The organism is Agrobacterium sp. NPDC090283 (assembly GCF_044769685.1).
Taxonomy (GTDB): domain Bacteria; phylum Pseudomonadota; class Alphaproteobacteria; order Rhizobiales; family Rhizobiaceae; genus Agrobacterium.
This window is the reverse complement of record NZ_JBIVYG010000022.1, coordinates 1-54297: the sequence shown is the minus strand read 5'-3', so window position 1 is coordinate 54297 and position 54297 is coordinate 1. Positions and strand designations below refer to the sequence as shown.

Annotated in this window: 59 protein-coding genes (1 of these 59 only partly in view); 25 read left to right on the top strand and 34 right to left on the bottom strand. The window is 60.7% G+C overall.

The window, feature by feature from the left end:
- Together ACIQUH_RS24400 and ACIQUH_RS24395 are read right to left on the bottom strand one after the other, a co-directional pair.
- A protein-coding gene (locus ACIQUH_RS24400; RefSeq protein ID WP_400819967.1) for a class I SAM-dependent RNA methyltransferase crosses the window boundary here: on the bottom strand, positions 1–425 show its beginning. The gene continues 826 nt to the left of window position 1, outside the view; the window shows 425 of its 1251 coding nt (coding positions 1–425); the start codon lies at positions 423–425; its stop codon lies off the left edge, out of view.
- Positions 422–1174, bottom strand: a complete 753-nt coding sequence (locus ACIQUH_RS24395; RefSeq protein WP_400819965.1) for a TlyA family RNA methyltransferase — start codon at positions 1172–1174, stop codon at positions 422–424. The genes ACIQUH_RS24400 and ACIQUH_RS24395 overlap by 4 nt, the downstream gene beginning before the upstream one ends.
- Before the next feature lie 268 nt (positions 1175–1442).
- Between ACIQUH_RS24395 and ACIQUH_RS24390 the strand changes: the two genes are divergently transcribed.
- Positions 1443–3464 (top strand): methyl-accepting chemotaxis protein, encoded by a 2022-nt coding sequence (locus tag ACIQUH_RS24390; RefSeq protein WP_400819962.1) that lies wholly within the window; start codon positions 1443–1445, stop codon positions 3462–3464.
- Positions 3465–3645: 181 nt separating this feature from the next.
- A complete protein-coding gene (locus ACIQUH_RS24385) occupies positions 3646–4029 on the top strand; it encodes an ACT domain-containing protein (protein WP_400819959.1) in 384 nt (127 codons plus the stop codon).
- Here ACIQUH_RS24385 and ACIQUH_RS24380 read toward each other — a convergent pair.
- Together ACIQUH_RS24380 and ACIQUH_RS24375 are read right to left on the bottom strand one after the other, a co-directional pair.
- The gene (locus tag ACIQUH_RS24380; RefSeq protein WP_400819957.1) at positions 4026–4340 is read right to left on the bottom strand and encodes a putative quinol monooxygenase; all 315 of its coding nucleotides are present in this window, start codon (positions 4338–4340) and stop codon (positions 4026–4028) included. The two genes, ACIQUH_RS24385 and ACIQUH_RS24380, sit on opposite strands and share 4 nt — an antisense overlap.
- Positions 4341–4345: 5 nt before the next feature.
- Complete coding sequence (locus ACIQUH_RS24375) at positions 4346–5140, bottom strand: helix-turn-helix domain-containing protein (RefSeq protein WP_400819955.1); 795 nt, start codon at positions 5138–5140, stop codon at positions 4346–4348.
- Between the two features lie 107 nt (positions 5141–5247).
- Here ACIQUH_RS24375 and ACIQUH_RS24370 point away from each other — a divergent pair, with 107 nt between their 5' ends.
- A complete protein-coding gene (locus ACIQUH_RS24370; RefSeq protein WP_400819953.1) occupies positions 5248–5610 on the top strand; it encodes a nuclear transport factor 2 family protein in 363 nt (120 codons plus the stop codon).
- Between the two features lie 53 nt (positions 5611–5663).
- Here ACIQUH_RS24370 and dxs read toward each other — a convergent pair whose 3' ends face one another.
- The 7 genes from dxs to ACIQUH_RS24335 all read right to left on the bottom strand — a co-directional run bounded on the left by dxs (position 5664) and on the right by ACIQUH_RS24335 (position 11981).
- Positions 5664–7583, bottom strand: a complete 1920-nt coding sequence (gene dxs / locus ACIQUH_RS24365; RefSeq protein WP_400819950.1) for a 1-deoxy-D-xylulose-5-phosphate synthase — start codon at positions 7581–7583, stop codon at positions 5664–5666.
- 89 nt (positions 7584–7672) lie between these two features.
- On the bottom strand, positions 7673–8596 hold the full coding sequence (locus tag ACIQUH_RS24360) for a pirin family protein (protein WP_142778808.1): 924 nt from the start codon (positions 8594–8596) through the stop codon (positions 7673–7675).
- Between the two features lie 288 nt (positions 8597–8884).
- On the bottom strand, positions 8885–9139 hold the full coding sequence (locus tag ACIQUH_RS24355) for an exodeoxyribonuclease VII small subunit (RefSeq protein ID WP_003503059.1): 255 nt from the start codon (positions 9137–9139) through the stop codon (positions 8885–8887).
- Between the two features lie 2 nt (positions 9140–9141).
- Positions 9142–10077, bottom strand: a complete 936-nt coding sequence (locus tag ACIQUH_RS24350) for a histone deacetylase family protein (RefSeq protein ID WP_400819946.1) — start codon at positions 10075–10077, stop codon at positions 9142–9144.
- Positions 10078–10102: 25 nt separating this feature from the next.
- Entirely contained in the window at positions 10103–10666 is a 564-nt protein-coding gene (locus ACIQUH_RS24345; protein ID WP_400819944.1) for a biotin transporter BioY, read from the bottom strand.
- A 32-nt stretch (positions 10667–10698) separates the two neighbouring features.
- The gene (locus tag ACIQUH_RS24340; RefSeq protein WP_400819942.1) at positions 10699–11304 is read right to left on the bottom strand and encodes a CbiQ family ECF transporter T component; all 606 of its coding nucleotides are present in this window, start codon (positions 11302–11304) and stop codon (positions 10699–10701) included.
- A complete protein-coding gene (locus tag ACIQUH_RS24335; RefSeq protein ID WP_400820038.1) occupies positions 11301–11981 on the bottom strand; it encodes an energy-coupling factor ABC transporter ATP-binding protein in 681 nt (226 codons plus the stop codon). The genes ACIQUH_RS24340 and ACIQUH_RS24335 overlap by 4 nt, the downstream gene beginning before the upstream one ends.
- A gap of 272 nt (positions 11982–12253) precedes the next feature.
- Between ACIQUH_RS24335 and ACIQUH_RS24330 the strand changes: the two genes are divergently transcribed.
- Complete coding sequence (locus tag ACIQUH_RS24330) at positions 12254–13450, top strand: winged helix-turn-helix domain-containing protein (RefSeq protein ID WP_400819941.1); 1197 nt, start codon at positions 12254–12256, stop codon at positions 13448–13450.
- Positions 13451–13733: 283 nt separating this feature from the next.
- On the opposite strand, the gene ribB is transcribed toward ACIQUH_RS24330, so the two are convergent.
- On the bottom strand, positions 13734–14834 hold the full coding sequence (gene ribB, locus ACIQUH_RS24325; protein WP_400819939.1) for a 3,4-dihydroxy-2-butanone-4-phosphate synthase: 1101 nt from the start codon (positions 14832–14834) through the stop codon (positions 13734–13736).
- Positions 14835–14846: 12 nt separating this feature from the next.
- On the bottom strand, positions 14847–15944 hold the full coding sequence (aroC, locus tag ACIQUH_RS24320; protein WP_400819937.1) for a chorismate synthase: 1098 nt from the start codon (positions 15942–15944) through the stop codon (positions 14847–14849).
- A gap of 427 nt (positions 15945–16371) precedes the next feature.
- Between aroC and ACIQUH_RS24315 the strand changes: the two genes are divergently transcribed.
- Positions 16372–16632 (top strand): DUF1344 domain-containing protein, encoded by a 261-nt coding sequence (locus ACIQUH_RS24315; RefSeq protein ID WP_188128886.1) that lies wholly within the window; start codon positions 16372–16374, stop codon positions 16630–16632.
- A gap of 248 nt (positions 16633–16880) precedes the next feature.
- Here ACIQUH_RS24315 and ACIQUH_RS24310 read toward each other — a convergent pair whose 3' ends face one another.
- The 4 genes from ACIQUH_RS24310 to ACIQUH_RS24295 all read right to left on the bottom strand — a co-directional run bounded on the left by ACIQUH_RS24310 (position 16881) and on the right by ACIQUH_RS24295 (position 20230).
- Complete coding sequence (locus tag ACIQUH_RS24310) at positions 16881–17474, bottom strand: histidine phosphatase family protein (protein WP_400819934.1); 594 nt, start codon at positions 17472–17474, stop codon at positions 16881–16883.
- Between the two features lie 35 nt (positions 17475–17509).
- Positions 17510–18328 (bottom strand): enoyl-ACP reductase FabI, encoded by an 819-nt coding sequence (fabI, locus tag ACIQUH_RS24305; protein WP_003521090.1) that lies wholly within the window; start codon positions 18326–18328, stop codon positions 17510–17512.
- Positions 18329–18459: 131 nt separating this feature from the next.
- Complete coding sequence (locus tag ACIQUH_RS24300; protein WP_400819931.1) at positions 18460–19569, bottom strand: DnaJ C-terminal domain-containing protein; 1110 nt, start codon at positions 19567–19569, stop codon at positions 18460–18462.
- A 211-nt stretch (positions 19570–19780) separates the two neighbouring features.
- Positions 19781–20230: an RT0821/Lpp0805 family surface protein gene (locus ACIQUH_RS24295; RefSeq protein ID WP_400819929.1), complete on the bottom strand. Its 450-nt coding sequence runs from the start codon at positions 20228–20230 to the stop codon at positions 19781–19783.
- Between the two features lie 56 nt (positions 20231–20286).
- Here ACIQUH_RS24295 and pdxH point away from each other — a divergent pair, with 56 nt between their 5' ends.
- Positions 20287–20907 carry a pyridoxamine 5'-phosphate oxidase gene (pdxH, locus tag ACIQUH_RS24290; protein ID WP_400819926.1) on the top strand — a complete coding sequence of 207 codons (621 nt, stop codon included), beginning with the start codon at positions 20287–20289 and terminating at the stop codon, positions 20905–20907.
- 174 nt (positions 20908–21081) lie between these two features.
- Here pdxH and ACIQUH_RS24285 read toward each other — a convergent pair whose 3' ends face one another.
- Entirely contained in the window at positions 21082–21861 is a 780-nt protein-coding gene (locus tag ACIQUH_RS24285; RefSeq protein WP_400820035.1) for a sulfite exporter TauE/SafE family protein, read from the bottom strand.
- A gap of 153 nt (positions 21862–22014) precedes the next feature.
- Between ACIQUH_RS24285 and ACIQUH_RS24280 the strand changes: the two genes are divergently transcribed.
- Complete coding sequence (locus ACIQUH_RS24280) at positions 22015–22320, top strand: MazG nucleotide pyrophosphohydrolase domain-containing protein (protein WP_400819924.1); 306 nt, start codon at positions 22015–22017, stop codon at positions 22318–22320.
- 50 nt (positions 22321–22370) lie between these two features.
- Here the strand turns inward: ACIQUH_RS24280 and ACIQUH_RS24275 are convergent, their stop codons facing one another.
- The 6 genes from ACIQUH_RS24275 to ACIQUH_RS24250 all read right to left on the bottom strand — a co-directional run bounded on the left by ACIQUH_RS24275 (position 22371) and on the right by ACIQUH_RS24250 (position 26745).
- A complete protein-coding gene (locus ACIQUH_RS24275; protein ID WP_400819921.1) occupies positions 22371–22733 on the bottom strand; it encodes a hypothetical protein in 363 nt (120 codons plus the stop codon).
- Between the two features lie 143 nt (positions 22734–22876).
- Entirely contained in the window at positions 22877–23551 is a 675-nt protein-coding gene (locus tag ACIQUH_RS24270) for an HAD family hydrolase (protein WP_400819919.1), read from the bottom strand.
- A 4-nt stretch (positions 23552–23555) separates the two neighbouring features.
- Positions 23556–23993, bottom strand: coding sequence for a bleomycin resistance protein (locus tag ACIQUH_RS24265; protein ID WP_400819917.1), 438 nt, complete (start codon positions 23991–23993; stop codon positions 23556–23558).
- A gap of 355 nt (positions 23994–24348) precedes the next feature.
- Positions 24349–25764: a metalloprotease TldD gene (gene tldD / locus ACIQUH_RS24260; RefSeq protein ID WP_400819914.1), complete on the bottom strand. Its 1416-nt coding sequence runs from the start codon at positions 25762–25764 to the stop codon at positions 24349–24351.
- Between the two features lie 78 nt (positions 25765–25842).
- Complete coding sequence (locus tag ACIQUH_RS24255) at positions 25843–26151, bottom strand: hypothetical protein (protein ID WP_400819912.1); 309 nt, start codon at positions 26149–26151, stop codon at positions 25843–25845.
- A 69-nt stretch (positions 26152–26220) separates the two neighbouring features.
- The gene (locus ACIQUH_RS24250) at positions 26221–26745 is read right to left on the bottom strand and encodes an invasion associated locus B family protein (protein ID WP_003521101.1); all 525 of its coding nucleotides are present in this window, start codon (positions 26743–26745) and stop codon (positions 26221–26223) included.
- A gap of 443 nt (positions 26746–27188) precedes the next feature.
- Between ACIQUH_RS24250 and coxB the strand changes: the two genes are divergently transcribed.
- The 12 genes from coxB (at position 27189) to ACIQUH_RS24190 (ending at position 37337) form a co-directional block, all read left to right on the top strand.
- Positions 27189–28052: a cytochrome c oxidase subunit II gene (coxB, locus tag ACIQUH_RS24245; protein ID WP_400820032.1), complete on the top strand. Its 864-nt coding sequence runs from the start codon at positions 27189–27191 to the stop codon at positions 28050–28052.
- A gap of 16 nt (positions 28053–28068) precedes the next feature.
- Complete coding sequence (gene ctaD, locus ACIQUH_RS24240; RefSeq protein ID WP_400819908.1) at positions 28069–29784, top strand: cytochrome c oxidase subunit I; 1716 nt, start codon at positions 28069–28071, stop codon at positions 29782–29784.
- 393 nt (positions 29785–30177) lie between these two features.
- Positions 30178–31131: a heme o synthase gene (cyoE, locus tag ACIQUH_RS24235; protein ID WP_003521104.1), complete on the top strand. Its 954-nt coding sequence runs from the start codon at positions 30178–30180 to the stop codon at positions 31129–31131.
- Positions 31131–31262 (top strand): hypothetical protein, encoded by a 132-nt coding sequence (locus tag ACIQUH_RS24230; protein WP_003521105.1) that lies wholly within the window; start codon positions 31131–31133, stop codon positions 31260–31262. Before cyoE ends, ACIQUH_RS24230 begins: the two co-directional genes overlap by 1 nt.
- 28 nt (positions 31263–31290) lie before the next feature.
- Positions 31291–31908 carry a cytochrome c oxidase assembly protein gene (locus ACIQUH_RS24225; protein WP_400819904.1) on the top strand — a complete coding sequence of 206 codons (618 nt, stop codon included), beginning with the start codon at positions 31291–31293 and terminating at the stop codon, positions 31906–31908.
- Between the two features lie 61 nt (positions 31909–31969).
- Positions 31970–32845 (top strand): cytochrome c oxidase subunit 3, encoded by an 876-nt coding sequence (locus ACIQUH_RS24220; RefSeq protein WP_400819902.1) that lies wholly within the window; start codon positions 31970–31972, stop codon positions 32843–32845.
- A gap of 274 nt (positions 32846–33119) precedes the next feature.
- On the top strand, positions 33120–33506 hold the full coding sequence (locus ACIQUH_RS24215) for a DUF983 domain-containing protein (RefSeq protein WP_400819900.1): 387 nt from the start codon (positions 33120–33122) through the stop codon (positions 33504–33506).
- 10 nt (positions 33507–33516) lie between these two features.
- Entirely contained in the window at positions 33517–34251 is a 735-nt protein-coding gene (locus ACIQUH_RS24210; protein WP_400820030.1) for an SURF1 family protein, read from the top strand.
- A 60-nt stretch (positions 34252–34311) separates the two neighbouring features.
- Positions 34312–35358 (top strand): 4-hydroxy-3-methylbut-2-enyl diphosphate reductase, encoded by a 1047-nt coding sequence (gene ispH, locus ACIQUH_RS24205; protein WP_400819897.1) that lies wholly within the window; start codon positions 34312–34314, stop codon positions 35356–35358.
- Between the two features lie 91 nt (positions 35359–35449).
- The gene (locus tag ACIQUH_RS24200) at positions 35450–36418 is read left to right on the top strand and encodes a homoserine kinase (protein ID WP_400819895.1); all 969 of its coding nucleotides are present in this window, start codon (positions 35450–35452) and stop codon (positions 36416–36418) included.
- Positions 36415–36855, top strand: coding sequence for a ribonuclease HI (gene rnhA / locus ACIQUH_RS24195; protein WP_400819893.1), 441 nt, complete (start codon positions 36415–36417; stop codon positions 36853–36855). Before ACIQUH_RS24200 ends, rnhA begins: the two co-directional genes overlap by 4 nt.
- Positions 36856–37028: 173 nt before the next feature.
- Entirely contained in the window at positions 37029–37337 is a 309-nt protein-coding gene (locus ACIQUH_RS24190; protein ID WP_400819890.1) for a Dabb family protein, read from the top strand.
- A gap of 14 nt (positions 37338–37351) precedes the next feature.
- Here ACIQUH_RS24190 and ACIQUH_RS24185 read toward each other — a convergent pair whose 3' ends face one another.
- From ACIQUH_RS24185 to ACIQUH_RS24175, 3 genes are all read right to left on the bottom strand, one after another.
- Positions 37352–39559 carry an autotransporter domain-containing protein gene (locus ACIQUH_RS24185; protein WP_400819887.1) on the bottom strand — a complete coding sequence of 736 codons (2208 nt, stop codon included), beginning with the start codon at positions 39557–39559 and terminating at the stop codon, positions 37352–37354.
- A 489-nt stretch (positions 39560–40048) separates the two neighbouring features.
- On the bottom strand, positions 40049–40534 hold the full coding sequence (locus ACIQUH_RS24180; protein ID WP_400819884.1) for a peroxiredoxin: 486 nt from the start codon (positions 40532–40534) through the stop codon (positions 40049–40051).
- Between the two features lie 223 nt (positions 40535–40757).
- Positions 40758–41606, bottom strand: coding sequence for a protein-disulfide reductase DsbD domain-containing protein (locus ACIQUH_RS24175; protein ID WP_400819881.1), 849 nt, complete (start codon positions 41604–41606; stop codon positions 40758–40760).
- A 161-nt stretch (positions 41607–41767) separates the two neighbouring features.
- Between ACIQUH_RS24175 and ACIQUH_RS24170 the strand changes: the two genes are divergently transcribed.
- The 3 genes from ACIQUH_RS24170 (at position 41768) to ACIQUH_RS24160 (ending at position 43940) form a co-directional block, all read left to right on the top strand.
- Positions 41768–42373, top strand: a complete 606-nt coding sequence (locus tag ACIQUH_RS24170) for a YqgE/AlgH family protein (RefSeq protein WP_003521117.1) — start codon at positions 41768–41770, stop codon at positions 42371–42373.
- Positions 42374–42474: 101 nt separating this feature from the next.
- Positions 42475–42666: a CsbD family protein gene (locus tag ACIQUH_RS24165; RefSeq protein WP_080825714.1), complete on the top strand. Its 192-nt coding sequence runs from the start codon at positions 42475–42477 to the stop codon at positions 42664–42666.
- 167 nt (positions 42667–42833) lie between these two features.
- A complete protein-coding gene (locus ACIQUH_RS24160) occupies positions 42834–43940 on the top strand; it encodes a putative zinc-binding metallopeptidase (RefSeq protein ID WP_400819878.1) in 1107 nt (368 codons plus the stop codon).
- A gap of 181 nt (positions 43941–44121) precedes the next feature.
- Here ACIQUH_RS24160 and ACIQUH_RS24155 read toward each other — a convergent pair whose 3' ends face one another.
- The 4 genes from ACIQUH_RS24155 to thrC all read right to left on the bottom strand — a co-directional run bounded on the left by ACIQUH_RS24155 (position 44122) and on the right by thrC (position 50444).
- Entirely contained in the window at positions 44122–47037 is a 2916-nt protein-coding gene (locus ACIQUH_RS24155; RefSeq protein ID WP_400819876.1) for an EAL domain-containing protein, read from the bottom strand.
- Positions 47034–47633, bottom strand: a complete 600-nt coding sequence (locus ACIQUH_RS24150; protein WP_400819873.1) for a GNAT family N-acetyltransferase — start codon at positions 47631–47633, stop codon at positions 47034–47036. The genes ACIQUH_RS24155 and ACIQUH_RS24150 overlap by 4 nt, the downstream gene beginning before the upstream one ends.
- Positions 47634–47726: 93 nt before the next feature.
- Complete coding sequence (locus ACIQUH_RS24145; RefSeq protein ID WP_400819871.1) at positions 47727–49025, bottom strand: M16 family metallopeptidase; 1299 nt, start codon at positions 49023–49025, stop codon at positions 47727–47729.
- 21 nt (positions 49026–49046) lie between these two features.
- A complete protein-coding gene (thrC, locus tag ACIQUH_RS24140; RefSeq protein WP_400819868.1) occupies positions 49047–50444 on the bottom strand; it encodes a threonine synthase in 1398 nt (465 codons plus the stop codon).
- A 294-nt stretch (positions 50445–50738) separates the two neighbouring features.
- Here thrC and ACIQUH_RS24135 point away from each other — a divergent pair, with 294 nt between their 5' ends.
- Positions 50739–51278 carry a PilZ domain-containing protein gene (locus ACIQUH_RS24135; protein WP_400820028.1) on the top strand — a complete coding sequence of 180 codons (540 nt, stop codon included), beginning with the start codon at positions 50739–50741 and terminating at the stop codon, positions 51276–51278.
- A 66-nt stretch (positions 51279–51344) separates the two neighbouring features.
- On the opposite strand, the gene ACIQUH_RS24130 is transcribed toward ACIQUH_RS24135, so the two are convergent.
- The 3 genes from ACIQUH_RS24130 to ACIQUH_RS24120 form a co-directional block, all read right to left on the bottom strand.
- A complete protein-coding gene (locus ACIQUH_RS24130; RefSeq protein ID WP_400819865.1) occupies positions 51345–51659 on the bottom strand; it encodes a BrnA antitoxin family protein in 315 nt (104 codons plus the stop codon).
- Entirely contained in the window at positions 51638–51916 is a 279-nt protein-coding gene (locus ACIQUH_RS24125) for a BrnT family toxin (protein ID WP_400819862.1), read from the bottom strand. Before ACIQUH_RS24125 ends, ACIQUH_RS24130 begins: the two co-directional genes overlap by 22 nt.
- 71 nt (positions 51917–51987) lie before the next feature.
- Complete coding sequence (locus ACIQUH_RS24120) at positions 51988–52677, bottom strand: HAD family hydrolase (RefSeq protein ID WP_003520496.1); 690 nt, start codon at positions 52675–52677, stop codon at positions 51988–51990.
- 228 nt (positions 52678–52905) lie between these two features.
- Here ACIQUH_RS24120 and ACIQUH_RS24115 point away from each other — a divergent pair, with 228 nt between their 5' ends.
- Both ACIQUH_RS24115 and ACIQUH_RS24110 read left to right on the top strand, forming a co-directional pair.
- Positions 52906–53586, top strand: coding sequence for a GntR family transcriptional regulator (locus tag ACIQUH_RS24115; RefSeq protein WP_400819859.1), 681 nt, complete (start codon positions 52906–52908; stop codon positions 53584–53586).
- Between the two features lie 45 nt (positions 53587–53631).
- Positions 53632–54105 carry a DUF1284 domain-containing protein gene (locus tag ACIQUH_RS24110; RefSeq protein ID WP_400820026.1) on the top strand — a complete coding sequence of 158 codons (474 nt, stop codon included), beginning with the start codon at positions 53632–53634 and terminating at the stop codon, positions 54103–54105.
- Positions 54106–54297: the final 192 nt, after the last annotated feature.

Below are 54297 nucleotides of genomic sequence, written 5' to 3'. Positions count from 1 at the left end.
TTCGCCTGGCTGAAACCAAGCAGCAGACCCTTTTCCGTCCTGCGGGCGGCGAACACCGCGCGGCGGCGCTCGCCGGGGCGACAGATGACGAGATCGTCGACATCAGGCGTCAGGCCCTTCGATTTCAGCGCCGAAACCACCAGTTCCCGCTTGTAGGCGTGGTAAGGCTGGTCGGCGAAATGCTGCAGCGAACAGCCGCCGCAGGTGCCGTTCTTGCCCTCCGGGCCGAAGTGGCGGCAGGCCGGTTCACGTCGGTCCGCCGAGGCTTCCGTTATCGACATGACGGTGCCGTGATCCTTGACTTTGGCAATGGCCACCGTTTCGCCGGGCAGCGTGAAGGGCACATAGACCGGGCCGTCGGGACAGTGCGCGATGCCATCGCCCTGCGCGCCGAGGCTCTTGATGGTGACGGTCTGTGTGCTCATGGCTTTTCGCCTCCGAGAAGAAATTCGATATTGCCGTCACCGCCGGAAATCGGCGAGGGAATGAGGCCGAGGCTTTTCCAGCCCATGTCCTGCGTCAGCCAGCGTTCCAGTTCGGCGGCCACGGCAGGCGCCGTTTCCGGCTCTTTCAACAGCCCGGCCTTGCTGATGGCGTCGCGCCCCGCCTCGAATTGCGGCTTCACCAGCAGAACCGCCAGCGCGCCTGCTTCCGCAAGCTCGAGTGCCGGCGCAAGCGCAAGCTTCAGCGAAATGAAGGACACGTCGGAGACGATGAAGCCGATGGGCCGGTCATCGATATCCTCTGCCGTCAGGAAGCGCGCATTCAGCCCCTCCAGATTGGTCACCCGCGGATCGTTCTCGATCCTTGCATGCATCTGCCCATGGCCGACATCGATGGCGGTGACGTGTTTGGCGCCACGCTCCAGCAGCACCTCGGTGAAACCGCCCGTGGAAGCACCGACATCGAGACAGTCATGGCCCGAAGGATCGAGCCGGAAATGATCGAGCGCGGCCACGAGCTTCAGCGCCGCGCGGGAAACATAGGCCTGCGCCGGATCGCTGATGGCGATTTCGGCATCGCCGGCGACGGTCTGGCTCGGTTTGGTGACGATCTTACCGTTAACGCTCACGGTGCCGCGCGCAACCGCGTCGCGCGCGCGGGAGCGGCTGGCGAAGTGGCCGAGCGACACGAGAAGCTGGTCAAGCCGTTCATTTTCAGATGTTTTGGACATGGTCCCGTGTCAATGACCGCCAAACCCCGCCGATGCAAGCGATTTATCGCTGAAAGGGACCGGCGATGTCCGCTGTCGCCCATCGATGTTGCACCGCAAAGTCAGAATGTTCGATTAATCCAATATAAAGGCTTGTATTGCACTTTGTGCACAAGGCCCGTGCGGCCACCGGAACCTGCCATGACGGCATCTCCTCCCATCCACAAAATTGCGGCCGTTGCAGCGCAGACGCTGGCTTCGAGGCATCGGGTCGCCGAGAGAGTTTGCGATGTCGCTGAAAAACCTCCCCATTAATCTGAAGCTCATAGCCACCTTCTGTGCCTTGATGAGCGTGTGCCTGCTCGCTTCCGCGGTCGTATTCTGGCAGACGCTGGGGAGCGAGCGTGTCACGATCGAAAACAACCGCACGAAGGATATCATCCAGGCCGTGGATGGCGCGACGGCCGCCATGCTGGAACAGGCCGTCAATCAGCGCGGCTTCCTGCTGTTCCGCAGCGACAGCACCTATAATGATGTGTTCGCCCAGCGCGACCTGATGCTGAAGAAGCTCGACGAGGCCCGCGCGCTGGCCGTTGGCCGGCCGGATATTCTGGCATCCATCGACGACATGCAGAAATCCGCCACCGTGTTCTTCAAGGAGCTGGCGGAACCGCAGATCGCCGCGCGCAAGACGACCGAAGCGCCGATTTCCGAAATCATCGAGATTGGCCGTAATCAGGCGAAGGGCCAGCTCGATGGCTTCCGCGCCTCCGCCGCCAAGATCAAGGAACAGCTGAACGGCCTGTCCACCGCTTACGCGGCAGAACAGCAGGCAGCCGCACTGAACCTCAAATATGCGCTTCTGGGTGGCGGCGCCGTTGCCGGTCTTCTGGCCGTTGCCCTCATCTGGGCGCTGTCGCGCTCCATCGTCACGCCCATCGTCGGCATGACGGCGGCGATGAGCCGGCTCGCCGATGGCGATCTGGAGACGGAAGTACCCGCCACGGATCGCGGCGACGAAGTCGGCAAGATGGCGAAAGCCGTTTTGGTCTTCAAGGAAGCCGGGCTGGAAAAATCCCGCCTTGCCGGCGAGACCGATCGCATGCGCTCCGCGACAGAAGCTGAACGCCGCCGCAACGAGGAAGAAAAGGCCAAGGACGAAGCCGCCAGCGCTTTTGCCAGTGCCGAGCTTGGCAAGGGCCTGGCCGCCCTCGCGGATGGCGATCTTTCCTATCGTATCGAGACGCCCTTTGCGCCTGCCATCGATCCGGTTCGCGTGAATTTCAACAGCGCCGTCGAAAAACTCCAGCAGGCGCTGCGCACGGTTGGTGAGAACGCAGCCGCGATCAATGCCGGCGCTTCGGAAATGCTTTCCGCCGCCGACGACCTGTCGCGCCGCACCGAACAGCAGGCGGCCTCCATCGAGGAAACCGCCGCGGCCCTGGAAGAAGTCACCACCACGGTGCGCGACAGCGCCCGCGGCGCGGAAGATGCCGGTAATCTGGTCCAGCGCGCCCGCGCCGGTGCGGAAAAGTCCGGTGTCGTGGTTCGCAAGGCGGTCGCCGCCATGCGCGAAATCGAGAAGTCCTCGGGCGAAATCGGCAATATCATCGGTGTCATCGACGATATTGCCTTCCAGACCAACCTGCTGGCCTTGAATGCCGGCGTCGAAGCCGCTCGCGCCGGTGATGCCGGCAAGGGTTTTGCGGTGGTTGCGCAGGAAGTCCGTGAGCTTGCCCAGCGCTCCGCCAATGCCGCCAAGGAAATCAAGACTTTGATCGGTGCCTCCAGCCAGCAGGTGGAAAACGGCGTCAACCTCGTCGATGAGACCGGCAAGGCGCTGGAACTCATCGTCGCGGAAGTCGAAGAGATCAATGCCCATGTCAGCGCCATCGTCGTCGCCGCCCGTGAACAGGCTACCGGCCTGCAGGAAATCAACACGGCCGTGAACACCATGGATCAGGGCACGCAGCAGAATGCCGCCATGGTGGAACAGCAGACCGCCGCCAGCCATTCGCTCGCCCGCGAAGCGGAAGCGCTGAACAGCCTGCTCGGCCAGTTCAGAATGGGTGGCACGCGTGCTGCCGTTGCAAGTGCCGGCGGCTATTCCGCGCCGCGCCAGTCTTCCGCCAGGCCTGCCTTCCAGTCTGAGCCGGCAGCCCCGGTCCGCAAGGCTCCGGTAAAATCGGCCTCCGCCACCGCCCGGCCGGTTGCATCTCCCGCTCGCGCCCTCGGCCAGAGCCTTGCCCGCGCCTTCGGCGGCGCCGCCGAAGCACCGGCCGCGAAGGATCAGGACTGGACGGAGTTCTGAGGCAGAGATTGAGGAACGAGCATAGAAATCGGGGGCCGGAAGGCCCCCTTTTGCGTCCGGGTTACCGCTTTTTCCTTTAAAGGAAACACGGCACTCCGGTTTTTTGTCTTGAATGCGACAAACCGGGAATGCGAGTCTTCTCGCGGATCGAAGATAACCAGAACATTCGAGGCAAGACGATATGGCGGCGCGTGTTAAGCTAAAACTTCTGGACGGCGCTTATGGGGTGGCCCGGCTTGATGCCGATGCAGCAATGCCGACCTGGGCGGATGGCTGCGGTTTTGTCAGTATCAGCCGGACGGATGACGAACTTTCCGTCGTTTGTCGGCAGGATCGTATCCCTCGGGATGTTCGGGTTGATGCCGGCTGGAACTGTTTCAAGCTTCAGGGCCCCTTTGCCTTCAATGAGACGGGCATCGTCCTGTCCGTGATCGAACCATTATCGACCAACGACATCGGAATATTCGTCGTTTCGACTTTCGATGGAGACCACCTGCTGGTGAAATCGAACGATCTGGAGAAAGCATCCCAGCTGCTGGCAAATGCGGGGCATTCGCTCGTTTAAAGGGCTCGGGCGTGATCCGCCCGCATGGGGTGCCAGACGGAAATATCGCGCGGGGCTTCCAGAATATCCGGCAGGGCATCGTGCCATGCCTGGCGATAGGGGCGGTGAATCTGGACATCGATGACGTCCTGATGGTCGCTCCAGGTCTCATGCAGCAGGAAGCGGTTTTCGTCTGCACCATCCCGATGCAGGGTTGCGTTCACGAAGGTCTTTTCGTGCCGCATGGCGTCAAGCAGCGCATTCAGCAATGCGAGAAAGCGCTCGCGCTGGCCGGGGTGGACTTTAAAACCGATGAGATAGGTGGTGTGCACGGGCGTCACTCCTTTGTGCCTTGTATCAGCGCCGCGCGGGTTGCCGCATCGGCGGGGTAAAAACACTCCAGCACGAGTTCGGACAACGTTACATCCGTCGCCGTGCCGAAAACCGTGGTGGTTGAAATGAAGCTCAGGATAGCGCCCGAGGACGGATCACGAAGCTGGAGCGGTATCGCCAGCGGATCGGCTCCGGCGGCACGCGCCGTGAGCTTTGGCGCGGGATAGGCCGAAAGCTCCGCATGCAGCCTGGAAAGCACCTCGTCTCCCGTTTCCTCGACCTGCCGATGCAGGCGTTCCAGCAGGTGATGACGCCATTCGGCAAGGTTGACGATGCGGGAACTCAGTCCCTGTGGATGCAGGCTCAGCCGCAACGCGTTGAGCGGCGGTTGAAGCAGCTCCGCGGAAACACCGGCGAGCAGCGATGTGATCGCATCATTGGCGAGAACGACATTCCAGTGCCGGTCAACGGCAAGGGCGGGGAAGGGCATGTGCCCAAGCACCACCGTTTCGATGGCCTGCCGGGCTGCCGCCATGTCAGGCGCATCCAGCGGCCGTTCGGAATGGACAGGCGCATAACCGGCTGCCAGCATCAGCCGGTTGGCGGCGCGGGCGGGCATCGAAAGCTGCTCCGCCAGCCTCACCAGCATTTCGCGACTGGGGGATGAGCGCCCGCTTTCCACAAAACTCAGATGGCGCGCGGATATTTCTGCCTCCATCGCCAGATCGAGCTGGCTCAATCTGCGACGGGCTCGCCATTCTTTCAGCACCTGGCCGACATGTTCTCGATGATGTGTCATGCCCGGCAACCTAACAGAAGATATCGCCAATGCGATTACCTCTGAGGTAATTGTTCCGCTTCCCCACGCCCGGCATGCTCAGGCCGTCAACCCAAAGGAGCGCAATCATGACACAGCATCTCGCAATTGCCGAAACCTATCTCGCGGTCTGGAACGAGGAGGACGGCGAGCGCCGCAGGCAGCTGATCGGCAAGGCATGGACGGAAACGGCCCGTTATATCGACCCCCTGATGCAGGGCGAGGGCCGGCAGGGAATAGCCGCAATGATCGAGGCGGCGCGGCAGAAATTTCCCGGATATCGCTTCGTGCTGACGGGCACCCCTGACGGACACGGCGATTTCACCCGTTTCTCATGGCGCCTGATTTCGCCTGATGGAGATGATGTCGCCGGCGGTACCGATGTCGTCAGCCGCGATGCCGAAGGCCGAATCGACAATGTCGTCGGTTTTCTCGATGGCGTGGCGACATAAAGTGGAGAGGAGGGGCGGGATCATATGCCCGCCTCCACCTTGGTAAGCGTGCTTCAGCCCGCAAATCCCACACCGGCCTGCCGCTGGCCGAGTGCATCGAACACGGTGGAAACGATGCCGGCCCGGTCGAGGCCGGCATTGGCATACATGGTCTCGGGCTTCGCCTGCTCCACCCACTGGTCGGGCAGGGTCAGCGTGCGGACCTTCGGGCCATGGTCGAGAAGGCCGGCGCTGGCCATGAAATGCAGCACATGCGCGCCGAAACCGCCGACAGAACCTTCCTCGATGGTTACCAGCACCTCGTGGTGGCTGGCCAGCTGGCGGATGAGATCGAGATCGAGCGGCTTGGCGAAGCGCGCATCGGCAACCGTCGTCGAAAGTCCGGCCGCTTCAAGGTCTTCGGCGGCCGCAAGGCATTCCGCCAACCGGGTGCCGAAGGAAAGGAGCGCAACCTTGGTGCCTTCCTTGATGATGCGGCCCTTGCCGATCTCAAGAATCTCGCCGCGTGCCGGCATCTCGACGCCGACACCTTCGCCGCGCGGATAACGGAAGGAAATCGGGCCTTCATCGTAAGCCGCCGCCGTGCGGACCATATGTTTCAGCTCCGCCTCGTCGGCGGCCGCCATCACCACCATGCCGGGCAGGGTGGCGAGGAAAGTCGTGTCGAAGGAGCCGGCATGGGTCGGTCCGTCGGCACCTACAAAACCGGCGCGGTCGATGGGGAAACGCACCGGCAGGCTCTGGATCGCCACATCATGCACCAGCTGGTCGTAACCGCGTTGCAGGAAAGTGGAATAGAGCGCGCAGAACGGCTTGTAACCGTCAGCCGCAAGCCCGGCCGCGAAGGTGACGGCGTGCTGTTCGGCAATGCCGACATCGAAGGTGCGGGCCGGGAAAAGCTCGGCCATCTTGTCGAGGCCTGTGCCGTTCGGCATGGCCGCCGTCACGCCGATGATCTTGTCATCGAGGGTGGCTTCCTGAATCAGCGCCTCGGCAAAGACGCTGGTATAGCTCGGCGCATTCGGCTTGGCTTTCGCCTGCGCGCCGGTAATGACGTCGAACTTGTTGACGCCGTGATATTTGTCGGCGGCCGCTTCCGCCGGCGCATAACCCTTGCCCTTCTGCGTCACCACATGGATGAGGACGGGGCCTTTCTGGTTGTCGCGCACATTGCGCAGTACCGGCAGCAGGTGATCGAAGGAGTGACCGTCGATCGGGCCGATATGATAGAAACCAAGCTCCTCGAACAGCGTGCCGCCGGTCACGTAGCCGCGCGCATGGGTCACGGCGCGGGTAATGGCGCGGTCGATGGTCTTGCCGAGATAGGCGGTGAGTTTCTTGCCGAAATCACGGAAGCCCATATAGGTGCGGCCGGATGCAAGGCGCGCCAGATAGGCGCTCATCGCCCCCGTCGGCGGCGCAATCGACATGTCGTTGTCATTGAGGATGACGATCAGCCGCGCATCGAGCGCGCCGGCATTGTTGAGCGCCTCGAATGCCATGCCTGCGGACATGGAGCCGTCGCCGATCACGGCGATCACCTTGCGGTCGCTGCCATCAAGACCCGCCGCCACCGCCATGCCGAGGCCGGCGGAAATGGAGGTGGAGGAATGGCCGGCGCCGAAATCGTCATATTCGCTTTCGGCGCGTCGCGTGAAACCGGAAAGGCCGCCTTCCTGGCGCAGCGTGCGGATGCGCTCGCGGCGGCCGGTCAGGATCTTGTGCGGATAACATTGGTGGCCGACATCGAAGATCAGCCGGTCTTCGGGCGTGTTGAACACTTTGTGAATGGCAATCGTCAGTTCCACCACGCCGAGGCCGGCCCCCAGATGGCCACCGGTCTTCGACACGGCGTCAATCATCTCGTCGCGCAGTTCCCGTGCCAGTTCCGGCAGGTCGCGATCGTCGATCTCCTTGAGATCGGAGGGAAAATTCACCCGGTCGAGCAATGGTGTCTGTGGCATTCCGGTCAATCGTTCGGCCTTTTCTGGTGGTCCGCAAGGTGCCCTCTATCGCGAAAGCCGGCGGGTGAGCCCTGCATGTCGTATACTTCTATAGAATTTCAACCTTCCGGCAAAGGGACAAACTCTTCTTCGTCGCCGGGAACGATGTCGAAGCGTCCGGTTCTCCACTCCTGTTTGGCCTGTTCTATGCGTTCTTTTGATGACGAAACGAAGTTCCACCAGATGTAACGGCGCTGATTGAGCGCCGCCCCGCCGAAGATCATGATGTGACAGCCATTGCTGCCCGCCTGCAGCGTGATATCGTCGCCCGGTCGGAAAACGAGGAGCTGATCGGCGGCGAAAATATCGCCCGCGACATCCAGCGAACCGGAGAGAATATAGATTGCCCGCTCTTCATGATCGGCGGAGAAGGGAAATTTTACCCCCGGCTCCAGCGTCAGATCGACATAAAGCGTGTCGGTAAAGGCCGAAACGGGCGAGGTGAGCCCTTCGAATTCGCCGATCACCACCCGGCCGGACGCGCCCTTGATATCGATCAGTGGCATGTCTTCCTTTGCCGTATGGGCAAAGGCCGGATCGATTTCTTCCATATGGTCTGGCAGGGCGAGCCAGGTCTGCAGGCCGGACATGGAGAGCGGATGGCCACGCAGGTTTTCCGGTGTGCGTTCCGAATGCACGATGCCGCGCCCGGCCGTCATCAGGTTGATGTCGCCGGGGCGAATGACGAGTTCTGTGCCGAGACTGTCGCGGTGCTTGATTTCACCGTCGAACAGATAAGTGACGGTGGAAAGCCCGATATGCGGATGCGGCTTCACATCCAGCGCCTCTCCCGCCTTGAGGATTGCCGGGCCCATGCGGTCGAAAAAGATGAAGGGACCGACAAGCCGCCGCTGCCGGGTCGGCAATGCGCGGCGCACGGCAAAGCCGCCAATATCGCTGGTGCGCGGAATGATGAGGTTCTCAATGGCATCGCAGGCAAAGGCATCACCCGCGACGGGATCGTTACCGGGAAAGAAGGACATCGCTTGCTCCTCGTAGCGTCAGTGGCGGAGTTTAGCATAACGGATGGGGAGGGGGAGTGTCGGGATATCGAACGCTGTGTTTGTGTGTTGTCACCCCATGCGAGGGGCGAATTGAATGCGGCTTGACCTACCGCTTCCCTCATTCCTGTGCTTGTCACAGGAATCCAGCCAGCCCAAGTCCTTGGGCTGAAAGGACTTTCTCCGCCGCGCAGACGCGCGTCGACTGGATTCCTGTGACATCCTCGGACTTGTTCCGGGGAACAGGAATGAAGGAGTTGAGTGGCCCAATCACTCCCCGTCCAGCGGCTCCACACCCTGCGGCTTGCCCGCACGGTCGAGACGGATTTTCTCGATCCGCTTTTCCGCAGCATTGAGCAGCGTTTCGCAATGTTTCTTCAGGGCTTCGCCGCGCTCGTAGATGGCGATGGATTCGTCCAGCGCCACGTCGCCGCGTTCCAGACGTGCGACAATGCTTTCCAGCTCGGCGACGGCTTTTTCGAAAGAATAACCGCTGACATCGGCTGTGTTGGCATTTTCCGTCATGTTCAACCCTTCATCATTCTCAAAATATGCATGGCTGCCGATTCCGCCAGCCCTTCCAGATCATAACCGCCTTCCAGCAGGCTGACGACCCGGTTCGATGTGTATTTGTCGGCCATTTCCAGAAGCCGGCCCGTCGCCCAGTCGAAATCCTCGCCCACCAGATTGATCTGCGCCAGCGGATCGCGGTGATGCGCATCGAAACCGGCGGAGATAAGGATGAGATCGGGCGAAAAATCGGCGATCGCCGGCAGGACCCGCGATTTGAACGCCTCGCGGAAATGTTCGCTGCCGGTATTGGGCGAAAGCGGCGCATTGACGATATTGTTCTTCACGCCTGTTTCGTGCTTGTCGCCGCTCCACGGGTAAAGCGGCATCTGGTGGGTGGAACAGAACAGCACCGACGTATCATTCCAGAAGATATCCTGCGTACCGTTGCCGTGATGCACGTCCCAGTCGATGATGGCGATGCGCTCTGCGCCGTGCGCCTTCTGCGCATGACGGGCGGCAATCGCCACATTGTTGAAGAGACAGAAACCCATGGCCTTGGCGGTTTCCGCATGATGGCCGGGCGGGCGGGCGGCGACGAAGACATTGTCGGCAGCGCCGGTAAAAACGTCATCCACGGCCGCCATGGCAGCGCCGATGCCGGTCAGCGCCGCCTGCAGGCTTTTTGGCGAGAGATAGGTATCGGACTCGATCCGGTTGATCTCGCCTTCCTCTTCGGGCACCTGGCGCATGACGGCAAGCAGATGCTCTTCCGGATGTGCCAGAAGTACCGCATCCTCATTGGCCTGCGGCGCCTGTTTGCGGTCCAGCCGCTCGAAATTCGGGTGTTCGAGCGCGATGTTCAGCGACCGCAGGCGATCCGGCCGCTCGGGGTGGCCGGATGGCGTGATATGCTCCAGGAAGATCGGATGTTCGTATAAACGCGTCGCCATGCTTTTCCTCCCGAAGAAAGTGTGTTCAGGCGCGCTGCGGCAGAAGCGGATAACCGGCCATCACGGCGCGGCCGGCCAGCGCCGCGAGCACGGCCTTCAGCGCATCGCCCGGAATGAAGGCGAGCGAACCCATGAAGGCCTTTTCGAAACCGAGCCCGACGACCACCGCCAGATAGGTGATGCCGAAGGCATAAAGCACGACCACGCCGCCGATCAGGCTGGCGACGAAGAAACCGATACCCTGCGCCAGTGCCGACTGACCGCGATGGACGAATTTTTCCGAGAGGAAACCGGTCACGAAAACGGCTGCGATCCAGCCGATCAGGAAGCCCGTCGTCGGCGTGGTGAAGATCGAAAGACCGCCGCGCCCGCCAGAAAGCACCGGCAGGCCGATGGCTGCGATCAGGATCGTCAGCAGAACCGCAAGCGTGCCGCGTTTCGCGCCCAGCACGACGCCGGCCAGCATGACGCCGAGCGATTGCGCGGTGATGGGCACCGGAATGAAACCGAGCGTGATCGGCGGCAGAAGCCCGAGTGCGATGATGATGGCGGAAAACAGCGAAATCAGCACAAGGTCGCGGGTCGTCATGGCGCTTAAAACTCCGGATGGTTATCTGGTCGTCAGCTTTGGCCTCTGAAACCGCGCGCGTCAATGGCGTCGGCAATGGCATCGGCATCCTTCAACGTCATAATGACCAGCGGTACGATGATGGTGGCCATCCGCACCGGCAGGCCGCGCGCCCGATGCGCATCGCGCACCGCATGGTAACGGTTGACGATCTCAGGCACGAAGCGCACCACCAGTCCGACCGAGAGCCCGATATCGGCCGCCTTCACCAGCCCCAGCCTTTCCAGCGGGGCGGCGGCAAGCGCGATCTCGTCCATGAACTCTGAAATGCTGACGGTGATGGTGACGGCGGTGGCGAGGAGCGCCAGCGCCGTCAGCCGCAGAAGATTGACGCTGGCATCGTGGGCCGGAAGCAGGAGATAGCTGAAGCCGGCGACGAGAAAGATGGTCAGCATCACCGGGCGCAGCCGCAGGCCGATCTCCCGGATGGGCAGCCGCGTCCCGCGCAGGATGGCGGCGGCGAGAACCACGGCACATCCGAGAAGCAGCAGATCGCGGGTGAGGAACAGCGCAATGCTGAAACCCGTAAGCGTCAGGAGCTTGAGGCGCGGCGAAACGCGGTAGAGCCAGCCCGTGCCTTCAACGTGCAGCGATTTCATCGCGAGACCACCTCCAGATAATGCGCGACGGCCTCATCGGGGGCGGCATCTGCAATCAGGGCACCCTCATGGAAAACCAGCACGCGGTCGAAACCTTGAAGCAGCGGCAGGTCGTGGGTGATGACGATCAGCGTCTGCGACAGCGCCGCCATGGTTTTCTCGACGATGGTGCGGTTCTTGAGATCGAGCTGGTTGGTCGGCTCATCGAGAATGAGGATTTGCGGTTCCGTGACCAGCAGGGCCGCCAGCGCCGCAAGCTGCAGCTCGCCGCCGGAAAGTTCATGGGCGCGCCGCTCCTCCAGATGCGAGATGCCCAGCCGGGCGAGAACGGTCTTCACCCGGCTTTCGGTTTCCGCCTTGCCGAGACCGAGCCGCTTGAGGCCGAAGGCGACATCGTCGCGTACGATCGGCAGGATGATCTGGTTCTGCGGGTTCTGGAAGATGAAACCCACCGCCCGCAACACCGCCTTGGCATCCGTCACGGTATCGAGACCGTTGATCGACACCTTGCCCCCGCTCGGCTTGGTCAGCCCGTTGATCAGCCGTGCAAAGGTGGTCTTGCCCGAACCGTTGAGGCCGATCACGCCGATGCGCCGTTCTGTCATGGTGAGAGACAGGGGCTGCAAGGCTTGCCGGCCTTCGAAGGCCACGCCGGCAAAGTCGAAACGGATTTCCAAGTTTTTCATGCTCTCTCGCATAATCCACGGCATCGATTTTTCCTAGCACCAAGCGCTCCCTTTCCGTCATTCCGGCCTTGAGCCGGAATCCAGCCAGCCCAAGTCCGTGGGCTGAAAGGGGGGGGCGTCACACGGACGCGTGCCGGCTGGGTACCGGCTCAAGGCCGGTATGAAGGGGAACAGTGGGTGTGGACCACGCACGTTACCAACAGAAAGAAAAGAACAAAAAAAGAACATTGCAATCCTGAAAAAGCCGTTCTACCTTTCCCTCCATGACGATCAAGGTTTCGAACGAAGCGGCAAGGCGGATTTTTCTGGCGCGGCAGGGGCTTTCCTCTCCGCCCGGCAAGGCGCTTTCCAAGGACGGGCTGCTGCGGCTCATCACTGACCTCGGCTTCGTGCAGGTGGACAGCATCGGCACGGTGGAGCGCGCTCACCACCAGATCATCTTTTCCCGCAACCAGACCTACAGGCGCGGCCACCTGACAACGCTGCTGGAAAAGGACCGCGCGCTCTTCGAACACTGGACGCATGACGCCTCCATCCTGCCGACGGAATTTTATCCCTATTGGAAACATCGCTTCCGCCGCCGCGAGCCGATCATTCAGGAGCGCTGGCGCAAATGGCATGGCGAGGGCTTCGATGCGGCTTTCGGCGAAACGCTGGAGCGCATTGCGGTAAGCGGACCGGTTCTGGCGCGGGAGCTGAAGGAGGAGGGGCACCAGTCCGGCGGCTGGTGGAACTGGCACCCGTCCAAGACCGCGCTTGAATATCTCTGGCACACCGGCAAGCTCGCAATCTCCGGCCGCGTGAATTTCCAGAAGGTCTATGATCTCGCCGAACGGGTCATTCCCGGCGAGCATCACGAAACCGAAGTGGAGCATGCCGAATTTGTCGACTGGGCCTGCCGCGAGGCGCTGAAGCGGCTTGGTTTTGCCACCCACGGCGAAATCGCCGCCTTTTTCGACCTCGTTACCCCGCAGGAGGCGAGGGACTGGGTCAAAAGCCATCGCGACGAGCTCTGCGAGGTCTCGCTTCTTGCAAGCGACGGCGACACTGCCCGCCCGTCTTTTGCCTTCGCCGATTTCACCGCCGACCTGAGCGATGTACCGGAACCCACCGCCCGCGTCCGGGTCTTGAGCCCCTTCGACCCGCTGCTGCGCGACCGCAATCGCACGGAGCGGCTATTCGGCTTTTATTATCGCATCGAGGTCTTCGTGCCGGAGCCGAAACGGCAATATGGCTATTATGTCTTTCCGCTTCTGGAGGGCGACCGGCTGATCGGCCGTATCGACATGAAGGCGGAGCGCAAGGGCGGCACGCTGGATGTTCGTCGTCTCTGGCTGGAGCCGGGTGTACGCGCCTCGGCTGGACGGCTGGAGAAGCTCGACGCGGAACTGATGAGGCTGGCGAAGTTTACCGGGGTGGAGAGCGTGAATTATCTGGAGGGCTGGCGGGAGGAGAATTGAGGTTTTCCGCACGGATGAGTGTGAGACAGGTGCCTGCCAGACGCAAGGTTACCGATCCGCGATGCCGCAGTGTCGCGGCTTGTTTCTTCTCCCCGCCGGGGAGAAGGTGGCCCGAAGGGTCGGATGAGGGGGTGACGCTAGCGATATGCGGAGAGCTTGCCCCCTCATCCCGCTGCCGCGGACTTCTCCCCGGCGGGGAGAAGAAAAATGCCGCACCCGCTCGCCCCATAATTGCGCTTTGACGCTGGACCAGTGCGCTTTGACGCTGGACTAGCGCTCAAAATCACCCGATATCCGTCGCCGAAATCTTGATGCCGAAGCCTTCAAGCCCGACATAATGCCGCTCGCGCGTGGTCATCAGCTTTATGGAGCTGATGCCGAGATCCTTCAGGATCTGCGCGCCAAGGCCGATTTCCAGCCATTCATTCTCGCGCGAACGGGCCTGGGCATGCGCCTCGTCCGGGTCGCGCGCCTTGCGGCGTCCGGCTACCTGGCCGACGCCGACGGAACCCTCGCGCAGATAAACGATGACGCCGCGGCCTTCCTCGGCGATCTTCTGCATATAGTGCCGCACCGGCTGGCGGTCGCCGAATACGTCGTCGGCGACATTCTCCGGATGCAGGCGCACGGGAATATCGACGCCGTCTCTGATATCGCCGAAGATCACCGCCATATGCTGCATCGGATCCCAGGGCAGGGAATAGGTCTGCGCCTTGGCCGGGCCGAAGGGGGTGTCGATGGTGAAGGCGGATTCCATCTCCACCAGCGTTTCCTTGCGCTGGCGATAGGCGATGAGATCGGCGACCGAAACATGCTTCATGCCATGTTTTTCGGCGAAATCGAGGACCTGCGGGCCGCGCATCACCGTACCGTCGTCATTCACCAGCTCGCTGATGACGCCGATGGGCGGCAGGCCGGCGAGCCGGCAGAGATCGACCGCCGCTTCGGTATGGCCGGAGCGCATCAAGACGCCGCCCTCGCGGGAAATCAGCGGGAAGATATGGCCCGGCCGGGTGAAATCGGATGCGCCGACATTGGGGTTGGCAAGGTTGCGCACCGTCAGCGTGCGGTCGTCGGCGGAAATGCCTGTTGTGGTGCCATGCTTGAAATCGACGCTGACGGTAAAGGCCGTCGTATGGGCGCTGTCGTTTTCCGCCACCATGGCGTTGAGGTTCAGCCGCTTGGCTTCCTCACGCGGCATGGGCGCGCAGACGATACCCGAGGTGTGGCGCACGATCAGCGCCATTTTTTCGGGCGTGCAGTGAACCGCCGAAATGATCAGATCGCCTTCGTTCTCGCGGTCGTCATCATCGGTCACGACAACGATTTCACCCGCTTCGAAAGCGCGGATGGCGTCGACAACGCGTTTCTGGTCGTAGGCCATGGCGATCCTCCCTTATTTCAAACGGCCAGTCTGGCCGCGATCCCTCAGATAATGGTCGGCGACGGTGCAGGCGATCATCGCCTCGCCGATGGGCACGGCGCGGATGCCGACGCAGGGGTCGTGGCGGCCCTTGGTGCGCACATCGACGTTGTTGCCATCGGTATCGATCGACAGGCGCTCCGTCAGAATGGAGGAAGTGGGCTTGATGGCGAAACGGGCGATGACGGGCTCGCCGGTCGCGATGCCGCCCAGAATGCCGCCGGCATGGTTGGAGAGGAAAATCGGCTTGCCGTCATTGCCCATGCGCATCTGGTCGGCGTTCTCCTCGCCGGAAAGCTCGGCCGAGGCAAAACCTTCGCCGATTTCCACGCCCTTGACGGCGTTGATCGACATCAGGCTGGAAGCGATATCCTGATCGAGCTTGGCATAGATCGGCGCGCCGATACCGGCCGGAACGCCTTCCGCCACCACTTCGACAACGGCGCCGATGGAGGAGCCTGCCTTGCGGATGCCGTCGAGATAGTCTTCCCACACCGGCACCATGGCTGCGTCCGGGCAGAAGAACGGGTTCTGGTCGACCTGATCCCAATCCCAATTGTTGCGGTTGATTTTGTGCTTGCCGATCTGCACCAGCGCGCCGCGCACATTGAGGCTCGGCACCACCTTGCGGGCAATCGCACCGGCGGCGACACGCGCCGCCGTCTCGCGCGCCGAGGAGCGCCCGCCGCCGCGATAGTCGCGAATGCCGTATTTCAGATCATAGGTGAAATCCGCATGGCCGGGACGGAACCGCTTGGCGATCTCGCCGTAATCCTTGGAACGCTGGTCGGTATTTTCGATCAGCATGGAAATCGGCGTGCCTGTCGTGATCATCGTCTCGCCGTCCTCATCCAGCATCACGCCGGAGAGAACTTTTACGACGTCATCCTCGCGGCGCTGGGTCACGAAACGGCTTTGGCCCGGTTTGCGCTTGTCCATCCAGTGCTGCACCTCGGCAAGGGTGAAGCGGATGCCGGGCGGGCAGCCATCCACCACGCAGCCGAGTGCGGGCCCGTGGCTTTCTCCCCAGGTGGTAACGCGGAAAAGATGACCGAAACTGTTATGCGACATAGTTCTCAAAACCGGAAAACAGGGCGCCTGCGGTGAGCGCCGTTTAAAACAAGCGGATTTGTCTTAGTGGAAAATCCGGGCAAGGCAAAAGCCTTTCTTTCTCAGCGGTGGGATAAGTGCGGTACGCACGACGACGATACGTCTCCTCCGGGAACAGGGATGAGGGCGGGGTGGCGATTCGGGACCGGCCAAAGACGTTTTTCGAAATGAGGAAAATGTAAAAGCGCCGTCGTTTTCCACGTTAATCCGGAGTTTTCCAATATTGCTGCGAAATGCGGTGTAAAAATCACTAACGGCTTGAACACGATCCCAAATCCGTTCATCAATTGGGCCGAAAATGTCATGGTTGCGGGCAATTTCCGCCACATTCGAAAGGCAATTCTTCATGCATGTAAGGTTTTCACGCAAATCCACGAAAGCTAGATCGATGCGTATGATGATTGCCGCCCTTCTGGCCACCGCCAACCTCCTGATGCCCATCAATGGCTTCGCCCAGAGCGTCGACGTGGAAGGCACGATCAGCAAGATCGATGCGAACGGCCTGAGCATTACGCTGAGCGACGGCAAGACCTATCGCGTGCCGGAAGAGTTCAATTTCGAAGGTCTGAAAGCGGGCGTGAAGGTCGTGGTGTTCTACACGGAAGTGGATGGGAAACGCGTGGTCGACGATCTTCAGGTCGTTGAGTAAGCGGCGGCCCCTTACACCAAAACCCCCGTTGTGAAACGAGCGGATACCGCTTGTTTCTTCTCCCCGCCGGGGAGAAGTCCGCGGCAGCGGGATGAGGGGGCGAGGGTAGAGAAATACTGTGAGCTAGCCCCCTCATCCGACCCTTCGGGCCACCTTCTCCCCCTCGGGGAGAAGAAACAAGCCGCAGCGTCTCGCCACTCATAGGAAACGCCTGACAGACTATGCAGAGAATTGGCCTCTGTCAGCTCTCACGAAATCCAGTCCGCACTGTTCCTGTCGATCTCGACCTTCAATATCCGGTCCTGCGGAATCTGCGTCCTCGACGCCTCGTCCTTGTCCATGCCGGAAACCAGCCGGAAGATCGAGCGGATCACGCCGCCATGGCAGACGCAGATTGTTGGTTGCTCCACGGAGGAGAGCCATGCGCCGATGCGCCAGGAGAGGATTTCATAGCTTTCGGCATCCTGGCCGGGGGGAATGAAATCCCATTTATTGGCCTTGCGCGCCTTCACCCGGTCCGGGAATTCTTTCTTCAGTTCCGGCAGGGTCTGCCCCTCCCAGTCGCCGAAGGAAACTTCGATCAGGCGATCGTCGGTGCGATAGGCGAGCGGATCGAGGCCCATCGCGCCGCGCATCAGTTCCATGGTCTCGCGCGTGCGCCCGAGCGGGCTTGCCACATAATCGAAATCCGTGGCCCGTTCGCCCAAAAGACGGGCGAGAAGCCTGCCATTGCCGACCGCCTGCTGGCGGCCGAAATCATTGAGCGGAATGTCTTTCTGGCCCTGAAGCCGGCGTATCGCATTCCAGTCCGTTTGTCCGTGCCGGATCACATAGACGAGCAAGGCGATACCCCTGTTTCAAGCATGTCCGCCGGTGGTCAGTCCTTCACCACCGAAATATCGGGCGCATCCACCGCCTTCATGCCGATGGTGTGGTAACCGGAATCGACATGGTGGATTTCGCCGGTCACGCCGGTCGAAAGGTCGGACAAGAGGTACAACGCCGACTTGCCGACTTCCTCGATGGAAACGGTACGCTTCAGCGGCGCATTATATTCGTTCCACTTCAGAATATAGCGGAAGTCGCCGATGCCGGAAGCGGCAAGCGTCTTGATCGGGCCGGCGGAAACGGCATTGACGCGAATGCCGCGATTGCCGAGGTCGACGGCGAGATAACGCACGCTCGCCTCGAGTGCGGCCTTGGCCACGCCCATGACGTTGTAATTCGGCATGACCTTCTCGGCGCCGTAATAGGTCAGCGTGATGATCGAGCCACCGTCATTCATGACCGGCTCGGCACGCTTGGCAACGGCGGCCAGCGAGAACACGGAAATATCCATGGTGCGGTTGAAATTGTCGCGGCTGGTATCGAGGTAACGGCCGGTCAGCTCGTCCTTGTCGGAAAAGGCGATGGCGTGCACGACGAAGTCGATCTTGCCCCAGTGCTTTTCCAGCCCGGCAAAAACCGCATCGATCGTCTCGAGATCGGTCACGTCACAGTGACCGGCCATGAAGGCGCCCAGTTCCTGCGCGAGCGGCTCGACCCGCTTCTTCAGCGCGTCGCCCTGCCAGGTCAGCGCAACTTCCGCGCCCGCGTCGGCACAGGCCTTGGCGATACCCCAAGCGATGGAACGATTATTGGCGACACCCATGATGAGGCCGCGTTTGCCAGCCATGAGGCCGGATGCCTGAGCCATTTTATGCTCCCTAATACTTTTGATCGGTCCTGCCTATGGCATAGGCTGCAATCCTGTTCAAGATTGCCAAAGATCATCAACTGTTAGGGAGCGTAACAAAGGGTGCGTTGTCCCGGCTATTCGCAAAACTTTCACAAATAAAGGCCTTCGCGCATGTGTCGCATCAGGTCGGTCACTTTTTCATCCGGCTTTTCAAGCAGGACGATGCGCAATTCGATGACGAGATCGCCCTGTCCACCCTTGCCGTCGGCGAGGCCCTTGCCGGCAAGCCTCAGCACACGGTCCGAGCCGGACCAGGCCGGAATGGTGATGTTTTCCTCGCCGAGCGGTGTCCTGACTTTCGTTTCGCACCCCAGAACCGCGTCGCCGAGCGATATCGGCAGCGTCGTGTGAATATCGAAGCCACGAAGCGCAAAGGCATCGTCGCGGGCGGCCAGCAATGTCACGGCGAGATCGCCGCGCGCCATGTTGGGAAGCTTCAGCCCCTGTCCCTTCAGCCGCACAACGTGTCCGTCCGTCATGCCCGCTTCAAGCTGGAAACGAACCTCGCGTTCGTCGGCAAGCGACACGGTCATCCACTTGTGTTCCAGCAGATCGGCGACCGTGACGGTGGCTTCCGCGGTAATGTCAGGCGCTTTTTCGGGAGCCGGCTGCGGCGTGCGGAACCGGCGCACGAGAGCGCTGAAGATATTGGCGGCGAGCGATGTGGGTGCTGTCCTGTCATCGCCGGCGCCGGGCTGGGCGGTCTCGCCGGCGCCATCGCTTTTTGCAGCACTTGCGGCGGCCTTTGCGGCCTCTGCCGCCTGCTGCACCTTGGGGTCGTTCTGCGCTTCCGCACCAAAAATCCGCTCGACGATATCTTCGGCGGTTTCCGCCTTGGCGTCGGTTTTCTGGCCGGTCTGCGCCCGGTTGCGGGCATCGGCGCGGGCCAGTTCCTCCATCAGCTTTTCGGCGGCCTTGGCGCGCTCGGCGGCTTCGCGCGCGGCTTCCCGCTGCTGCATGATGGTTTCGCCGCGCTGCTTCTTCTCGGCCGCCTTGCGGGCCTGGTCGTACAGATCGCGTTTTTTCGGGTCTTTGAGGAGATCATAAGCCTGCCCGATCTCGGCGAATCGCGCCGAAGCATCGGGATCGTCGCGATTGGCGTCCGGATGGACGGTTTTCGCCTTCGTGCGCCAGGCGGCCTTGATTTCCTCGTGGCGGGCGTCACGTTTTACGCCGAGGATTGAATATGGATCGCGCATGCGAAACACCAGTTACGTTGGCTCAGGTGCCTGCCGCCCTTCATGGCGCAATCCTGAAACTAACCCCTCCGAAAAGGGATGCCCGCGATCATTCGCCTGCACGCCCTCGGTTTAATCAACGTCGACTGTTGCAATAAGTTGCTAATCACTCCTTTACGGAGGAGCGCGCCGCACCGAGGCCGGCTTTATTCCCCATGGCAGGGTAAACAGATTATTTCTGCTCGAAGCGGGTCAGCAGCCATTCGCCGGTTTCCGACAGGCAGGCCTGTCCGGCATAGCTCGCAACGCCCTCGAAGGAGTGGCGCGTCGTCCTGAAATCGCGGCAGACGAAACCGCTGGATTTGTCTTCGTGAATGGCGGTGACGACGCCGGCGCTGCCGGTGGCGGCGTTGGCCCAGGGCAGCGGCTGGTCGGCGAGCTTGGCGAGATCGGCGGACGTTACCGCATTGCGGATCGTCGCATCGTCCGTCTGCGGCGCGTTGTTCGGCTGGTTGGGAACGGATGCCGTGGAAAGCGAGCGGTCGACCTTGTCGCCACCGAACAGATCGAGGCTGACGCAGCCGCTCAGCACCACGAGCATTGACACGACGGCGGAAACTTCCGCTACCGACGAAAGGAGGCTCTTTGTTCGACTGTTCGACTTTGCTATGACGGTCACCATCTTTCACCAGAGATCATCTCTGGGGTCCAAATCAGCTCGGGAGCATTTTAGTCAATATGTCGGAAACGGGGTTAACATCCAGTGACTTCACGGAAGAAAATGAACCTTTCACGCTTTTTGCCGAATGGCTGAAGGACGCGACGGCTTCCGAAATCAACGATCCGAACGCGGTGGCGCTTGCCACCGTGGACGAAAATGGCCTGCCGAATGTGCGCATGGTGCTGCTGAAAGGCGTCGACGACCGCGGCTTTGTTTTCTACACGAATTTCGAAAGCCAGAAGGGCCAGGAGATCCTCGGCCAGAAAAAAGCGGCCATGTGTTTCCACTGGAAAAGCCTGCGGCGTCAGGTGCGCCTGCGCGGCGAGGTGGAGATCGTCAGCGACGAGGAGGCGGATATCTATTACGCCTCGCGCCCGCGCGGCAGCCGCATCGGCGCCTGGGCTTCCAAACAGTCGCGGCCGCTGGAAGGCCGGTTCGCGCTGGAAAAAGCAGTGGCCGAATATACCGCCAGATATGCGATCGGCGAAATTCCGCGCCCGTCCCATTGGTCCGGTTTCCGCATCCGCCCCGTCAGCATCGAATTCTGGCACGACCGCAAGTTCCGCCTGCACGACCGCATCGAATTCCGTCGCGAGACGCCCGATGGTGCATGGTCCAAGGTCCGCATGTATCCCTGATTGCGGCGAAGGCGTTCGGGTTGTTGGTGAAATCTCACGCCAAACTCGACGTCATCCTCGGGCTTGACCCGAGGATCCATTGTCGCGCGTGGTTGTGGATCCTCGCCTCAAGGGCGAGGATGACGGAGAAGGAAGCACACTGCTGTTGCAGTTGAAGGCAGTCCCTGTCTTCGCCTATTTCAGCAACGAATCGAACAGCGGCAGTCCGATGACGGCGGAGATGGCGATCAACCCATAGCAGATGCGCCGGAACGCCGCCTCGTCGGCAAGCCCATGCAGCCGCGCGCCAGCATAAAGGCCCGCCCCATAAAAGGGCAGGGCCAGCAGGAAAAACACGAAGACATCGACGGTGAACAGGCCACCGACAAAATAGCTGGCGATGGAGAACACCGTCGAAACCGCGAAATAAAGAATGACATTGGCGCGCACGAAAGCGCCTTTCAGCGCCCCGCCCAGCCAATAGGCGACGACGGGCGGGCCGCCCAGTTGCGCAGCCCCCGAAAACAGCCCGGCGAGAAGCCCGGTGAAGAGGGTGAGCGGTGTTTTCGGCCGGCCGCTGTAACGCCAGCCGGACACCAGAAACACCAGCAGCACCACGACCACGCCGGAGATGAGCCAGCGAAGGGTGAGCGGATCGCCCTTCGAAAGCAACAGGGTTCCGAGCGGCACGCCGACAAATGCGCCGGCCGCCATGGTGAAGACTTCGCGCCGGTCCGCCATGCGAAAGGCGGGCGGTATCATGCCGAGCGTCAATACGCCGTCCACCACCAGCAGAACCGCTGACGCGATACGCGGCCCGACGATGGCGCTGGCGAGCGGGATGAAGATGAGCGCCGCGCCGAAACCGGAAAAGCCGCGGGCAAGGCCGGCGAGAAAGGCGGCGCCAGCAAACATCGCAAGCGATGTCGGGCTATGTGCGGTGATGAGCGATGAGAAAAAATCGAGCGAGGGCATGGGTGACGACACGGTTTTCGAATACCTCTCTCTTAATCCAGCCGGCAGGCGCCTGTCGCGCAAATACCATCCGCTCTCTGACCGAGCGCTTTGGAATCGACGTCGCCGGAGAATCGTGATTAGAGTGGTAGCGCACGAACAAAGGATGAACAAATGCTCATGTCCATGATGCGCCAGTTCGAGGCGGCCTCGCAGAAATATGCCGATGAAAACGGGATCGCCCGTGATCCGGACTGGTACATGCTAAAGCTTCAGGAAGAGGTGGGCGAGGTGACGCAGGCCTGGAACCGGCTGACGGGGCGGGGGCGCAGCAAAGGCAGGAGCGAAGAGGAGATGAAGCGGGATCTGGCCGATGAAACCGCCGATCTTCTCGGCCATGTGCTGTTATTGGCGCATCAGAATGGTCTCGATATCGAAGGTGCGATCGAGCGAAAGTGGCGTTTCAAGCCGTCGAAATGATGGTTTGCGGCGGGCGGCGGCTATGCTTGGACCCCCGTCCATCGCTGCGGTTACAAGCGTTCGACGACAAAGAACAGAATTGCGAGAAGCCCGGATAACGGCGTCATGATCAGCCGTTCTGGGCGGCTTCGCGATATAGAGTTCAATCCGGCGATCACCGAGAGAGTGCAGGCCATGGTCCAGATGACGGGCTCAATCCAGGCCGCGGGCCAGAGGCCGACGAAGCCAGCTTTTTGCAGCAGGAAAGACGCGGCGAGAGAGTAGATCGGGACAGATGCCCCGCTGGCAACGCGTTGCGTGGAGGGCAGGATCCTGTATTCGCCGCCCCAGGCGAAACGGCCGAATGGCGCACCGGCCGCAAGGGCAATCTGAAATATCGAAAGAAAAAGCAAAATCAGCGTCGCAAGCGACACGGCAACAAGCTGCATGACCGCCCCGATTTATGGTGCGCTGAAAGAGGAACCCAGACACAATCGGCGCGCCGACCAATATGACATTCACTATAGAGGCCAATGGCAAAGACCATGTGACATGGTCTCGGGCTTATGGTTTGCTTTCACGCCCCTGACGGTTGTGTTTCCTGCAAAAGCCTTGCCACCGCATGAAGGTCGCTTGCGATGGTAATGCACTTCTCCCTCATTTCCTCGGTCGGCGGTGCCACGTCAGGCACCATGATCGTCATCATGCCCGCCGATGAGGCCGAGCGTACGCCCGAATAGGAATCTTCCAGCGCAAGGCAGCGACCCGGATCGAGGGAAAGCCGTCGAGCCGCGGTCAGATAGGGCATGGGCGCGGGTTTCGGCTCGGTATAATCACCGCGCGCGACGATGGTGTCGAAACGTCTGAGAAGATCGTGGGGGCCGAGATGGCGCGTCACCGAATCGTGCCGCGACGAGGTGGCGATGGCGCGGCGGATATCGAGCCGGTCAAGCAGATCGAGAATGTCGACGACGCCCGGCTTCAATGCCACGCCCTCCGCCATCATCACGCCAAGATGCCGGAGCCAGGCGTCGCGGAAGCTGTCGATGGGAAAATCCGCGCCGTAATCGGCAAAGATGGTGCCGGTTATGACGTCCCAGGGGCTGCCGCAGACCTTCTGATAGGTCTCGACCTTCATGCCATGGCCGCCTTCCTCCGAGGCAGCCAGAAATGAATCGCGATAGAGCCTCTCGCTTTCGATCAGCAATCCGTCCATGTCGAAAACCAAGGCCTGTGGAAGAAAAGGCAGCATGGCTTTAACCGAACCGGAAGGGGCGTTCGCCGAGGCTTTCGAACGGGCGGATCAGATAACCGTCGGGATCGGCGACGATGAATTGCCGGTTGCCCACTTCGACCGTGCCGCGCCTGTACCATTTTTCCTCAAGCGGCATGACGAGGTCGATCAAGGATCGCTCCAGCCGGGAAAGAATGGGTTGCAGGGAGGGAACGGCGAGCTGCAGGTTCATGCCGCGGCCGAGCGGAAATTCGAGTGCGGCATTATCAGTCACGAATGTCCGGGTCGCGCCGATCTGGTCGATCATCAGCTCCGCATCACCCAGCGCTAGATAGGTGAAGCCCTCTTCGGGGCGCTCGTAGACCACATGAAAACCGATCAGGTCGCAATAAAAGGCGCGGCTTTTCTGCCAGTCGCTGACGGCAAGTTCAGGAACGAGGGCATTTCGTATGATGGTCATGGTCTCCTTATGCCGCGCAGGCCCGGTGGGAGGATGGGCTTGCCATAAGTGTCGATCTTATCCTCTTCCCGGCCGCATACCAGAGAAAACCTCATCATGGCAGCCATGTGCGGGACTATGGGCTGACAGGATGGCGACAGGCTCAGTGCGGTTGCGACTCTTTCTGCCGTCATTCCGGCCTTGAGCCGGAATCCAGCCAGCCCAAGTCCTTGGGCTGAAAAGAGTCGTCCCGCCGCGCCGACGCGCGTCGACTGGATTCCGGCTCAAGGCCGGAATGACGGACCGGGTATAGGGTGCCACGTCGTTTTGTCCGCGTTATCGACTCAACTGAGTGCAATCACCCGAAAACCACCGCCTACGCCTTCGTACCGCCGACGGTGATCTGGTCCATGCGCAGATGCGGCTGGCCGACGCCAACAGGCACCCATTGTCCGGCCTTGCCGCAATTGCCGATGCCGGTATCGAGTTTGGAATCGTTGCCGATCATCGACACGCGCTTCATCGCATCTGGCCCGTTGCCGATCAGCATCGCGCCCTTTACCGGCGCGCCGATCCTGCCGTTTTCGATGAGGTAGGCCTCGGTGCAGCCGAACACGAATTTGCCGGACGTGATATCCACCTGGCCGCCGCCGAAGGAGACGGCGTAAATGCCCTTCTTCACGGAGGCGATGATCTCCTCCGGCATCTTGTCGCCCGACAGCATATATGTGTTCGTCATGCGCGGCATCGGCACATAGGCATAACCCTGCCGGCGGCCGTTGCCGGTGGGCTTGGCGCCCATCAGCCGGGCGTTCTGCCGGTCCTGCATATAGCCGACCAGCCTGCCGTTCTCGATCAGCACGTTATAACCGGAAGGCGTGCCTTCATCGTCGATCGTCAGCGAGCCGCGGCGGCTGTCGATGGTGCCGTCATCCACCACGGTCACGCCGGGTGCGGCGACCATTTCGCCCATCAGACCGGCGAAGGCCGAGGTTTTCTTACGGTTGAAATCGCCTTCCAGACCGTGGCCCACCGCCTCGTGCAGCATGACGCCCGGCCAGCCGGAGCCGAGCACCACATCCATGGTGCCAGCAGGTGCATCGATGGCGGTGAGATTGACGAGCGCCTGCCGCAGCGCTTCATCCGCGCCGCGCTGCCAGTTTTCCGTGGTGATGAAATCGCTGAAACCGACGCGGCCGCCAATGCCGTAGGAGCCGCTTTCCTGCCGGTCGCCTTCGCCCGCCACGACGGAAACATTGATGCGGGTCATTGGCCGGATGTCGCTGACGCGATGACCATCGGCGCGCAGGATATCGACCACCTGCCAGCTTGCGGAAATGGTCGCCGTCACCTGCCGGACCTTGTCGTCCTTGTCGCGCAGATAGGCGTCGATATCGGTGAGAAGCTTCACCTTCTCCTCGAAGCTCGGGCTGCCGATCGGGTTCTCGTCGCCATAAAGCTTCTTGTTGGTGCGCTGCGGTGCGGTGGCATAGGAGCCGGAATAACCTCTGGTCACCGCGCCCACCGCATCGGAAGCACGCTTCAGCGCGCTCTGCGAAAGCTCACCCGCATGGGCATAACCCACCGTTTCGCCGGCGACGGCGCGCAGGCCAAAACCCTGGTCGGTGTTGAAGGAGCCGCCCTTCAGCCGGCCATTATCGAAGGTCAGCGATTCGGCCTGGGCATGTTCGATGAAAAGCTCGCCATCGTCAGCGCCGGCGAGCGCCTCGCCGACGAGCTTGCGCAATTGCGTTTCGTCGCAATCGAAGAGTTTTACAAGATCGTCGGTCATGGGAGGCTCCAAACTGATAGTGTTTGGCTAGCATGTAGGATTGCGGCGCGCTGGTGGCAAGCCAAAGCGTGATTGAGTCTACGTCATCATGAAAATGAAATGAACCACGATGGCAGCGGCAATGCACACCCCTAATTGATGCAGGATCATCGGCAATGTCAGCCGTGACCAATGATTCCTCGGATCAGGCGCGAAGCGTTGCCAATGAAGGTAAGCGAGTTGGTTGCCAGACGTAACCGATAAAGCAAGCTCGATCATTCGCCAGTCCCTGGGGGAATCAAAAAACATCCCGGTCCTGCGAGCGTAACCCGCCATTAAGGCCAGTGCAACGTAACAAACGGCAATGCCGCAAAGCAAACGTAAGCTGATCGATTTGTTTTCTGTCATGCTTTTCAGTAGGTACTAAAACTATACTTCGATAGTATGGTTTTGTTTCCGAAAAGCAAGCGGCCTTACTTAAGGCAGTGCATCATAACCTTCGGCAAAACCGGAAAGCTCGATCGGAATACCGACGCGATCCTGATCCACGGCTTCGCGCAGCGCGAAAACCGCATTCTTGCCGGCGCGCAGCACCTTCAGCAGCTCGTCGTCAATATCCACTTCCACATAGCAGCCTTCGGAGAAGCAGCGGGTGAAATAGGCGCGGCCGATATTATTATTGTCGATATAAAGCTCCATGCCATCCTTCAACAGCACGCCGAGCGGCGCGAGGATGCGCAGGATGCGCGACTTGCGGTCGGCCGTCTTCAGCACCACCACCGAAAGCCCGACTTCCGGGCGGTCATCGGCGATCACGTTCTGCATCAGGGCGCATTGTTCTTCGGATGCGCCGGCCGGCTTGTCGCAGATGACCGACCATGCTCCGTGCGTCGACTTCGGCGTTCCGGGCGGCTGCTGTTGCGCCAGCGCCGCAGCGGCGGGAGCGATGATGGCAAGACCGGCGGCGGCAAGAAAAGTGCGCGCGAGCGGGGAAAGACGCATGGATACCTCTGGGATTCGAATCAGTGCGGCTATTTTGACGCCATAATCCGGAAAAAAAAGCCTTGAGCCTTCAATTCCAGCGGAGTTGGGCGGAAATAGGACCTGTCCGCCGCTATGGGCGTCTGATTTGCCCGGTGCGACGTTCATTCTCCGGCGATGAAACTGGCGGTAAAACCGGCTCTGAGAAGGGGCTTTGTCGCATTCGGGCTGTTTGAAACCGCGTTCGGCCGGTCCGGCGAGGCGTGGGGTGAGAGAAAGTCGTCGTGGATTGACCAATGGCAAAATTGGGGCGCATCCGTGTCCCGACGCATATTGCGGCAGAGGACAAACTGTGGTTTGAAGTTAGTACCATAAGCATGGATTCTGCGTCTGTGATTGATCTAGATCAGACGCGTGAGGGAGAGGGTACCGTGACGAATAGGATTTACGCAGCACTGGCGGGGATGACCTGTCTGCTCACGGCTGTCGGCGCCCACGCCGATCAGCCGGTGCATTGGCAAATGGGCATGCAGGAGGCCGCCACGCCGATCATGCACGAAATACGCTGGTTTGAACAATATACGCTCTGGTTCATTGTTCCGGTTACGCTTTTCGTTCTTGCGCTGCTCATCATCGTTGCCTTGAAATTCCGCGCCGCGAAAAATCCGGTGGCTTCCAAGACCAGCCATAACACGGCGATCGAGGTGGTGTGGACGCTGGCGCCGGTGCTCATTCTCCTGTTCCTCGCTTTCCCATCGTTCAATCTTTTGAACGCGCAGCTGACGCAGCCGGAAAACCCTGATCTGACGCTGAAGGCGACCGCCACGCAATGGCTGTGGAACTATGAATATACGGCGACCGAGGGCGCCGAGCCGCTCGCCTTCGACAGCTACCTGCTGAAGGACGAGGATCGCGCCGCTGCCGGCAAGGAGGACAAGGCCCGCTATCCGCGTCTTCTCGCGGTCGACAATGAAATGGTCGTTCCCGTCGGCAAGACCGTTCGCCTTCTGGTGACGGCGGCTCCCACGGACGTCATCCACGCTTTCGCCATGCCCGCTTTCGGCGTCAAGATCGACGCGGTTCCTGGCCGTCTCAACGAAACATGGTTCAAGCCGGAGAAGGAAGGCCTCTATTATGGCCAATGTTCCGAGCTTTGCGGCAAGGACCACGCCTTCATGCCCATCGCCATTCGGGTGGTTTCCGAACAGCAGTACAATGCCTGGCACGCCGCCGCCGCTTCTGATCTGAACGGCGCGAACCGGGCGCTGATGGCCGCAGTCGACGGCGCTCCGCGCACGGTCGATGTTGCCGCCAACGAAACCAACTGACTCTGGAGTGAGGACAATGGCTGGACCTTCCGCACACGACGATCATCACTCGCATGGTCATTCCGCACATGATGGGCACGCTCATGACGACCATTCGCATGATGCACATCATTCCCATACGCCGGGCTTTTTCGCCCGCTGGTTCCTGTCGACCAACCACAAGGACATCGGCACGCTCTACCTGATCTTCGCGATCATCGCCGGTATCGTCGGCGGCGGGCTTTCCGTCGTCATGCGCATGGAGCTTCAGGAGCCGGGCATCCAGATCTTCCACGGTCTGGCGTCCATGGTCTACGGCTTCGAGGGTGACGCCGCCATCGATGGCGGCAAGCACATGTTCAACGTGTTCACCACCGCGCACGCGCTGATCATGATCTTCTTCATGGTCATGCCGGCGCTGATCGGCGGTTTCGCCAACTGGATGATCCCGATCATGATCGGCGCTCCGGACATGGCTTTCCCGCGCCTGAACAACATCTCCTTCTGGCTGATCGTTCCGGCCTTCATCCTTCTCATTCTCTCGCTCTTCGTCGAGGGCCCCGCGGGTGCCTACGGTGTCGGTGGCGGCTGGACCATGTATCCGCCTCTATCGACCAACGGCATGCCGGGACCGGCGGTGGATCTGGCGATTTTCGCGCTGCACGTTTCGGGCGCCTCGTCGATCCTCGGTGCGATCAACTTCATCACCACCATTCTGAACATGCGCGCTCCGGGCATGACGCTGCACAAGATGCCGCTGTTTGCCTGGTCGGTTCTGGTCACCGCATTCCTGCTGCTGCTTTCCCTGCCGGTTCTGGCGGGCGGCATCACCATGCTTCTGACCGACCGCAACTTCGGCACGGCGTTCTTCTCGCCGGAAGGCGGCGGTGATCCGATTCTTTACCAGCACCTGTTCTGGTTCTTCGGCCATCCGGAAGTGTACATCCTGATCCTGCCGGGCTTCGGCATCATCAGCCATATCATTTCCACCTTCTCCAAGAAGCCGGTCTTCGGTTATCTCGGCATGGCCTACGCCATGGTCGCCATCGGTGCCGTCGGCTTCATCGTCTGGGCCCACCACATGTATACGGTCGGCCTGTCGCTCGAAGCGCAGCGTTACTTCGTCTTCGCCACCATGGTCATCGCGGTGCCGACGGGTATCAAGATCTTCTCGTGGATCGCGACCATGTGGGGCGGTTCGCTGACCTTCTCGACCCCGATGGTCTGGGCGATCGGCTTCATCTTCCTGTTCACGGTCGGCGGCGTCACCGGCGTCCAGCTCGCCAATGCCGGTCTCGACCGTTCGCTGCACGACACCTATTATGTCGTGGCGCACTTCCACTACGTTCTGTCGCTCGGTGCCGTCTTTGCGATCTTCGCCGGCTGGTATTACTGGTTCCCGAAGATCACCGGCTACATGTACAGCGAATTCCTCGGCAAGCTGCATTTCTGGGTCATGTTCGTGGGCGTGAACCTTGTGTTCTTCCCGCAGCACTTCCTCGGTCTTGCCGGCATGCCGCGCCGCTACATCGATTATCCCGATGCCTATGCCGGCTGGAACATGGTATCGTCCTACGGTTCCTACATCTCGGCCGTCGGCGTGCTGATCTTCCTCTTCTGCGTATGGGAAGCCTTCGCAAAGAAGCGGATCGCCGGCAACAACCCCTGGGGTGAAGGTGCGACGACGCTCGAATGGCAGCTGTCTTCGCCGCCGCCCTACCACCAGTGGGAACAGCTGCCGCGCATTCGCTGATGCGCGGCCCGGAACGCGGGGAAGGGGCCCGCGCATTCCGGGCGCTCAAAACATGGGACGGCGTGGTCTTCATCAGCGCCGTTTCCCGGAGGCAGGGAATGCCCGTCGCCGCGTGACATTTTGTCCAAGCGAAGCATATCGTCCGACATGATACATGCCCCGGACGTGATAAATGCCAAGTCTGGCCTTTATGAATGAGCAGCGCAGACGAATGGCGGGATGGGCGCGGGCACAGGCCGGGCAAATGGCATCGGTTTTTCCCGCTGCCGCCCATGTCTGAGTGTTCGGTACCCAGGAATTGACGCATCGCGCATGCCGGAAATCACATTGGTTTTTCGGGCCGGTGCAAAGGATGCCACGACAGGCGGCACCTGAAGGAAAACAGGACAGGAAATGAGCATTATCGACAATCGCGACATGCTGGGCGTGAAGGGCTCCGAACTTTCGGAAGCCGGCGCGCGCGATTATTTCGAGTTGCTGAAGCCGCGCGTCATGTCGCTCGTCGTCTTCACGGCCTTTGCCGGCCTCGTGCTGGCGCCGGGTGAAATCAACCCGGTGCTCGGCATCATCGCCATTCTCTGCATCGCCGTCGGCGCCGGCGCGTCCGGTGCGCTCAACATGTGGTACGATGCCGATATCGACGCCGTGATGAGCCGCACCGCCAGGCGACCGATCCCGTCCGGCCGCATCGCGCCGCGCGAGGCGCTGGCCTTCGGGCTGACGCTGTCGGCCTTCTCGGTGGTCATTCTCGGCCTTGCGGTTAACTGGTTCTCGGCCGGCCTGCTCGCCTTCACCATCTTCTTTTACGCCGTCATCTATACGATGTGGCTGAAGCGCTCGACGCCGCAGAACATCGTCATCGGCGGTGCCGCCGGCGCTTTCCCGCCCATGCTCGGCTGGGCCTGCGTCACCGGCGGCGTTTCGCTTGACAGCATCATCCTGTTCCTCATCATCTTTTTGTGGACACCGGCGCATTTCTGGGCGCTGGCTCTGTTCAAGATGCGCGACTACGGCGCCGTTGGCATTCCGATGATGCCGAACGTGGTTGGCGAACGCTCCACCAAGAACCAGATGATCGTTTATGCGGTGCTGACCGCGGCCGCGGCCGTCGCGCCCTATTTCACCGGCCTTGCGAGCGCCGGTTATGGCATCTTCGCCGCCGTGCTGAGCGCGATCTTCGTCTACTGTTCGCTCGACGTCCGGCGCATGCCTGAGGGCGACGAGAAGATGCTGCCGGCCAAGAAGATGTTCGCTTATTCGGTGCTTTACCTTTTTGCGATTTTCTCCGGCCTTCTGGCCGATCATTTCGCGCCGGCCCTGAAGGCCGTCATGTCGGGAGTCCTGTGATGGAAACGGTGGAACTGAGCGCGGCGCAGAAAAAATCGAGACGCGGGCGCAACATCGCGCTCGGTGTCCTGCTCGCCGGTCTGGTGGTGCTGTTCTATATCATCACCATCATCAAGATCGGCTCGCATTGACGGTCTGATTGGGGGAGAGGAGGAGGACATGGCAAATATGGAAACCCATACGGCGGGGGTCGGTAAGCAGCGGGTGAGCAATCGCTCCATCCTCGTGCTCTGCCTCGTGTTTTTCTGCGCCATGATCGGCATGGCCTATGCCGCCGTGCCGCTTTACAGCCTGTTCTGCCGCGTGACCGGTTATAACGGCACGACGCAGCGCGTTGAGCAATATTCAGACGTCATCCTCGACAAGACCATCAACGTCACCTTCGACGCCAACACGTCGAACGGCCTCAACTGGGATTTCCGCCCGGTGGACAAGATGGTGAAGCCGAAGATCGGCGAAACGATACAGGTCACCTTCAAGGCCACCAACCGTTCGCCCGTGGCCACCACCGGCACGGCGGTGTTCAACGTCACGCCCATGGAGGCGGGTGCCTATTTCAACAAGGTGGAGTGTTTCTGCTTCACCGAAACGACGCTGCAGCCGGGTGAAACGCTGGAAATGCCGGTGGTGTTTTTTGTCGATCCTGACATCGCCACGGCACGCGAAACCAAGAGCATTCATACCTTAACGCTGTCCTATACGTTTTATCCGGCCAAAACCGAAAAACCGGTTGCGTCCTTGCCGGTAAAGACTGAGTTTGGCGAAAGCAAATTGTGAGAGGAGATCTGGCCTTTCTGTTAAGGCCGGATCAGGGAAGAGATACCAGGGGATTGTCGCAATGGCAGATACGCATCAGAAGAACCACGATTACCACATCATCGATCCAAGCCCCTGGCCGCTTCTGGCCTCGATCGGCGCCTTCATCCTGACCTTCGGTGGCGTCTGTTACATGCGTTACCTGTCGGGCGGCTCCTTCAAGCTGTTCGGCGCGGAACTGGCCAATCCCTGGCTGTTTTATATCGGCCTCGCCATCGTGCTTTACACCATGTACGCATGGTGGTCCGACACGATCAAGGAAGCCCATGAGGGCAACCATACCCGCGTCGTCTCGCTTCACCTGCGTTACGGCATGATCATGTTCATCGCCTCGGAGGTGATGTTCTTCGTGGCGTGGTTCTGGGCCTATTTCGATGCCAGCCTCTTCCCGCATGAGGCCATTCAGGCGTCGCGCCTCGAATATACCGGCGGGCAATGGCCGCCCAAGGGCATCGAGGTGATCGATCCCTGGCACCTGCCGCTCTACAACACCGTCATCCTGCTGCTGTCGGGCACCTGCGTCACCTGGGCGCATCACGCCCTGCTGCATAATGACCGCAAGGGCCTGATCACCGGTCTGTTGCTCACCGTCGCGCTCGGCATCCTGTTCTCCACCGTGCAGGTTTACGAATACATGCACGCGCCGTTCGATTTCAAGAATTCGATCTATGGCGCGACCTTCTTCATGGCCACCGGTTTCCACGGTTTCCACGTCTTTGTCGGCACGGTCTTCCTGCTGGTCTGCCTGTTCCGCGCCATTGGCGGCGGTTTCACGCCCCAGCAGCATTTCGGTTTCGAAGCCGCCGCCTGGTACTGGCACTTCGTTGACGTCGTCTGGCTGTTCCTGTTCTTCGCCATCTATATCTGGGGTGGCTGGGGCGCGCCGCTGCACGGCTGATTGCGTCGAATAGAATCCTGGGCCCGGAACAGGCCATCACCTGTGGAGCGAGCGGGTGCCACGTGTTTCTTCTCCCCGTCGGGGAGAAGGTCGCGGTAGCGGGATGAGGGGGCGAGGTTAGCGATAGACCGCGAGCTTGCCCCCTCATCCGACCCTTCGGGCCACCTTCTCCCCGGCGGGGAGAAGAAACCAGCCGCGACGCCGGATCATATGCGACGACCCGAAGCGCCATGCGCTCTTTGAGGTTTTGCAAGCGGAAGCGGGAGGGCTCACCATGTCTGAACCATCAAACGGCAATTTCGCGCCGGTCGATCCCATCAAGGTCGGGCTGAAGGGCTGCTGCCCGCGCTGTGGCCATGGCCGGCTGTTTGACGGCTTCCTGACCCCGAAGTCTTCCTGCAGCGCCTGCGGGCTGGATTATGGCTTTGCCGATGCGGGCGATGGTCCGGCGGTTTTCGTCATGCTGATCGTCGGTTTTCTGGTCGTCGGTCTGGCGCTCTGGTTCGATCAGCGTTTTGCGCCGCCGGTCTGGGTGCATGTCATGCTGTGGTTGCCGTTTACGGTGATTGTCTCCCTCGTGCTGCTGCGCAAGCTGAAAGGGATCATGATTGCGCTGCAATACAGGAACAATGCAAGCGAAGGCAGGCTTGATCGTGAATGACTTTTCCCACATGAAGGCGGCGGAAAGGCGGGTCTGGTTCGCCGCGCCGCTGGTGCTGCTGGCGCTTGCCATCCTTCTCGGGCTCGGCACCTGGCAGGTGAAGCGTCTCTATTGGAAAGAGGCGCTGATTGCCGATATCGAGGAGCGGCGGAGCGCAAGCCCGGTGCCGCTCGCCGATATAGAGGCGATGGCGAAAAGCGGCGGCGATATCGAATATCGACGGGTCAGCCTTTCCGGCACATTCGATCATGCCCGCGAGCGGCATTTCTTCGCCACCCATCAGGGACAAACCGGTTATTACATCTATACGCCGCTGACGCTTGCCGGTGGCCGCATCCTCTTCGTCAATCGCGGTTTCGTGCCCTTCGAGATGAAGGAACCGGCCAAACGGCCCGACGGGCAGGTTGCCGGCGAGGTGACGATAACAGGGCTGGCGCGTGCGCCGCTGGTTGCGAAACCGTCCTCGCTGCTGCCGGATAATGATATCGCCAAGAATATCTTCTACTGGAAGGATCTGGCGGCGATAGCGTCCAGCGCCGATATCCCCTCCGACCGTCTGGTCAACCTCTTCGTGGATGCCGACGCCACGCCCAATCCCGGCGGCTGGCCGCAGGGTGGCGTGACACTGATAGATTTGCCCAACAATCACCTGCAATATGCGATAACGTGGTATGGTCTGGCGGCAGCCCTTGTCATCGTCGCCGGTTTTGCCTATTTCCGGAACGGTAAAGCGCAGGGTGAATGAAGCGCCCGTCCGGTAAGGCAGCTTATCGGGCAAGACCAGTGAGCTGGCCAAGGAGCACGAATGAACATCGCCGTTTCCAAACCCCCTTTGACGATAAGGCTGTGCGGACCGCGCGGCTTTTGCGCGGGCGTGGACCGGGCGATCCAGATCGTCGTGCTGGCGCTGAAAGCCTATGGCGCGCCGGTCTATGTTCGTCACGAAATCGTGCATAACCGTTATGTCGTGGAAGGGCTGGAAGCCAAGGGCGCGGTTTTCGTCGAGGAACTGCACGAGATTCCCGCCGAACATCGCGAGCAGCCGGTGGTCTTTTCCGCCCATGGCGTGCCGAAATCCGTGCCTGAAGATGCGCAGGCGCGTAACCTGTTTTATCTCGATGCCACTTGCCCGCTGGTCTCCAAGGTCCACAAGCAGGCCATGCGCCACCAGCGCCTCGGCCGCCATGTGGTGCTGATCGGCCATGCCGGCCACCCCGAAGTTATCGGCACCATGGGTCAGCTTCCCGAAGGAACGGTCTCGCTGATCGAGACGGTGGAAGATGCCGGTCGTTATGAACCGTTGGACCGTGAAAATCTCGGCTTCGTCACCCAGACGACGCTTTCGGTCGATGATACCGCCGGCGTCATCGCCAGGCTGCAGGAACGTTTCCCGGCCATTCAGGCGCCTGCCGCCGACAGCATCTGTTACGCAACCACCAACCGTCAGGATGCGGTGAAGCAGGCGGCCCCCGGCTGCGACCTCTTCATCGTCGTCGGCGCCCCCAATTCCTCCAATTCCAAGCGGCTGGTGGAAGTGGCTCTGCGGGCCGGCGCCAAACGCTCCGTGCTGGTGCAGCGGGCATCCGAAATCGACTGGGATGAAATCGGCGATATCAGCACCGTCGGCCTCTCGGCCGGTGCTTCCGCGCCTGAGGTGATCGTCGATGAGATCATCGAGGCCTTCAAGGCGCGCTTCGATACGACGCTCGACCTTGCCGTGACGGTTGAGGAAACGGAACATTTCCTCGTGAACCGCGAGCTGCGCAGCATTGAGCTGACGACGGATGACATGGCTTTCGTGAACGGCAATGCCAGCAACGCCCTGCCGCCAAAAGCCGCCGCCGGCATCTGAAGCGGGTGGCGCTGAGTGAGGGCGGTTTTCGCTTCACCTGTGCCATCCTCCTCCGAGATTTCCATTCCATCCTTCATCAAGAGATTTAAAGTTGGCAGTTTATACTGATATCACCGAAGACGATCTGAGGAATTTCCTCACGCAATATGACGTCGGTAGCCTCACCTCCTACAAGGGCATTGCCGAGGGCGTCGAAAACTCCAATTTCCTGCTGCATACAACCAGGGATCCGCTGATCCTGACGCTTTATGAAAAGCGCGTGGAGAAAAACGATCTGCCCTTCTTCCTCGGCCTCATGCAGCATCTGGCCGCCAAGGGCCTGTCCTGCCCCTTGCCCCTGCCGCGCAAGGATGGCGAATTGCTGGGAGAACTGTCGGGCCGGCCGGCCGCGCTCATCTCCTTCCTCGAAGGCATGTGGCTGAGAAAGCCGGAAGCGAAACATTGCCGCGAAGTCGGCAAGGCGCTGGCCGCCATGCATCTGGCCGGTGAGGGGTTCGAAATCAAGCGTCCGAACGCACTCTCCGTCGAGGGCTGGAAGGTGCTGTGGGACAAGTCCGAAGCCCGCGCCGACGAGGTGGAGAAGGGCCTGAAGGCCGAAATCCGCCCGGAAATCGAGTATCTCGCCGCCCATTGGCCGAAGGATCTGCCGGCGGGCGTCATCCATGCGGATCTATTTCAGGACAATGTGTTCTTCCTCGGTGACGAACTCTCCGGCCTGATCGACTTCTATTTCGCCTGCAACGATCTGCTCGCTTATGACGTGTCGATCTGCCTCAATGCCTGGTGCTTCGAGAAGGACGGCGCTTATAACGTCACCAAGGGCAAGGCGCTGCTGGAAGGCTATCAGTCGGTGCGGCCGCTGAGCGAGGCGGAGCTGGAAGCACTGCCGCTTCTGGCGCGCGGTTCGGCGCTGCGTTTCTTTCTGACACGGCTTTACGACTGGCTGACGACGCCGGAGGGCGCGCTGGTGGTGAAGAAGGATCCGCTGGAATATCTGCGCAAGCTGCGGTTCCACCGGTCCATCGCCACTGTCGCCGAATATGGGCTGGCGGGCGAATGAAGCATGTCGATATTTTCACCGATGGCGCCTGCTCCGGCAATCCCGGTCCGGGCGGCTGGGGTGCCGTGCTGCGTTATGGCGAGGTGGAGAAGGAACTGTCCGGCGGTGAGGCGGAAACCACCAATAACCGCATGGAGCTGATGGCGGCGATTTCGGCGCTCAATGCGCTGAAAAGCCCCTGCGAGGTCGATCTTTATACCGACAGCGCCTATGTGAAGGACGGCATCACCAAGTGGATTTTCGGCTGGAAAAAGAAGGGCTGGAAAACGGCCGATAACAAGCCGGTCAAGAATGTCGAGTTGTGGCAGGCGCTGGAAGAGGCGCAGCAACGCCACAAGGTCACGCTGCATTGGGTGAAGGGCCATGCCGGCCATCCTGAAAACGAGCGCGCCGACGAACTGGCGCGCAAGGGCATGGAGCCCTTCAAACGCCGGTAACGCAAGCCTGTTTTATTGCGGGTCTGGCCTGCCCTTGAGCGGGCGGGACGCTCAATCGCGATCGGGGCCCGATCGGGGCGTGATTGGCGCCCGATTGGGGGTTGTGAAAACCGAAACCCGACTTATCTTGTCGTCAAACAGCCGGAAGGCGTTCCAGCGGAGGAGACATTCGGATGATCCTGCATTGTGTATTTCTAAGGTTCAAGGCTGCGACCGCATCCTCTGAAAAACATGCTGTTTTCGAGGCGATTGCGGCCCTGAAGGACGAGATACCCGGGATTATCGACGTTAAATACGGCCAGAACATCTCGCCCGAAGGTCTGAATGGCGGTTTTGTCGACGGTTTCATCGTAACGCTGGAAAGCCCCGAAGCCCGTGACGATTATCTCGCCCATCCCAAGCACATGGAAGTGGGCGAGCGCCTCGTCTCGCTCACCGATGGCGGCCTTGCCGGGCTTCTGGTGTTTGACATGAATGTATAAGGGCAAGCGGCCGGTCAGAAGGTGATCTTCCACCCGGTCCGAACCCATAGGTCAGGATCGTCACCCCTTGTGGTGACGTTGAGGTTCAGCGACGCCGTCCCGCCCGCAATGTCGAATTCCGCACCAAGGCCGCCGCGCAGCCAGAAGCGGTCTATTTCCTGCCCGGCAAAAGAAAATCCCATCAGCCCCTCGATGGCGCCTGTGGTCGCCGCCGTCTCCTTTTCCAGCCGGTAGACTGCTTCGGCTCTTGCCAGCAGGCGGATCGAGGCGCTGAGATCGGTTATGCCATCGAGACCGGCGCGAATGATGGTGGAGTTTTCGCGGTTCGCATTAAAACGGGCCGGAAACGCGCCGCCGGTTTCCGCATAAGCGCCCATCTCGGCTTTCGCATAGGTGACGCCGGCATAGGGCGTCAGGTTCCATTCGCCGATGGCAAGGGCATCGAGCCAGTCGAGGCGCAGCTTCGCCGCCCATACGTTAAGATCGGCCTCGCCGCGCGAATAGTCCATGGCGCCGCCATTGAGGTAACCGCGCTCGATCGACACCCTGCCGGGTGTATAATAACCGCCAATGGTGGCGTAAAGGCCCCCGGTGAGCGGCAGGCTGATCTCGGGGGCGATATAGGAGCCCCTGTGGATGAAGTCGCCACCGGTGTCGATATCGCGCTCGTCGTAAAGACCGCCAAAGGCGAGGCGCGCGGTCGCTCCGCCTTCCAGCCCGACACCGTAGGCGATATCGGCAATGCCGAAACCGCCGGCCGAGCCACGACCGTCATCATAGCCGATGTCGCTGACGACGGAGAAAGACTGGCGACCGGGTTCGAGCAGATTGCGCATCGGCGCACCATGCGCGCCGTCGAGAAGCGTATTTGCTTGATCGAGACCCATACCGGTATTCGGCCTTGCGGTCAGCGTCTGCGCATATTGATCAAAGTCGATGATGCCCGAACGGGCAGACACGGCGGAGCGCGCAGGCTCATCCGGTAAGGCGACAGGAGTTGGTGCTGCGGAGGCGACGCTGCCGGTCGAGGCGGTGGCAGAACCAGTGCTAGCCGTGGGCTCTTGCCTTTCTGTCCCGGTGGTGTTGGTTGAAGTCGCCGGACGCGCCGGCGTGCCGGCGTTGGGGGAAGGACTGTTTTCACTCTGAGGGGTATTCGTTCCCGCCGAACCGTTTTCTTCCGGTGCGGCGGTCTCGGCCGGTACGACGCGGGCAATATAAGGTGTGTTGTTCTGTGTCTGGCCGACAATGATATTGCCGTCGGCGCTGACGCCGAAGGCGTTGAAGGTGAAATCGCTGGTGACGGTGACGCCGTTGCCGCGCAGCCAGTCCTCGACGGAAACCATGCCCGTGGCCTCCGTCCAGCGGAAGCCCCGCTGCCCGGTGCCGGATTTCGCCTCTCCGACGACGACGGAACCGTTGGCGCTGAGGCCATAGGCTACGGATGCGGTTCCGCCGGCAAGGGCGCCAAGGGGTTCCATCGCACCGGTCGCCGCGCTCCAGCGGAAGGCGCGCCACTCATGGGCATTAGGGCCGATGGTGAATCTGGAATCTCCGACGACCACGGAGCCATCGTCGCTGACGGCCCAGGCGGTGGACTGGGTTGAGCCGGGCAGCACGCCGAGATCCCGCATGATACCGTCTGTCTCGGTCCACCGGAATGCCCGCGTGCTGCCGGCAGAATATTCCCCGACGATGACCGAACCATCGGCGTTGACGCCATAGGCGACGGACGCTCTCCCTCCGGAAGGGACGCCGAGACTCTGCATGCCGTTAGCCGCGGTCCATCGGAACGCTCGCAATGTCTCGAAATAGCCCGATCCGCCGACGATGACGGAGCCGTCGGTGCTGATGGCATTGGCGACGGAACCGGTTGCGTTAGGCAGTGTGCCGATATCCTGCATGACGCCGTTTGCCGGAGTCCATCGGAATGCCCGCATGCTGCTGCCGATATCGTACCGTCCGACGATGACAGAGCCGTCAGCGCTGGCGTCATGGGCACTGGAGTGTGTGACGCCGGGAGGGTTCGTGAGATATTGAAAGGCGCCGGTTGCCGCGGTCCAGCGGAATGAGCGCTGGCTGCCTTCGGGACCGGAATATCCCGCTACGGCTGACCCATCGGCGCTGATCCCGCGGAAGGTGGTGCCGGGGCTGTCGCTCAGCGTCCGGGTGTATGAAGACGCGGTTGGGTCCCCGGCCTTTGCCGTGTCGTTCGATCCCATCATTGCAACGAGAACCGACAGGACGAAGAGACGGCTGAATGAGGTTCCGGTTCTTGTGAAAGCGCGAAGCCACCCTGCACGTCGGTGGGGCAGGCTCGCATCTCCAGCCGAGCCACGGTTGAAATGGATTTTCCGGCGCGTGGCCTGGACGGTGAGCAGCGGTCTCAAGCTGAACGACGCCGTCTGCGGCGCTCCGCATCCGGTTGGGAAAAGTTTATTAAGAGGGAAGTCGATTGCCGGCCATAAGATGCCAGCCGGAACAAATGGATGTCTCTGCACACGCATCTCATATTTAGAATATCAGAATATATTTTTATATATTTTAACTTCTGTAGTGTAGTTTTAAAAAAGGAAGAAAGAGTTTTAAGTTATTCTAAGATCGGAATTTGCGAGGCTTTGTATAAAACGTCAATCCCGGCAGACGAGTTGTCCACCGGGTTGCTTAATTTTCAGCGTAGAGAAAATATTTATTCTTCGGCGAGTTTTATTTTCTTAAAGCTGCTCGATCATCGCCGCAGCGGCTGAAACGGTCGCTTGGCCGGGGTTCTCTTCGACATTCAGCGATTTCACCACACCGTCTTCAACCAGCATGGAATAACGTTTGGAGCGCACGCCGAGGCCGCCGCCGGAAAGATCGGCATCGAGGCCGAGCGCCTTGGTGAAGGAAGCATCCCAGTCGGCGAGGAAGTGGATTTTGCCCTGGCCGCCTGACGATTGCGCCCAGGCGCCCATCACATGCCAGTCGTTGACGGCAACGACGGCGATGTCATCCACGCCCTTGGCGAGAATGGTGTCGCGGTTTTCGAGATAGCCCGGCAGGTGGTTCAGCGAGCAGGTGGGGGTGAAAGCGCCGGGAACGGCAAAGAGAACCACCTTCCTGCCGCCGAAAAGGGCGTCCGTGGTGGTTTCCACCGGGCCATCGGCCGTCTTTTCCTTGAAGGTTGCGGAAGGCAGTTTATCGCCGATCTTGATGGTCATGTCCGTGCTCCTGTGGCGGTTCGGTTCGCGCGAACTATAGAGTTTGGCAGGGAAAAGTGGAACCCGGTTTTCCCGGGAAGACAAACGAAAACAAAGGCTCCGGATCCTGTCAGATTGAGAACGACCTGACAGAAATCCGGAGCACGGAAATGAAATCTGTCATGCGCTTTTCGAGGGAAATTCCCGAGCCGGAGCGCCCGCGCCGCGACGACCGAAGAAGCGTTCAGGGCTTCGGGAAATTCAGCATCGTTTCCATGGCCCGGTCGCCGGATTTGACCAGAATTGGCCAGCTGTTGCCCTGCACCTGATAGGTTTTCGGCAGCCCCTTGATGTTCATGTAGAAGGAGAGCTTGCGCTTGTCGCGCACCAGATTCTGCGGTTCGCAATAGGCAAAACCGGAGGGGCCGGCGATGAAGATCTCGGTCTCCTTCGGCGCATTCTCCGGCAATTGCAGCTGCACGCCGAGCATGGTCTTGTCGGGCGTGATGTGGAAATCGATCACCTTGAAATCGTCGGATGCCGCTTCGGGCAGCGTTTCGCGCGCTTCCTCCAGCAAACGCCGTTCCTCGCCGTCATCATCACCCACATTGCCGCGCTCGATGGAAAACTTCGCCTCGAAGGGAATGCAGATATTCTGGCAGACGCCGATGAAGGCGGTGAGGTCGATCTTCCCGCCAGCCTTTGGGTCGGCTGCCTTCAGCTGGAAGGGAAGGCTGACGGCGTGGTCATAACCGATATCGGTGATGTCGCCGTTTTCGAGCAGCTTCGGAACCGGATAGGCCATGGTGGCGAGTGTCACGCCGCTTGCCGGATCGGGGGTGATCTGGGGCGGTATGCCTGCTTCGCCCGGTTCGCGCCAATAGGTTATCCAGCCATCCTTCGGCTCGATCTGCAGCACGCCGCGCACCACGCCGTCGGCATCCATGGCAAGGCTTGCCACGCGCATCTGGCCGCCTTCGCTTCTGGCCCAGTCGGTAATGTCGGCCCGGGCGGCGTCAGCGCCGCCGAGGAAGGCGGCAAATGCGGCCGCGAAGCGAAGAGATGAAAATCGAAACAATATCCTGAGGCTCATGCTTCCCGTCTAACCCAACATCGCCCGGCGGACCAGTTACGAATTCGTGCGGTTCATCATTTTCGGTTGATTGATCGGGCGCTATGCCGCATCCTGTCCTCTGTCGAAGTGCGAACGCCGTTTTCCGTCGAACGACGGAATTCGGTCTGCTGGAGGCGCCGGTGAGCTTTTCAACCCTGATGGACAAACGCGAACGTGGCTTTCTCGATGGTCAGTTCCTCATCGCGATGCCGGGGCTGGACGACGGCAATTTTGCCCGTTCGGTGATCTATATCTGCGCCCATTCGGACGCCGGCGCCATGGGTTTCATCATCAACAGGCCGCAGCAGATCACCTTTACGGATATTCTGCTGCATCTGAAGCTGGTGGATAGCAACGACGCCATCATGCTGCCCAACCGCACCCGCGAATTTCCGATCCAGTGCGGCGGCCCGGTGGAATCCGGCCGTGGTTTCGTGCTGCATTCGGACGATTACTTAAGCGAATCCTCCATCCCCGTCAGCGATGACATTTCGCTGACGGCGACGCTCGATATCGTCCGCGCCATCTCCAACGGCCGCGGCCCGCAAAGGGCGACCATGATGCTCGGTTATGCCGGCTGGGGTCCGGGCCAGCTGGAAAACGAGATCGCCAATAATGGCTGGCTGAATTGCCCGGCCGCGGAAGAGCTGATCTTCGACCGTGGCCTCGACAATAAATACGAGCGGGCTCTGGCCCTGATGGGCGTCGACGCCCGCATGCTCTCCACGGATGCCGGGCACGCCTGAGCGCGTCTCGACCGTTTTTGGGCTGGAACCAAATCCTTACCCCTGACGTTACTCACCCGGAAAGCCGCACAGACAGTACGGCTCAACTAGGGAGCAGTAATATGGGTAGCACATCTGACAAGATCGCCGGTAAAGCCAACGAAGTTGCTGGCAAGGTGAAGAAGAACGTCGGCGAAGCGACGGGCAATAATGAATTGCGCGCCAAGGGTGCCGCCCAGGAAACCAAGGGCAAGGTTCAAACCTCCGTCGGCAAGGCAAAAGACGCCGTCAAGGGCGCCGTTGACCGCATGTAATAGTGCATGAAGCCTGCGCCTCTCCCACGACAGGGCGCAGTGGAGCGCATGTGTTATCGCACATGCGCTCTTGTCGTATGGGGGCGTGGTGACCAGGTCGTCACGCCGTCACGGCCGTATTTTATACCTGCCTTTCCTCCACCCGTTCCATCGCAAGGGTTTCATCCATGAAGCTTTTCTCCTGCGCATACTGCGGCCAGCCTGTTCATTTCGACAATCGTTTCTGTGTCTCCTGCGGCCACCGTCTGGCCTTCGTGCCGGAACGGCTTTCCATGGAAGCGCTGGCGCCTGCGGGAGAGCCGAATTGGCAGATCGTCGCAGAACCGGAAAAACAGGTGCGTTTTTGCGCCAATGAGGTGAATGACATCTGCAACTGGTCGGTGCCGGCGGAAAGCGCCAGCGCCTTTTGCCCCGCCTGCAGCCACAATCGCCTGGTGCCCGATATTGCCACGGAGCAGGGGATTGCGCAGTGGCGCCGCATCAGCCAGGCCCAGAGGCATCTGTTCTATTCGATACTGCGGCTCGGCCTGCCGCATCCAAACCGCGACGCCGATCCGGCCGGCGGCCTCGTCTTCGACTTTCTGGTGGATGAGGTGGCGCCCGATGGTTCCGTCATTCCCGCCATGACCGGCCACGACGAAGGCCTGATCGCCATCCGCGCGGCAGAAGCCGATGATGCGACGCGTGAACAGGTGCGGGCCAATATGAACGAGCCTTACCGCACCATGCTCGGCCATTTCCGTCACGAAGTCGGGCATTTCATCTGGAACAAGCTGGTAAGGGACGCAAACCGGCTGGAGGCCTGCCGCGCGGTCTTCGGCGACGATCGCGAGGATTACGGCGCGGCGTTGCAACGCAACTACGAACAGGGACCGCGTCCCGACTGGCAGGAAAGCTTCATAAGCTCCTATGCCTCGGTTCATCCCTGGGAAGACTTCGCCGAATGTTTCGCCCATTATCTGCACATCGTCGATACGCTGGAGACGGCGCGCGCCTTCGGCGTGGCGATCGATCCGGACGGACACGAGGAGATGGCGGCGGAGGTGACCTTCGATCCCTATAAGGCCCGCAGTGCCGCGCAGCTGGTCAAGGCGTGGATTCCGCTCAGTGTCGCCATCAATTCCATCCAGCGCAGCATGGGGGAGGCGGACCTTTATCCCTTCGTGCTGACGCCGCCGGTGGTGGCGAAGATGGAGTTCGTTCACGAGCTCCTGCATGGGAGGGTGGCGGCGGATGAAGCGCGGATGGCAGAGCAGGGTGTGATGGTTCAGTGAGTCAGGTGCTGACCTAGCGCGGCTAGTCAGAAAATCTTGGAGGTTGCGGGTATTCAATACCTCTCCGTCATCCTCGGGCTTGACCCGAGGATCCACACCCACGAGCGACGATGGATCCTCGGGTCAAGCCCGAGGATGACGCCGTGTGTGGGTGAGAGGGCATAACAATCGCCCTCGAAGTTTACGAAGCCCGCTTCGTCGGCTGGAACCGTTCCCGCAGAAGCTTCAGCGCCGCATCGCCGGAAACCGGGGTGCCGAACAGGAAGCTCTGGCCGAAATGGCAGTTCATCCGCGAAAGTTCCGCCGCATCCTCAGGCGTTTCGATACCCTCCGCCACCACCTGCATGTCCAGCGCCCGCGCCATGGCGATGACGGAGCGCAGCAGAACGTTGCGTTTGTCGCTGGTATTGGCCACCAGTGCCTTGTCCAGCTTGATCGTGTCGAAGGGGAAGCGGGTAAGATAGGCGAGCGACGAATAGCCGGTGCCGAAATCGTCCATGGCGAGGCTGAGGCCCGTTTCCTTGAGCTTGGAAAGCACAAGCCGAGCCTGTTCCGGGTTTTCCATGACGACGGATTCCGTCAGCTCCAGCTTCAGCTGCTGCGGATTGCAGCGCGTGCGGGTCAGCATGCCGCGCACGTCATTGTACAATTCGTTGTTCAGCAGCTGCGCGCTGGAAATATTGACGGAAATGAAGATCGGCATCTTCTCGATGGCATGTTGCCAGTCCATCAAATCGGTCGCCGCCCGTTCCAGCGCGAACATGCCGAGCGGCTCGATCAGGCCGGAGGCCTCCGCGATGGGAATGAACTCGCTCGGCGGAATATTGCCGCGCTTGGGATGCTCCCAGCGCATCAGCGCCTCGAAACCGGCCAGTTCGCCGTCATCGAGCTTCACGATCGGCTGATAGGCGAGCGACAGTTCCTTGCGCTCGATGGCGCGGCGCAGGTCGCTTTCCATCTGCAGCCGGTCGGTGCCTGAGGTGCGGAAGGCGGGGCGGAACGGTTCGACACGGTTGCCGCCGGCGCGCTTGGCGCGATACATGGCCAGTTCCGCATCGCTCAATAGCCCGGCCGCACTTTCCTGCTGGTCGATCCACGAGACGAGGCCGATGGAGGCGGTGAGGATGATTTCGCGATTGGCGAAATTGATCGGCACCATGATCGCCTTGTTCACCGCATCGGCAAAATCGGCCACACGCTGCGGATCGCGCTCGGAGGTCAGGATCAGGCCGAACTCATCGCCGCCAAGACGCGCCAGCGTATCCTGCGGCTTCAGGAGACGGCGCAGACGCCGGGTCAGCGCAATGAGGATGTTGTCGCCTGCGGCAATGCCGAGCGTATCGTTGACCAGCTTGTAACGGTCGATATCGATCGCCATCACGGTGGGCTTGACGCCCTCGCTGTCGGAAGAAAGGTTGAGGATCGATTGCAGGCGGTCGAGGAAGACCTGCCGGTTCGGAAGCCCGGTCAGATTGTCGTTCATCGCATCCTGCAACAGCCGTTCGACCGAATTTTTCTGTTCGGTGATATCGGTGATGGTGCCGACGCAACGGATGATTTCGCCGTTGGAGCCGAGAACCGGCCGCGCCCGGATTTGCAGCCAGTGGAAATGGCCGTCTTCGGCACGAATGCGGAATTCGTGGTTGAGACGGCCCTTGCGATGGTCGAGCAGCACGTCGAGCGTCGCCTTGAACCGGTCGCGGTCGTCAGGATGCAGACGCGGCAGCCAGTTGCGCGCCGCGCCATGCATGGTGCCGGGTTCCAGCCCCAGCCGGTTGGAAATATCGGGTGTGGTGACGATGCGGTCGCGCGTCACGTCCCAGTCCCAGACCGTATCGCCGCTGCCGGTCAGGGCGAGCGATTGCCGCTCGAGATCGGAGAACAGCCCCTGCTGATAGGCGCTGCCGGCAAAGGCGTGCTGGATGACGGTGAAGCCGATCAGAAGCACGATCAGCACCAGCCCGCCGCCAAGCGCCGGCTGCACGATGTCGTTGTCCAGTTGCCCCGTCACCGTCAGCCAGCTGCCGAACAGCCAGACGAGGATCAGCGCCCAGGATGGGACGAGCAGAATGGCCCGGTCATATTTGTTGAAGCCGAGATAGATGATGAGCGCGATACCGGCCGTCGCCGTCAGCGCGAAGGAGACGCGGGCAATACCTGACGCAACCGAAGGATCGTAGATCGCCACGCCGAACAGCAGCGCCAGACCCACCACCCAGGCAAAGGTCGCATAACCCAGATGCGCGTGCCATCGGTTGAGATTGAGATAGGTGAAGAGGAAGACCACGAAGCTGGAGGCGAGCGCAACTTCAGCGCCCGCCCTCCATATTCGCTGGTCGCTTGATGTGACGGTGATGAGCTTTTCGAGAAAGCCGAAATCGACGCAGATATAGGCGAGCACCGCCCATGCGAGTGCGGCCGAAGCCGGCAGGACCGAGGTGCCCTTGACCACGAAGAGGATGGTCAAAAGCACGGCCAGCAGGCCGGCAATGCCGAGCACGATGCCGCGGTAAAGCGTAAAGGCGTTGATCGTGTCCTTGTAGGCTTCCGGCTCCCACAGATAGAGCTGCGGCAGCTGCGGTGTGGAAAGCTCGGCGACGAAGGTGATGACGGAGCCGGGGTTGAGCGTGATGCGGAACACGTCGGCATCCGGGCTCGGCTGCCGGTCGAGCGCGAAGCCTTCACTCGGCGTGATGGCCATGATGCGCTGCGAGCCGAGATCGGGCCAGAAAAGCTTGGAATTGACGAGGCGGAAATGCGGGGCGACGATCACGCGCTCCAGCTGTTCTTCCGATACGTTGGCGAGCGCGAAAACCGCCCAGTCGCCCTGGTGATCGGTGGAGCTGGCGCGCACCTCGATACGGCGGCGGATGCCGTCGGGTCCGGGCGCGGTAGAGACCTGAAAGGCTTCGCCCTGATTGGCATAGATATCCGTGGTGGCCGTCAGGTCGAGCGCCGTGTCGTCACGGGAAATCTTCACCGGCTCGAAAGCGTAGGAATAGGAAGAGAAAAGCAGAAACAGCAGGAAAAACGGCGCAGCCAGCGCGATTGCCGCCAAACGTTTCGCAAGGCAAGGCGCAGTGTGAGTGTAGGTCATGTATCGTACTTCGTTCCGCCGGAGCTTTGCTTGTCGGCAAGAAGGGAAAACATCATATGATCCCGCCATTGGCCATTGATTTTCAGATATTCCCGCAGGAGGCCTTCCCGCTGGAACCCGGCATTTTCGAGAAGCCGGATGCTTTTGAAGTTTTCCGGAATACAGGCTGCCTCGATACGGTGCAACTGAAGTCCGTTAAAGATGTAGGGTATTACCAATTTTAATGCGGCAGACATATGGCCTTGCGCGGCGTAGCGCTCGCCGATCCAATATCCGATCATGCAGCTCTGTGCCGCACCCCGGCGGATGTATCCGATGGTGATGCCGCCGACCAGCAGCGTCTCTTTTTCGAACAGCAGGAACGAGACGGCCGTACCTGACGAAAATTCCTGGCCATTGCGCACTACGCGCATGCGGAAAGCGCTTTCGGTCAGTTCGTCCGGGCGCCAGGTGGGCTCCCACGGCTGCAGAAACTGCCGGCTTTCCGAGCGCAGCACATGCCATTGCTTGAAATCGCCGTAGCGCGGCAGTCTGAGGAGGTGGTTGGCGCTGCGCAGTTCGGGCGTGTCGCTATGTCGGGAAAGAAAACGCAGCATTCACGATCCCTGGGCGGCAGATATCGCCATCCGCGAGCGGGATGGCGAAAAAGATGAGCGGTCTTCGCCTTTAAGTCCCGCTCTCATAGTGGTTTATCCGTTCGCCTTTATCCTTGCAGGCTGCTGCCCGGAGAATGCCGTCGTGATGTCTGAGAGGGGCGGCAGGTGTTCCAGCGGACCAATGGCAGACAGTGTCGGAACTGTATCGAAAAACAGCCGTCCTGCAAGATCGGTCAGACGCTCCCGGGTGATGTCCTCAAGGCGCGTCATCATCTCCTCATTGGGGATGGGCCGGCCATAAAGCATCATCTGCCGGGCGATCTGGCCGGCGCGGGCGGCAGGGCTTTCCTGTCCCATCAGCAACTGCGCACGGATCTGCGCGCGGGCGCGGTTGATTTCCTCCTGATGGATGATCTCCGAAGACTTGCGCAATTCATCGACGATGACGGGCATCAGTTCCGGCAGGTCGTTGCCGCCGGTCGCCGCATGCACGCCAAAGATGCCGGTATCGGAAAAGCCCCAGTGGAAGGCATAAACGGAGTAACACAGGCCGCGCGCCTCGCGCACCTCCTGGAAGAGGCGCGATGACATGCCGCCGCCGAGAATATTGGCGAGGATTTGCGAGCAATAGAAGTCGCGGGCGTGATAGGCCTTGCCTTCGAAACCGAGCAGCACCTGCGCATCCATGAGGTCGCGGGTCTCGCGGATTTCCCCGCCGGTATAGATCGCCTTTTCCATGACGGGCGGTGCCGCGGGAACGAGCGGCAGCGAAGCGAAACGCTCTTCCACCTGCTTCACGAAGCTTTCGTGATCGACCGCGCCGGCCGCGACGACGAAGATGCGGTCCGTCGTGTAATTGCGGGCGAGATAATGCCGAATCTCACCGCTGGTGAAGGATTGCACCGTATCCGGCGTGCCGAGGATCGGCCGGCCGATGGTCTGGTCGCGATAGGCGACGCCGGAGAAATTGTCGAAGATCACGTCGTCGGGCGTATCGGTCGCAGCGCCGATTTCCTGCAGGATGACGTTTTTCTCGCGTTCCAGCTCATCTTCGTCGAACAGCGATTCCGTCAGGATATCGGCGAGGATATCGACCGCGAGCGGCACATGGTCCTTGAGAACGCGGGCATAATAAGAGGTTGTTTCCGTCGATGTCGCGGCGTTGACTTCGCCGCCGACATTTTCGATCTCTTCGGCGATCTGCCGGGCGGTGCGGCGCGCCGTGCCCTTGAAAGCCATATGTTCGAGAAGATGGGCGATGCCGTGTTCGGCAGTCGTCTCGTTGCGGGAGCCGGATTTGATCCACACCCCAAGAGCAACGCTTTCGAGATGTGGCATTCTTTCCGTAACAACGGTCAACCCGGACGAAAGCCGGGTCAAATTTACTCTCATACTCAACGTCTTTCCGCGTCTCTATTTGCCGGCGCGTGCATGTTTGCCGATGAAGGTTTCCACGGCTTTCAATTCCGCATCCAGAATATCGAAACGCTCCTCCCGGTTCATGATGTCAGCTAGCCATACTGGAAGCGCCGGGTCGATTGCGCAAGCGGATTTTACAGCAGCCGGGAATTTAGCCGGGTGCGCGGTCGACAGAACCACCATCGGGCTTCCCGCTTTTTCCTGCTTCTCGGCCACGAAAACGCCGGTAGCCGTATGCGGGTCGATGAGGTAACCGGTTTTCTCAAGCGTGTGGCGGATGGTCGCTGCAACCTGCTTTTCGGTGGCGCGGCCGGCGCGGAAATCCTTCTTGATGAATTTCAGTGCCTTGGCCGGAATTTCAAACGCGCCGGACTGCTTGAGACCGTCCATCGATGCCTTCACCGCAGCGGAATCACGGTCATAGGCTTCGAACAGCAGCCGTTCGAAGTTCGATGAAATCTGGATGTCCATCGAAGGCGAGGTGGTCGGCTTGACGCCGCGCATCTCGTAACGGCCGGTCTTCAGCGTGCGCGCCAGAATGTCGTTGTCATTGGTGGCGATGACCAGCTTGTCGATCGGCAGACCCATCTTCTTGGCGACGTAGCCGGCGAAGATATCGCCGAAATTGCCGGTGGGAACGGTGAAGGAAATCTTCCGGTCGGGACCGCCGAGCGACAGCGAGGCTGTGAAATAATAGACCACCTGCGCCATGATGCGCGCCCAGTTGATGGAGTTGACGCCGGAAAGTTTCACGCCGTCGCGGAACTTCACGTCGTTGAACATCTCCTTCACCAGCGTCTGGCAATCGTCGAAATTGCCGTTGATCGCCAGCGCATGCACGTTGGAAGCCGTCGAGGTCGTCATCTGGCGCTGCTGCACCGGCGAGACCTTGCCGTTCGGGAAGAGGATGAAGATGTCGGTGCGCTCGCGGCCGGCAAAGGCGTCGATGGCCGCACCGCCGGTATCGCCCGAGGTGGCGCCGACGATGGTGGCGCGTTCGCCGCGCTCGGAGAGCGTATAATCCATCAGGCGGGCGAGAAGCTGCATCGCCACATCCTTGAAGGCGAGCGTGGTGCCGTGGAAAAGTTCCAGCACGAAAGTGTTCGGGCCGGTCTGCGTCAGCGGCACGACGGCGGGATGGCGAAAGGTCGAATAGGCGTCGTCGATCATCGCCTTGAACTTGTCGGCGGGAATTTCACCGCCGGTGAAACGGTAGAGAACCTCGAAAGCAACGTCCTGATAGGATTTTCCGCGCAGGTTGCGGATTTCCTTCTTCGACATGGAAGGCCATTCGCGTGGCACGTAAAGCCCGCCGTCACGGCCAAGGCCCGCCAGAAGCGCGTCGCAGAAACCAAGCGAAGGGGCCGCACCCCTGGTCGATACATATTTCACGAGATAGTCCCTTGTCCCTAACCGGCCTTGTCCTTAACCGGTATGTCCGGTGCCGGTCTTCGGCGTCTTTTTCAGCAGCGTCTCACCGAAATGAGGCGATTGGCGAGGTAATGAAGGGCTTTTTTGAAAATTCAAGCAAAACCGAACATGCCAATCGATTTTTTCCGGCGTCGCTGCTATAGACCATCGCCAACCTGCGTGAAAGGTCAATAAACAGCGTCTCCGGTTCTGTTCCGGGACAATGGAGAGGGAATTAGAAGAGTGTCAGGGAATTTCTTGCGTTTGTCCGCCGCGATGTCGCTTCTGGCCGTTGTTGCAGGGTGCAATTCCTCCAACCCGTCGGACTCGCTTGCCGTCAATCCGCCAACGGCGCAGGCCGCGCCGACGGCCGCCGTGGTTCAGGCCAACTGCCCGGCCGTGACGGTTCTCGACGCCAATGCCGTTCACCGCGTTTACGCCGGTGGCGCCAAGGATGATCCGCAGAAACTCGCCTATCAGGTCTCGCTGTCGGATACGACGCGCTCCTGCACCGCCAATGAATCGACGCTCACCGTAAACGTGCTGGCTCAGGGCCGCCTCGTTCCCGGCCCGATGGCCAAACCCGGCCGCGTCACCGTGCCGATCCGCGTGACGGTGAAGGACGGCGATGGCGAGATCTACGGCGAAACCACCAATTTCGCCATCGATGTTCCCGCAGGCGGAGCCGGCACGCAGTTCATCTTCAACAACGACCACGTTGCCATTCCCAACGGACCGGGCGGCGCACCGAAATCGGTTAGCGTCTTCATCGGTTTTGCCGAGCAGGGCGTAAAGGCGAAGACCAAGCGCCGGTGATCTGACCGGTTAAAATCGAAGCCGGAGGCTGCTCGGCAGGCTCCGGCCTTAAATGGAATGACGCCTTTAGATTCCGGCAGCCTTCCGCAAAGCGTCATTGATGCGGCTCTGCCACCCTCTGCCGCCCTCGCGAAAGCGCTCCAGCACATCCTCATCGAGGCGTAAAGTTACCTGTTTTTTTGGTTTATCCAAGGCCGGGCGACCACGCGACTTACGGTACTCGTCAATGGCCTCGAAAAAGGCGGGAGGCAGGACATCGCGGGCGGGGCGCGCATTTTCGAGTTCCTGATCCGTCATTTCCGGGAAATTGACAGCGTCCCAATCCGCTTGGGTATAGCCGCGTCCGGGTTTGAATTCTTTTAGTTTTGCAACTTTGGCCATGGCAACCTCCTTCTTTCCCTGGAACTTGCCTGTCGGAAGCTGATGATGGATATCGCTTCTGTTCCGACAGTCGCAAAAACGACAGCCATAGTCCCGTTCCGGAAATATCCGATCGCCTTGAAGCGCGAACTCCCAGATCCGGTCAGGCTTTTCTCGATGATGGCGTTATCCCAGTCAAAGCCATCGATATCCGCAAAATCGAAGCCGTGCTTCTCGATATTGGCGAGCCTCTTGGGCTCGTCCCATATGATTTTCATGAATTAATGTAGCTACATTTATTAAAATATCAATGCAGCAAGTCAGATCACGAAAGAAGCGCTTTCACAACTCAAAAAGCGCCTTCCCACTCCGCCATAGCCGCAATGACGGCCGGCAAGTCCTGCATGCGCGAAATCACCGTTTCAGCCCCGGCATCCGTCAGCCGGTCGGCGTGGCTCGGATAGGTGTGGGATGCGCCGGTGAAGCCGATCACCCGCATGCCGGCGGCCCTTGCGCCATGGATGCCGTGCACGGAATCCTCGACCACCACCACGCGGTCCGGGGAAACGCCGAATTGCGCCGCGCCATGCAGGAAGATATCGGGCTTCGGCTTCACGCGGTCGGCGCCGAGATCCTTGGCGGAATAGATATGCGGTGCGAAATAGGGCTTCAGGCCCACCTTGGTCAGCATCATGTCGAGACGGTGGCTGGAGGAGTTGGAGCAGATGCAGCGCGGCGTCGTCAGGCGCGAGAGCGCGAATTTCACACCCTCGATGATCTTCACGTCGCGTTCCAGCCGCATGTCGAGCAGTTTTTCGGATTTGTCGAGCAGGGAGGCGGAAAGCGGAATGCTCGCTTCGCTCTCCACCTGCAGCAGAATGTTCTTCCAGGTCATGCCGGCGAAACGCTCGCCCATTTCCTCGACGGAGATCGGATAACCGGCCTCGGTCAAAAGGCGGGATTCCACCTGCGCCGCGATGATTTCGGAATCGACCAGAACGCCGTCACAGTCGAAAATAATGAGGTCGAAGCCGCTCATGGGCGCTCCCTGTATCGGATTTGTTTGGAAGAAATGATGCCGGCTTTTAGACCATGTCCGCGCCAAGCTCAACCGGCTGGCCCGCAAGGGTCAGTCCCATCAGGCTCATAGCTTGGCCATGGGCGAGGAATGGACAGGCTGCTGCCAGGCTTCGAATATTCGGCTTTGCTGATCTGGCGTGCGCAAAAACCGCTACACACAGTCGCGCCATATGCGTTATGGGATGTTATGCCCAAGACAGTGAAAAACACGCCTGAAGACACCATTGCCGCACGCATCAGCCGCACGCTGGCCGACCGCATCGTTCGCGGTGAGCTGTCGCCGGGCGAACGTCTGAGGCAGGATCATATCGCCGCCGAATTCGGTGCCTCGCATGTGCCGGTGCGCGAGGCGTTTCGCCGGCTGGAAGCGCAGGGTCTGGCCGCCAGCATTCCGCGCCGCGGCGTGCGGGTCGCCGATTTCGGTCTCGACGATGTGCGTGAAGTGGCGGAAATGCGCGCCGCCCTTGAGGTTCTGGCGCTGCGCCACGCCATTCCCAACATGACTTCAGCCATTCTCGATCAGGCGGAGGCCGCCACACTGGAGGGCGACAGCGCCGTCGACGTGCAGCATTGGGAGGAGGCCAATCGCCGCTTCCATCGCCTCATCACCGCGCCCTGCAACATGCCGCGTCTGATGGAAGCAATCGATGGTCTGCATGCGGCGAGCGCCCGTTTCCTGTTTTCCGCCTGGCGGGCCGGCTGGGAGCGCCGCACCGATACCGACCACCGCGCCATCATCGACGCGCTGCGCGGCGGCCGCGCCGAGGAGGCGGTGCGTATTCTCGACGGACATGTGCAGTGGATCGGTCGTAAGGCAATCCGCACCTCGTCCGGCTCGGTGCGCGACGCCTTCGCCATCGTCGGATAGGGCGGGCCCGTGACCGTCCGCCTGCGGCCCCACCACCTTCTCTGCATGCTGACCTATATCGGCAAGGGCTACACGTCCGGTTTCGTGGAAAATTACGACCGTGTCGCCGCCCGGCTGAATGCGGGTGAAGATATCGAACTGGTGGAGGGGGCGGACGACATCTGCGAGGGCCTGCTCTGCGAAAGCCACGCCCACTGTTTTAACGAGGGTGTCGTGCAACGGGACGAGATGGCACGCCTTTCGGTTTCGGCGCTTCTGGGCGAAACACTGATTGCGGGCAAAAGGCTGCAGGCGACGCCGGATTTTCTTGCAAAGATGCGCGCGGCTTTCGCCGCCGGAGACATCCGGCAGGCCTGTCGCGGCTGTCAGTGGATCAGGCTTTGCGACCGCATCGCGGCTTCGGGATTTGCCGGCATGAAAATCGGCGCGCCGTTACAGGTGGTGCCGAAGGATGCAACGCGTCTTTCCAGCCATCCGATGCTCAGGCCCAAATATGGGCCGTCTGGCCGGAAATTGTGACGTTTTCTCCACCCTCATTCCTGTGCCTGTCACAGGAATCCAGCCAGCCCAAGTCCTTGGGCTGAAAAGACTCTTCCCGCCGCGCCGACGCGCATCGGCTGGCAACTGTATTGGTGGATATTATTCTCAGGATGTTTTGAATGTGGTTTTGTCCCTGAGAATGGCGTTTGCGATGACGAGCAGTTTGCGGGC

Excerpts from the sequence above, each read along its gene's own strand:
- ACIQUH_RS24395 (WP_400819965.1), bottom strand. The coding sequence starts at position 1,174 with ATGTCCAAAACATCTGAAAATGAACGGCTTGACCAGCTTCTCGTGTCG.
- ACIQUH_RS24390 (WP_400819962.1), top strand. The coding sequence starts at position 1,443 with ATGTCGCTGAAAAACCTCCCCATTAATCTGAAGCTCATAGCCACCTTC.
- ACIQUH_RS24385 (WP_400819959.1), top strand. The coding sequence starts at position 3,646 with ATGGCGGCGCGTGTTAAGCTAAAACTTCTGGACGGCGCTTATGGGGTG.
- ACIQUH_RS24375 (WP_400819955.1), bottom strand. The coding sequence starts at position 5,140 with ATGACACATCATCGAGAACATGTCGGCCAGGTGCTGAAAGAATGGCGA.
- ACIQUH_RS24370 (WP_400819953.1), top strand. The coding sequence starts at position 5,248 with ATGACACAGCATCTCGCAATTGCCGAAACCTATCTCGCGGTCTGGAAC.
- ACIQUH_RS24360 (WP_142778808.1), bottom strand. The coding sequence starts at position 8,596 with ATGTCCTTCTTTCCCGGTAACGATCCCGTCGCGGGTGATGCCTTTGCC.
- ACIQUH_RS24355 (WP_003503059.1), bottom strand. The coding sequence starts at position 9,139 with ATGACGGAAAATGCCAACACAGCCGATGTCAGCGGTTATTCTTTCGAA.
- ACIQUH_RS24350 (WP_400819946.1), bottom strand. The coding sequence starts at position 10,077 with ATGGCGACGCGTTTATACGAACATCCGATCTTCCTGGAGCATATCACG.
- ACIQUH_RS24345 (WP_400819944.1), bottom strand. The coding sequence starts at position 10,666 with ATGACGACCCGCGACCTTGTGCTGATTTCGCTGTTTTCCGCCATCATC.
- ACIQUH_RS24340 (WP_400819942.1), bottom strand. The coding sequence starts at position 11,304 with ATGAAATCGCTGCACGTTGAAGGCACGGGCTGGCTCTACCGCGTTTCG.
- ACIQUH_RS24330 (WP_400819941.1), top strand. The coding sequence starts at position 12,254 with ATGACGATCAAGGTTTCGAACGAAGCGGCAAGGCGGATTTTTCTGGCG.
- ribB (WP_400819939.1), bottom strand. The coding sequence starts at position 14,834 with ATGGCCTACGACCAGAAACGCGTTGTCGACGCCATCCGCGCTTTCGAA.
- aroC (WP_400819937.1), bottom strand. The coding sequence starts at position 15,944 with ATGTCGCATAACAGTTTCGGTCATCTTTTCCGCGTTACCACCTGGGGA.
- ACIQUH_RS24315 (WP_188128886.1), top strand. The coding sequence starts at position 16,372 with ATGCGTATGATGATTGCCGCCCTTCTGGCCACCGCCAACCTCCTGATG.
- fabI (WP_003521090.1), bottom strand. The coding sequence starts at position 18,328 with ATGGCTCAGGCATCCGGCCTCATGGCTGGCAAACGCGGCCTCATCATG.
- ACIQUH_RS24300 (WP_400819931.1), bottom strand. The coding sequence starts at position 19,569 with ATGCGCGATCCATATTCAATCCTCGGCGTAAAACGTGACGCCCGCCAC.
- ACIQUH_RS24295 (WP_400819929.1), bottom strand. The coding sequence starts at position 20,230 with ATGGTGACCGTCATAGCAAAGTCGAACAGTCGAACAAAGAGCCTCCTT.
- pdxH (WP_400819926.1), top strand. The coding sequence starts at position 20,287 with ATGTCGGAAACGGGGTTAACATCCAGTGACTTCACGGAAGAAAATGAA.
- ACIQUH_RS24285 (WP_400820035.1), bottom strand. The coding sequence starts at position 21,861 with ATGCCCTCGCTCGATTTTTTCTCATCGCTCATCACCGCACATAGCCCG.
- ACIQUH_RS24280 (WP_400819924.1), top strand. The coding sequence starts at position 22,015 with ATGCTCATGTCCATGATGCGCCAGTTCGAGGCGGCCTCGCAGAAATAT.
- ACIQUH_RS24270 (WP_400819919.1), bottom strand. The coding sequence starts at position 23,551 with ATGCTGCCTTTTCTTCCACAGGCCTTGGTTTTCGACATGGACGGATTG.
- ACIQUH_RS24265 (WP_400819917.1), bottom strand. The coding sequence starts at position 23,993 with ATGACCATCATACGAAATGCCCTCGTTCCTGAACTTGCCGTCAGCGAC.
- tldD (WP_400819914.1), bottom strand. The coding sequence starts at position 25,764 with ATGACCGACGATCTTGTAAAACTCTTCGATTGCGACGAAACGCAATTG.
- ACIQUH_RS24255 (WP_400819912.1), bottom strand. The coding sequence starts at position 26,151 with ATGACAGAAAACAAATCGATCAGCTTACGTTTGCTTTGCGGCATTGCC.
- ACIQUH_RS24250 (WP_003521101.1), bottom strand. The coding sequence starts at position 26,745 with ATGCGTCTTTCCCCGCTCGCGCGCACTTTTCTTGCCGCCGCCGGTCTT.
- coxB (WP_400820032.1), top strand. The coding sequence starts at position 27,189 with ATGACCTGTCTGCTCACGGCTGTCGGCGCCCACGCCGATCAGCCGGTG.
- ctaD (WP_400819908.1), top strand. The coding sequence starts at position 28,069 with ATGGCTGGACCTTCCGCACACGACGATCATCACTCGCATGGTCATTCC.
- cyoE (WP_003521104.1), top strand. The coding sequence starts at position 30,178 with ATGAGCATTATCGACAATCGCGACATGCTGGGCGTGAAGGGCTCCGAA.
- ACIQUH_RS24230 (WP_003521105.1), top strand. The coding sequence starts at position 31,131 with ATGGAAACGGTGGAACTGAGCGCGGCGCAGAAAAAATCGAGACGCGGG.
- ACIQUH_RS24225 (WP_400819904.1), top strand. The coding sequence starts at position 31,291 with ATGGCAAATATGGAAACCCATACGGCGGGGGTCGGTAAGCAGCGGGTG.
- ACIQUH_RS24220 (WP_400819902.1), top strand. The coding sequence starts at position 31,970 with ATGGCAGATACGCATCAGAAGAACCACGATTACCACATCATCGATCCA.
- ACIQUH_RS24215 (WP_400819900.1), top strand. The coding sequence starts at position 33,120 with ATGTCTGAACCATCAAACGGCAATTTCGCGCCGGTCGATCCCATCAAG.
- ACIQUH_RS24210 (WP_400820030.1), top strand. The coding sequence starts at position 33,517 with ATGAAGGCGGCGGAAAGGCGGGTCTGGTTCGCCGCGCCGCTGGTGCTG.
- ispH (WP_400819897.1), top strand. The coding sequence starts at position 34,312 with ATGAACATCGCCGTTTCCAAACCCCCTTTGACGATAAGGCTGTGCGGA.
- rnhA (WP_400819893.1), top strand. The coding sequence starts at position 36,415 with ATGAAGCATGTCGATATTTTCACCGATGGCGCCTGCTCCGGCAATCCC.
- ACIQUH_RS24190 (WP_400819890.1), top strand. The coding sequence starts at position 37,029 with ATGATCCTGCATTGTGTATTTCTAAGGTTCAAGGCTGCGACCGCATCC.
- ACIQUH_RS24185 (WP_400819887.1), bottom strand. The coding sequence starts at position 39,559 with ATGATGGGATCGAACGACACGGCAAAGGCCGGGGACCCAACCGCGTCT.
- ACIQUH_RS24180 (WP_400819884.1), bottom strand. The coding sequence starts at position 40,534 with ATGACCATCAAGATCGGCGATAAACTGCCTTCCGCAACCTTCAAGGAA.
- ACIQUH_RS24175 (WP_400819881.1), bottom strand. The coding sequence starts at position 41,606 with ATGAGCCTCAGGATATTGTTTCGATTTTCATCTCTTCGCTTCGCGGCC.
- ACIQUH_RS24165 (WP_080825714.1), top strand. The coding sequence starts at position 42,475 with ATGGGTAGCACATCTGACAAGATCGCCGGTAAAGCCAACGAAGTTGCT.
- ACIQUH_RS24160 (WP_400819878.1), top strand. The coding sequence starts at position 42,834 with ATGAAGCTTTTCTCCTGCGCATACTGCGGCCAGCCTGTTCATTTCGAC.
- ACIQUH_RS24155 (WP_400819876.1), bottom strand. The coding sequence starts at position 47,037 with ATGACCTACACTCACACTGCGCCTTGCCTTGCGAAACGTTTGGCGGCA.
- ACIQUH_RS24150 (WP_400819873.1), bottom strand. The coding sequence starts at position 47,633 with ATGCTGCGTTTTCTTTCCCGACATAGCGACACGCCCGAACTGCGCAGC.
- ACIQUH_RS24145 (WP_400819871.1), bottom strand. The coding sequence starts at position 49,025 with ATGAGAGTAAATTTGACCCGGCTTTCGTCCGGGTTGACCGTTGTTACG.
- ACIQUH_RS24135 (WP_400820028.1), top strand. The coding sequence starts at position 50,739 with ATGTCGCTTCTGGCCGTTGTTGCAGGGTGCAATTCCTCCAACCCGTCG.
- ACIQUH_RS24130 (WP_400819865.1), bottom strand. The coding sequence starts at position 51,659 with ATGGCCAAAGTTGCAAAACTAAAAGAATTCAAACCCGGACGCGGCTAT.
- ACIQUH_RS24125 (WP_400819862.1), bottom strand. The coding sequence starts at position 51,916 with ATGAAAATCATATGGGACGAGCCCAAGAGGCTCGCCAATATCGAGAAG.
- ACIQUH_RS24120 (WP_003520496.1), bottom strand. The coding sequence starts at position 52,677 with ATGAGCGGCTTCGACCTCATTATTTTCGACTGTGACGGCGTTCTGGTC.
- ACIQUH_RS24115 (WP_400819859.1), top strand. The coding sequence starts at position 52,906 with ATGCCCAAGACAGTGAAAAACACGCCTGAAGACACCATTGCCGCACGC.
- ACIQUH_RS24110 (WP_400820026.1), top strand. The coding sequence starts at position 53,632 with ATGCTGACCTATATCGGCAAGGGCTACACGTCCGGTTTCGTGGAAAAT.